The organism is Pseudomonas sp. NY15364 (assembly GCF_048068235.1).
Classification (GTDB): Bacteria; Pseudomonadota; Gammaproteobacteria; order Pseudomonadales; family Pseudomonadaceae; genus Aquipseudomonas; species Aquipseudomonas mendocina_D.
Window position 1 is genome coordinate 168,935 of the sequence record NZ_JBLUPX010000003.1, and the last position, 56,195, is coordinate 225,129.

The 56,195-nt window shown below is 63.1% G+C and carries 50 protein-coding genes and 4 pseudogenes (2 of these 54 running past the window's edge); 22 read left to right on the forward strand and 32 right to left on the reverse strand.

The window, feature by feature from the left end; genetic code table 11:
* Positions 1-124, reverse strand: the 5' end (the start) of a protein-coding gene (locus ACNFCJ_RS04345) for a hydroxypyruvate isomerase family protein (RefSeq protein WP_416769989.1). The gene continues 662 nt to the left of window position 1, outside the view; only the first 124 of its 786 coding nucleotides appear in the window; the start codon lies at positions 122-124; the stop codon falls past the left edge of the window.
* Complete coding sequence (locus ACNFCJ_RS04350) at positions 121-1,011, reverse strand: NAD(P)-dependent oxidoreductase (RefSeq protein ID WP_416769991.1); 891 nt, start codon at positions 1,009-1,011, stop codon at positions 121-123. Before ACNFCJ_RS04350 ends, ACNFCJ_RS04345 begins: the two co-directional genes overlap by 4 nt.
* A 199-nt stretch (positions 1,012-1,210) precedes the next feature.
* Between ACNFCJ_RS04350 and ACNFCJ_RS04355 the strand changes: the two genes are divergently transcribed.
* Positions 1,211-3,382, forward strand: a complete 2,172-nt coding sequence (locus ACNFCJ_RS04355) for a TonB-dependent receptor plug domain-containing protein (RefSeq protein WP_416769993.1) — start codon at positions 1,211-1,213, stop codon at positions 3,380-3,382.
* A gap of 107 nt (positions 3,383-3,489) precedes the next feature.
* On the opposite strand, the gene ACNFCJ_RS04360 is transcribed toward ACNFCJ_RS04355, so the two are convergent.
* Positions 3,490-3,975, reverse strand: coding sequence for a hypothetical protein (locus ACNFCJ_RS04360; protein WP_143505934.1), 486 nt, complete (start codon positions 3,973-3,975; stop codon positions 3,490-3,492).
* Positions 3,976-4,217: 242 nt separating this feature from the next.
* Between ACNFCJ_RS04360 and ACNFCJ_RS04365 the strand changes: the two are divergent.
* A pseudogene (locus ACNFCJ_RS04365) lies at positions 4,218-4,622 on the forward strand (SDR family NAD(P)-dependent oxidoreductase); the annotation flags it as partial.
* Between the two features lie 196 nt (positions 4,623-4,818).
* Here the strand turns inward: ACNFCJ_RS04365 and ACNFCJ_RS04370 are convergent.
* The 7 genes and pseudogenes from ACNFCJ_RS04370 to pap all read right to left on the reverse strand — a co-directional run.
* Positions 4,819-5,094, reverse strand: a pseudogene (locus tag ACNFCJ_RS04370) (FAD-binding oxidoreductase); the annotation flags it as partial.
* A gap of 46 nt (positions 5,095-5,140) precedes the next feature.
* Positions 5,141-5,359, reverse strand: a pseudogene (locus ACNFCJ_RS04375) (LysR family transcriptional regulator); the annotation flags it as partial.
* 3 nt (positions 5,360-5,362) lie between these two features.
* Positions 5,363-5,758: pseudogene (locus ACNFCJ_RS04380) on the reverse strand (LysR family transcriptional regulator); the annotation flags it as partial.
* A gap of 63 nt (positions 5,759-5,821) precedes the next feature.
* Positions 5,822-6,442, reverse strand: coding sequence for a LysE family translocator (locus tag ACNFCJ_RS04385; RefSeq protein ID WP_179574165.1), 621 nt, complete (start codon positions 6,440-6,442; stop codon positions 5,822-5,824).
* Positions 6,391-6,552, reverse strand: a complete 162-nt coding sequence (locus ACNFCJ_RS04390; RefSeq protein WP_372857508.1) for a DUF982 domain-containing protein — start codon at positions 6,550-6,552, stop codon at positions 6,391-6,393. The genes ACNFCJ_RS04385 and ACNFCJ_RS04390 overlap by 52 nt, the downstream gene beginning before the upstream one ends.
* Before the next feature lie 32 nt (positions 6,553-6,584).
* Positions 6,585-7,772 (reverse strand): thiolase family protein, encoded by a 1,188-nt coding sequence (locus tag ACNFCJ_RS04395; protein WP_416769997.1) that lies wholly within the window; start codon positions 7,770-7,772, stop codon positions 6,585-6,587.
* A gap of 201 nt (positions 7,773-7,973) precedes the next feature.
* Positions 7,974-9,455 carry a polyphosphate:AMP phosphotransferase gene (gene pap / locus ACNFCJ_RS04400; protein WP_143505937.1) on the reverse strand — a complete coding sequence of 494 codons (1,482 nt, stop codon included), beginning with the start codon at positions 9,453-9,455 and terminating at the stop codon, positions 7,974-7,976.
* A 122-nt stretch (positions 9,456-9,577) separates the two neighbouring features.
* Here pap and mnmC point away from each other — a divergent pair, with 122 nt between their 5' ends.
* Positions 9,578-11,536 carry a bifunctional tRNA (5-methylaminomethyl-2-thiouridine)(34)-methyltransferase MnmD/FAD-dependent 5-carboxymethylaminomethyl-2-thiouridine(34) oxidoreductase MnmC gene (gene mnmC / locus ACNFCJ_RS04405; RefSeq protein ID WP_416769999.1) on the forward strand — a complete coding sequence of 653 codons (1,959 nt, stop codon included), beginning with the start codon at positions 9,578-9,580 and terminating at the stop codon, positions 11,534-11,536.
* Between the two features lie 40 nt (positions 11,537-11,576).
* On the opposite strand, the gene ACNFCJ_RS04410 is transcribed toward mnmC, so the two are convergent.
* Positions 11,577-12,470: a DMT family transporter gene (locus ACNFCJ_RS04410; RefSeq protein ID WP_416770000.1), complete on the reverse strand. Its 894-nt coding sequence runs from the start codon at positions 12,468-12,470 to the stop codon at positions 11,577-11,579.
* A 150-nt stretch (positions 12,471-12,620) separates the two neighbouring features.
* Here ACNFCJ_RS04410 and ACNFCJ_RS04415 point away from each other — a divergent pair, with 150 nt between their 5' ends.
* Positions 12,621-14,504, forward strand: a complete 1,884-nt coding sequence (locus tag ACNFCJ_RS04415; RefSeq protein WP_416770002.1) for a UvrD-helicase domain-containing protein — start codon at positions 12,621-12,623, stop codon at positions 14,502-14,504.
* Between the two features lie 353 nt (positions 14,505-14,857).
* On the opposite strand, the gene ACNFCJ_RS04420 is transcribed toward ACNFCJ_RS04415, so the two are convergent.
* The 4 genes from ACNFCJ_RS04420 to bglX all read right to left on the reverse strand — a co-directional run bounded on the left by ACNFCJ_RS04420 (position 14,858) and on the right by bglX (position 22,191).
* A complete protein-coding gene (locus ACNFCJ_RS04420) occupies positions 14,858-15,388 on the reverse strand; it encodes a cytochrome b (protein WP_416770003.1) in 531 nt (176 codons plus the stop codon).
* 179 nt (positions 15,389-15,567) lie between these two features.
* Positions 15,568-18,108, reverse strand: coding sequence for a glucans biosynthesis glucosyltransferase MdoH (gene mdoH, locus ACNFCJ_RS04425; protein ID WP_416770004.1), 2,541 nt, complete (start codon positions 18,106-18,108; stop codon positions 15,568-15,570).
* A complete protein-coding gene (locus ACNFCJ_RS04430; protein ID WP_416770006.1) occupies positions 18,101-19,636 on the reverse strand; it encodes a glucan biosynthesis protein G in 1,536 nt (511 codons plus the stop codon). The genes mdoH and ACNFCJ_RS04430 overlap by 8 nt, the downstream gene beginning before the upstream one ends.
* A 260-nt stretch (positions 19,637-19,896) precedes the next feature.
* Positions 19,897-22,191, reverse strand: coding sequence for a beta-glucosidase BglX (bglX, locus tag ACNFCJ_RS04435; protein ID WP_416770008.1), 2,295 nt, complete (start codon positions 22,189-22,191; stop codon positions 19,897-19,899).
* 215 nt (positions 22,192-22,406) lie between these two features.
* Here bglX and ACNFCJ_RS04440 point away from each other — a divergent pair, with 215 nt between their 5' ends.
* The gene (locus ACNFCJ_RS04440; RefSeq protein ID WP_416770010.1) at positions 22,407-23,279 is read left to right on the forward strand and encodes a helix-turn-helix domain-containing protein; all 873 of its coding nucleotides are present in this window, start codon (positions 22,407-22,409) and stop codon (positions 23,277-23,279) included.
* Positions 23,280-23,424: 145 nt separating this feature from the next.
* Positions 23,425-26,055, forward strand: a complete 2,631-nt coding sequence (locus ACNFCJ_RS04445; protein WP_416770012.1) for a DEAD/DEAH box helicase — start codon at positions 23,425-23,427, stop codon at positions 26,053-26,055.
* 67 nt (positions 26,056-26,122) lie between these two features.
* Here the strand turns inward: ACNFCJ_RS04445 and ACNFCJ_RS04450 are convergent, their stop codons facing one another.
* Positions 26,123-26,617 (reverse strand): phosphate-starvation-inducible protein PsiE, encoded by a 495-nt coding sequence (locus ACNFCJ_RS04450; protein WP_125835507.1) that lies wholly within the window; start codon positions 26,615-26,617, stop codon positions 26,123-26,125.
* Positions 26,618-26,843: 226 nt separating this feature from the next.
* On the opposite strand from ACNFCJ_RS04450, the gene ACNFCJ_RS04455 reads away from it, so the two are divergent.
* Both ACNFCJ_RS04455 and ACNFCJ_RS04460 read left to right on the forward strand, forming a co-directional pair.
* A complete protein-coding gene (locus tag ACNFCJ_RS04455; RefSeq protein WP_179574176.1) occupies positions 26,844-27,818 on the forward strand; it encodes an MBL fold metallo-hydrolase in 975 nt (324 codons plus the stop codon).
* A 108-nt stretch (positions 27,819-27,926) separates the two neighbouring features.
* On the forward strand, positions 27,927-28,190 hold the full coding sequence (locus tag ACNFCJ_RS04460) for a YebG family protein (protein WP_003462365.1): 264 nt from the start codon (positions 27,927-27,929) through the stop codon (positions 28,188-28,190).
* A 57-nt stretch (positions 28,191-28,247) separates the two neighbouring features.
* On the opposite strand, the gene ACNFCJ_RS04465 is transcribed toward ACNFCJ_RS04460, so the two are convergent.
* Both ACNFCJ_RS04465 and ACNFCJ_RS04470 read right to left on the reverse strand, forming a co-directional pair.
* Positions 28,248-28,490 (reverse strand): hypothetical protein, encoded by a 243-nt coding sequence (locus ACNFCJ_RS04465; protein ID WP_003462367.1) that lies wholly within the window; start codon positions 28,488-28,490, stop codon positions 28,248-28,250.
* 153 nt (positions 28,491-28,643) lie between these two features.
* On the reverse strand, positions 28,644-29,666 hold the full coding sequence (locus tag ACNFCJ_RS04470) for a Leu/Phe/Val dehydrogenase (protein WP_416770013.1): 1,023 nt from the start codon (positions 29,664-29,666) through the stop codon (positions 28,644-28,646).
* A 100-nt stretch (positions 29,667-29,766) separates the two neighbouring features.
* On the opposite strand from ACNFCJ_RS04470, the gene ACNFCJ_RS04475 reads away from it, so the two are divergent.
* Complete coding sequence (locus tag ACNFCJ_RS04475; RefSeq protein ID WP_169969265.1) at positions 29,767-30,570, forward strand: SirB1 family protein; 804 nt, start codon at positions 29,767-29,769, stop codon at positions 30,568-30,570.
* Between the two features lie 36 nt (positions 30,571-30,606).
* Here the strand turns inward: ACNFCJ_RS04475 and ACNFCJ_RS04480 are convergent, their stop codons facing one another.
* The 3 genes from ACNFCJ_RS04480 to ACNFCJ_RS04490 all read right to left on the reverse strand — a co-directional run bounded on the left by ACNFCJ_RS04480 (position 30,607) and on the right by ACNFCJ_RS04490 (position 31,894).
* Positions 30,607-30,963: a PilZ domain-containing protein gene (locus tag ACNFCJ_RS04480; protein WP_125835502.1), complete on the reverse strand. Its 357-nt coding sequence runs from the start codon at positions 30,961-30,963 to the stop codon at positions 30,607-30,609.
* A gap of 59 nt (positions 30,964-31,022) precedes the next feature.
* Positions 31,023-31,445: a DUF4124 domain-containing protein gene (locus ACNFCJ_RS04485; RefSeq protein ID WP_416770015.1), complete on the reverse strand. Its 423-nt coding sequence runs from the start codon at positions 31,443-31,445 to the stop codon at positions 31,023-31,025.
* A gap of 74 nt (positions 31,446-31,519) precedes the next feature.
* Positions 31,520-31,894, reverse strand: coding sequence for a tetratricopeptide repeat protein (locus ACNFCJ_RS04490; RefSeq protein WP_099525661.1), 375 nt, complete (start codon positions 31,892-31,894; stop codon positions 31,520-31,522).
* A gap of 227 nt (positions 31,895-32,121) precedes the next feature.
* Between ACNFCJ_RS04490 and ACNFCJ_RS04495 the strand changes: the two genes are divergently transcribed.
* The gene (locus tag ACNFCJ_RS04495) at positions 32,122-33,030 is read left to right on the forward strand and encodes a universal stress protein (RefSeq protein WP_416770018.1); all 909 of its coding nucleotides are present in this window, start codon (positions 32,122-32,124) and stop codon (positions 33,028-33,030) included.
* A gap of 71 nt (positions 33,031-33,101) precedes the next feature.
* Positions 33,102-34,553 carry a pyruvate kinase gene (gene pyk / locus ACNFCJ_RS04500; RefSeq protein WP_416770020.1) on the forward strand — a complete coding sequence of 484 codons (1,452 nt, stop codon included), beginning with the start codon at positions 33,102-33,104 and terminating at the stop codon, positions 34,551-34,553.
* Positions 34,554-34,700: 147 nt separating this feature from the next.
* On the opposite strand, the gene ACNFCJ_RS04505 is transcribed toward pyk, so the two are convergent.
* From ACNFCJ_RS04505 to ACNFCJ_RS04515, 3 genes are all read right to left on the reverse strand, one after another.
* Entirely contained in the window at positions 34,701-35,474 is a 774-nt protein-coding gene (locus tag ACNFCJ_RS04505) for an enoyl-CoA hydratase (RefSeq protein ID WP_416770022.1), read from the reverse strand.
* Between the two features lie 61 nt (positions 35,475-35,535).
* A complete protein-coding gene (locus tag ACNFCJ_RS04510; protein WP_416770023.1) occupies positions 35,536-36,474 on the reverse strand; it encodes an iron-sulfur-binding ferredoxin reductase in 939 nt (312 codons plus the stop codon).
* Positions 36,467-37,594 carry a sensor domain-containing diguanylate cyclase gene (locus ACNFCJ_RS04515; protein WP_125880545.1) on the reverse strand — a complete coding sequence of 376 codons (1,128 nt, stop codon included), beginning with the start codon at positions 37,592-37,594 and terminating at the stop codon, positions 36,467-36,469. Before ACNFCJ_RS04515 ends, ACNFCJ_RS04510 begins: the two co-directional genes overlap by 8 nt.
* A 473-nt stretch (positions 37,595-38,067) precedes the next feature.
* On the opposite strand from ACNFCJ_RS04515, the gene ACNFCJ_RS04520 reads away from it, so the two are divergent.
* Positions 38,068-39,591 (forward strand): fumarate hydratase, encoded by a 1,524-nt coding sequence (locus ACNFCJ_RS04520; RefSeq protein WP_416770024.1) that lies wholly within the window; start codon positions 38,068-38,070, stop codon positions 39,589-39,591.
* A gap of 51 nt (positions 39,592-39,642) precedes the next feature.
* On the opposite strand, the gene dsdA is transcribed toward ACNFCJ_RS04520, so the two are convergent.
* From dsdA to ACNFCJ_RS04540, 4 genes are all read right to left on the reverse strand, one after another.
* The gene (dsdA, locus tag ACNFCJ_RS04525; RefSeq protein WP_416770025.1) at positions 39,643-40,998 is read right to left on the reverse strand and encodes a D-serine ammonia-lyase; all 1,356 of its coding nucleotides are present in this window, start codon (positions 40,996-40,998) and stop codon (positions 39,643-39,645) included.
* A 198-nt stretch (positions 40,999-41,196) separates the two neighbouring features.
* Complete coding sequence (locus ACNFCJ_RS04530) at positions 41,197-42,633, reverse strand: alanine/glycine:cation symporter family protein (protein WP_416770027.1); 1,437 nt, start codon at positions 42,631-42,633, stop codon at positions 41,197-41,199.
* A gap of 68 nt (positions 42,634-42,701) precedes the next feature.
* Positions 42,702-43,613 (reverse strand): asparaginase domain-containing protein, encoded by a 912-nt coding sequence (locus tag ACNFCJ_RS04535; protein WP_416770029.1) that lies wholly within the window; start codon positions 43,611-43,613, stop codon positions 42,702-42,704.
* A gap of 69 nt (positions 43,614-43,682) precedes the next feature.
* Entirely contained in the window at positions 43,683-44,450 is a 768-nt protein-coding gene (locus tag ACNFCJ_RS04540) for an aspartate/glutamate racemase family protein (RefSeq protein ID WP_179544291.1), read from the reverse strand.
* Between the two features lie 125 nt (positions 44,451-44,575).
* On the opposite strand from ACNFCJ_RS04540, the gene ACNFCJ_RS04545 reads away from it, so the two are divergent.
* Positions 44,576-45,388: a helix-turn-helix domain-containing protein gene (locus ACNFCJ_RS04545; RefSeq protein ID WP_416770031.1), complete on the forward strand. Its 813-nt coding sequence runs from the start codon at positions 44,576-44,578 to the stop codon at positions 45,386-45,388.
* Positions 45,389-45,840: 452 nt separating this feature from the next.
* Positions 45,841-46,515, forward strand: a complete 675-nt coding sequence (locus ACNFCJ_RS04550; protein WP_416770033.1) for a DUF1028 domain-containing protein — start codon at positions 45,841-45,843, stop codon at positions 46,513-46,515.
* Here the strand turns inward: ACNFCJ_RS04550 and ACNFCJ_RS04555 are convergent.
* A complete protein-coding gene (locus ACNFCJ_RS04555) occupies positions 46,512-47,486 on the reverse strand; it encodes a GlxA family transcriptional regulator (protein ID WP_416770035.1) in 975 nt (324 codons plus the stop codon). The genes ACNFCJ_RS04550 and ACNFCJ_RS04555 overlap by 4 nt on opposite strands.
* 94 nt (positions 47,487-47,580) lie before the next feature.
* Between ACNFCJ_RS04555 and ACNFCJ_RS04560 the strand changes: the two genes are divergently transcribed.
* The gene (locus tag ACNFCJ_RS04560) at positions 47,581-48,129 is read left to right on the forward strand and encodes a cysteine hydrolase family protein (protein ID WP_416770037.1); all 549 of its coding nucleotides are present in this window, start codon (positions 47,581-47,583) and stop codon (positions 48,127-48,129) included.
* Between the two features lies 1 nt (position 48,130).
* Here the strand turns inward: ACNFCJ_RS04560 and zapE are convergent, their stop codons facing one another.
* The 3 genes from zapE to ACNFCJ_RS04575 are packed head-to-tail and all read right to left on the reverse strand — an operon-like array spanning position 48,131 to position 50,717.
* The gene (zapE, locus tag ACNFCJ_RS04565; protein ID WP_416770038.1) at positions 48,131-49,249 is read right to left on the reverse strand and encodes a cell division protein ZapE; all 1,119 of its coding nucleotides are present in this window, start codon (positions 49,247-49,249) and stop codon (positions 48,131-48,133) included.
* A complete protein-coding gene (locus ACNFCJ_RS04570; protein ID WP_416770040.1) occupies positions 49,246-50,130 on the reverse strand; it encodes a carbon-nitrogen hydrolase family protein in 885 nt (294 codons plus the stop codon). The genes zapE and ACNFCJ_RS04570 overlap by 4 nt, the downstream gene beginning before the upstream one ends.
* Positions 50,127-50,717 (reverse strand): GNAT family N-acetyltransferase, encoded by a 591-nt coding sequence (locus tag ACNFCJ_RS04575; RefSeq protein ID WP_416770041.1) that lies wholly within the window; start codon positions 50,715-50,717, stop codon positions 50,127-50,129. The genes ACNFCJ_RS04570 and ACNFCJ_RS04575 overlap by 4 nt, the downstream gene beginning before the upstream one ends.
* Before the next feature lie 111 nt (positions 50,718-50,828).
* On the opposite strand from ACNFCJ_RS04575, the gene ACNFCJ_RS04580 reads away from it, so the two are divergent.
* From ACNFCJ_RS04580 to ACNFCJ_RS04610, 7 genes are all read left to right on the forward strand, one after another.
* Positions 50,829-51,227, forward strand: a complete 399-nt coding sequence (locus ACNFCJ_RS04580; protein ID WP_416770043.1) for a nuclear transport factor 2 family protein — start codon at positions 50,829-50,831, stop codon at positions 51,225-51,227.
* Between the two features lie 122 nt (positions 51,228-51,349).
* Positions 51,350-52,039: a thermostable hemolysin gene (locus tag ACNFCJ_RS04585; RefSeq protein ID WP_416770045.1), complete on the forward strand. Its 690-nt coding sequence runs from the start codon at positions 51,350-51,352 to the stop codon at positions 52,037-52,039.
* Positions 52,023-53,471 (forward strand): AMP-binding protein, encoded by a 1,449-nt coding sequence (locus ACNFCJ_RS04590; RefSeq protein ID WP_416770046.1) that lies wholly within the window; start codon positions 52,023-52,025, stop codon positions 53,469-53,471. Before ACNFCJ_RS04585 ends, ACNFCJ_RS04590 begins: the two co-directional genes overlap by 17 nt.
* Complete coding sequence (locus tag ACNFCJ_RS04595) at positions 53,468-54,127, forward strand: TenA family transcriptional regulator (RefSeq protein WP_106734475.1); 660 nt, start codon at positions 53,468-53,470, stop codon at positions 54,125-54,127. The genes ACNFCJ_RS04590 and ACNFCJ_RS04595 overlap by 4 nt, the downstream gene beginning before the upstream one ends.
* Before the next feature lie 4 nt (positions 54,128-54,131).
* Positions 54,132-54,923, forward strand: coding sequence for an SDR family oxidoreductase (locus ACNFCJ_RS04600; RefSeq protein ID WP_416770048.1), 792 nt, complete (start codon positions 54,132-54,134; stop codon positions 54,921-54,923).
* Positions 54,924-54,934: 11 nt separating this feature from the next.
* Positions 54,935-55,585 carry a tetratricopeptide repeat protein gene (locus ACNFCJ_RS04605; protein ID WP_416770049.1) on the forward strand — a complete coding sequence of 217 codons (651 nt, stop codon included), beginning with the start codon at positions 54,935-54,937 and terminating at the stop codon, positions 55,583-55,585.
* A gap of 27 nt (positions 55,586-55,612) precedes the next feature.
* Positions 55,613-56,195, forward strand: partial view of a response regulator transcription factor gene (locus tag ACNFCJ_RS04610; protein WP_106734472.1) — the 5' portion only. 74 nt of this gene lie beyond the right edge of the window; 583 of the gene's 657 nt are visible here — the first part of the coding sequence; its start codon is at positions 55,613-55,615; its stop codon lies off the right edge, out of view.

The following is a 56,195-nucleotide window of genomic DNA, read 5'->3' on the forward strand; positions in this document are numbered from 1 at the left end:
CCGCTGACAATTCGTAGGGGAACTGAATTTCCACACCCTCGAAACCCGCCGTCATCGCCGCCAGCACACGCTCGCGCAGTGGCAGCTCGGTGAACAGCATGGACAGATTGGCAGCGATCTTCATGGGCATTGCTCCCGCAGCATTTCCACCAGGGTGGCCGGGTCACGCTCCAGATTGCCCTGGCTGCCGTGCAGGCGCATCAACTGTGCGGCCAGGCCGCTTATGGGCGTGGCACTGCCCTGCTCGCGGGACAGTTTGACCGCCGTATCGAGGTCCTTGAGCAGCGTGCGCACGTGCCACTTGATCGGTTCGAACTGGCTGGCCGCCATCTGCGGCGCCAGAATCTGCAGCGGCTTGGAGTCGGCGAAACCACCGGCCAGTGCTGGAGCGATCAGGCTGGCATCGACGCCCGAGCGCTCGGCCAACGCCACCACTTCGGCGATCACCAGGGCGTTGCAAGCGACGATCATCTGATTGCACACCTTGGTCACCTGCCCCGCGCCGACCTCGCCCATGCGCGTCAGGCGCTGGCCCAGGTGCGCGAGAATCGGGCGCACGCGATCCACGTCTTCTTCACGACCACCGGCCATGATCGCCAAGATACCAGCCTCGGCCCCTGGCGTACCGCCGGAAACCGGCGCATCCACCCAGCGCATACCGGTGCGCGCTTCCAGCTCAGCGGCCATCTCACGGGTAGCAGCCGGCTCCAGGCTGGAGAAATCCACCAGCAGCTGCCCCGGCCTTGCCCCTTCGACGATCCCACCCGGACCGAACACCACCTCGCGTACCACCTCGGTATTGGCCAGGCACAGCATCACCACATTGGCATCGCGGCACAGATCGGCAGGGTTTTCCACGCGGTACGCGCCCTGCTCCAGCAGCGACGTGCATTTGTCTGGCGTGCGGTTCCAGAGTGTCAGCGGGTAGCCGGCAGCGAGCAGGCGGCGGGTCATCGGCAGACCCATCAGGCCGATACCGGCGAAGGCGATGGCAGGCAGTGAAGCGGTCATACAAGGCTCCAGAGGCAGTGAAAAATCGATCAGCCAATACTAACCGCGACGGGGGCTTCGTCTGGAGCTTTCATCGATCAGTCCCGCGATCTCGGCCACAGACCTCAGCCCGCCGCCTCGCAAAATACTTATGCGCATGATTGATTTATACATTTAGTAATAATTATCATTAATTAAATCTAAAACGATAAGAGCCATCATGCACAACAGGAATAAGAACGCTCTGCTGGGTCTTCTGCTTGCCAGCTGCAGCGCACCGCTTGCCGCCCAAGTCATCAGCCTGGAAGCCATGGAAATCTCCAGCGCCCCCATCGAGGACGCCGTGCAGCGCGCCCACGCGGAAAGACGCAATGCGAGCCATTCAAAAACGGTGATCGAGGCCGAGCAACTCAACCAGTTTGGCGACCAGCCGCTGGGCGATGCCCTGCGCCGTCTGGTCGGTGTCTCCTTCGCCGGCGCCAACCGTGCCCGTGAAGTGCAACTGCGCGGCATCGGCCCGGAGTATGCGCAGGTGTTGGTCAATGGCCGGCGCATACTCGATGCCAACTCCAAGCGCAGCGTGCAGCTGGATCGCATCCCCAGCTCGCTGGTCGAGCGTGTGGAGATCATCCGCTCGCCACTGGCCAGCCAGGAGGGCCAGGGCGCTGCGGGCACCGTCAATATCATTCTCAAGCAGCGCGTCAAGGGCGGTAATGGCGAGATCGGTATCGGCGCCGGGCATATGGAAAGCAACGGTGGCCTGGGGGATGCCACCGTCTTCTACAGCCTGGGCAACGACAACGTCACGCTGAACCTGGCCGGCGGCGTGCAATTGCAGCGCCGCAACGAAAGCAAGGACTCGCTGGTGTTCAGCAACAGCGGCGCCAATGGCGGTGAACTGGGCAGCAACGAGCGTCGCTTCGAGCAAGGCAACTTCCTGCCGTCGCTGGAGCTGCGCCTGAACGACGACAACCGCCTGAACTTCCAGCTCGATTACCTGAAGACCACCGAATACCGCGACGACATCGCCGCCGAGCTGGAAACTGCGCAGAACGCGGTGCGTCGAACCGAGTTCGAGGATCGCGAGCGCAAGCGCACCAACCTCGGCCTGCTCAGCGACTGGACGCACCAGTGGAGCGACGACACCGAGCTGCTGCTGAGCCTCGACTTGCAGAAGGCCGACGAGGACACCACCCGCGACGCCAAACGCTACCGGGCCAACGGCACCCTGGATCGCACGCGCCTGCGTGACGAGAACATCCACATGACCTCGGTCTCGCCGACCCTCAAGGTGAAGACGCTGCTCGACGCCCACAGCCTCGAATGGGGCGCCGGAGCGCGCCGCGAGACTCGCGAGGAAGACAACAGCAACATTGAGAACGGCACCGTCCGCCCCATCAATGCCGCGCGCACCTACCAGATCCGTGAAGACATCACTCACCTGTTCGCCCAGGACACCTGGCTGCTGCCCTGGGGCGACAGCCTGACCTACGGCCTGCGCCTGGAAGACGCCCACACCCGCACCCGCGACTTCAACGGTGCCAAGCAGCAGACCAGCAAGCTCAGCCCCCTGCCGTCGATCAGCTACCTCGGCCATCTCAGTGCCAACACCGACTGGCGCCTGGGTATCGCCCGCACATTGCGCCGACCCGATCTGCGCGAGCTGAGCCCGACCGTCACCACTGACTCCGGCACCCTGGCCCGGCCCGATACCGGTGGTAACCCGGGGATGACACCGGAATCCATCTGGGGCGTCGACCTGGGGCTGGATCATTTCTTCAACGACCAGCGCGGCCTGCTCTCGGCCAACCTGTTCCACCGCCAGTTCAGTGACAAGATCGAAAACGTGCTCAGCGAGCAGGACAACGGCCGCTGGCTGAGCCGCCCGGAGAACGCCGGCGACGGCCAGGCCAGCGGCCTGGAACTGGAAGCACGCGCGCCACTGGATGTGCTCGGCTTGCCGCAACTGACGCTATGGTCCAACGCCACCGCCGTGCACACCCGCCTGAAAAGCGAAGCCACCGGCGAAACCCGACGCTTCCTCGATCAGCCGGACTACCTGTTCAATGCTGGCGCCGATTACTACCTGGCCAGCCTGCGCACCACCTTCGGCGTCAACTACAACTGGAACAGCGGCTACAACCAGAAATACCGACTGAGCTCGGGCAAGACGGCAGAGAATGACCAGGACGCAGTTGGCCGTGTCGATATCTCCGCGCGCACCCAACTCAGCCAGAACACCAGCCTCAACCTGTCGGTGCTCAACCTGTTCGCCCAGAACGAGGACAGCCGCGCCACGACCTACGGCGCCAATGGCCTGCTGGAAAGCAACAGCCTGACCGAGGAAGGCACCTACCGCACCTTCTACGTGCGCGTGCAAACCGCGTTCTGATTGTTCGCGCGCCACTCAGAGGCCCCCGATGCGCCAGCGTCGGGGGCCTTTTTTCGTTCTGGTAGCGTCGGCATCAAGCTCCTACAGATTCAGACTGCAGAAATGAATCAGACGCGGGCGTTCTTCTTCTGCAGGATCAACGACGCTTCGTTATAGGCGCTCTGGAAGGCTTCGCTGCCGATCCAGGTGATCGCAGCGTCCTCGTCTTCATCGTGGAAGATGCCGCGGTAGACGATCAGCAGGCCCATCATGAAATCGGTCGCAGCCTCTTCCGACTCCTCGGCAACCACCAGTTCCAGCACCGGGTATTGCAGGAATATCAGGCACAGGGCGAGCAGGCTGATGCCCTCGCCGGCTTTCATCGCCTGGAACAGGTCATCGAAGTGCGCGGGGTCGAAGCCGTTTTCCTCGATGTCCTTGAAATCGAAGGTACTCAGGTCGAGCTCGACATCATCGAACGGCTCGTTGATCAGCGGGTTGGCGAGAATCGGGTGGACGACATTGGCCTGCGCCTTGGGCTTGCCCATGCGGTTCTGCTTGGCCTTGGTCTTGGCCCGTTGGGCGCGCTTCTTCTGTTTGTCTGGGGAGGCCATGGGGCGTTCCTCGTTCGATACAGCCATGTGCATGGCGCGGAAAGTTCAGGCGCCATTGTATTCAGTCTTGGTCATGGCCTGCGCCTGAATTTGCAGACGGAGAGTCATGCATTGAAGAACGGGATTTCTTCTTCGACTTCCACCTGTTTTGTTCGGGATGCATGGATGACGGGAGCCTGACCATGACGGACCGCGCACAACTCCACCACGACGGCTATGCATTGCTGCGCCAGGCGCTACGCGACACCAGGCAGCGCGACAGCTTCGATCACCTGGTCAACAACGCCAGGTACGGGGACATGGCGTCGATTGCCGAGACCACCGTGGCGCAGTTCGACGCACTGGTGAACGTACACTTCAAAGGGGTGTTCTTCCTCACCCAGGTACTGCTGCCGCTGATGGCCGACGGCGCTCGTATCGTCAATATCTTTTCTGGGCTGACACGCATCGCCTACCCGGGCTTTGCCGCCTACTCGGCCGTCAAGGGAGCGCTAGAGGTGCTGAGCGTCTACCTGGCCAAGGAGCTGGGCAGCCGGGGTATAGCAGTCAATACCGTGGCACCCGGCGCGATCGAGACGGATTTTCTCGGCGGCGCCGTGCGCGACATGCCGGACCTGAACAAGGTGTTCGCGGACATGACGGCGCTCAGCTCAGCGCTCCCTGCGCCCTCACCCGAGCCACCGAAGCCGCCCCCTCAGCAACCCGCAAGCCTCGCCAATCCCTCAACGGCCAATCACGTAAACACTGCACCATGTGTTGCAAGAACCTCGAGCCTTCAGGTACGTACCTCGGCAATTCGTGCGGCAGTAACAACTGCGATGCCAGATAGCCGATCTCCACTTCGTGCTGACCGGCGGCGAAGCGCGGTGCAGCGCCCTGCTCCGGTGCCAGCACGAACGAGCGGATATCGGCGCTCTCCTGCTGCAGGCTGAGCACGCGCCAGCGCTGCCACTGATTGCGCTGCTCACGCTCGCGCAGACGCGCAGCGGTTTCTGCCCAGGTGCCGGTCATCAGGCTGGTCGGTGCATATTCCTCGAAGGCCCAACGCAATGAGGTCGCGGCCGGACGCAGCACCACCTGCTCGACGTCGAGGGTCCATAGCCGTTCGGTACCCTCGAAGAGGTTCGAGTTGTCCGACGGGGCTGGCATGCAGGCCGGTCACCTAGCGCTCGGCCTCCTCAACCCGCTGCAGAATGCGCTGGCAACTGTCGGCGAAAGCGGTACCCGCCGCGCTCAGGCTCACACCTCGCGGCCCGCGCAGCAGCAAGGTGCTGTCCAGACGACTTTCCAGCGCAGCTAGGGTACGCATCACCGTGGCCTGCGACAGCTGCAACTGGCGAGCAGCAGCGGCCAGGCTGCCCGCCTGGGCCACGTCGATACCCACCTACATCATGTTCACCACGCGGTCGACCAGCAGCGCATTGACCTCCACATCCGGGTGGGTGTCGAGGTACTGGGCAATGCGTGGAATCAGGCACAGCTCGCCGAACATCACCGGTGCGGTCACGGTGAGGCGTCCACGCCGCCGCACACTGCCACCAGCGGCCAGTTCCTCGGCTTCTTCCAGCTCCAGCAGGATGCGTCGACAGTCCTCGACATAACGCTGGCCGGCCTCGGTCAAACGCAGGCTGCGCGCCAGCAACAGCGTGCCGAGGCGCGCCTCCAGCGCCGCGATGGCGCGGGTCACGCTAGGCGGCGAAATGCCCAGCAGCTTGGCGCCACCGGCGAAGCTTTCGGCCTCGGTCACTGCCAGCAACACCCTCATTTCCTGAAACCGATCCATCGTCACCGCCTGGTTTTCTGTTACACCGACGCAGCGGACCTCATGACGAGGCCACCTCCGGACTCAGCGCCGGCTCAAGGCCAGACGCGCGGCGAAGAGGACGAAGATAAGCCCCGTGCTGCGATCCATCCACTTGATCACCACCTCGCGCCGCAACCAGTGGCCGAGCGGCTGGGTAGCGCCGATCAGCAATAGCGCCCAGGCCAGGCTGAGCGCCACATGGATGCCCACCAGACCGAATGTCCAGGCAATCAGCGGCTGCCCCTGCGGAATGAACTGCGGCAGGAAGGACACGTAGAAAATCCCCACCTTGGGGTTGAGCACATTACCCAGCAGGCCGCGCAGGAACCAGTTGGCACCGGACTGGCCGCCGGCCTGCGCCGGAGCCAATGAGGTGCGCGGGCGCAGCAGCATGTTCAGCCCGAGCCAGGCCAGATACGCCGCACCGCAATACTTGAGTAGGTTGTAGCCGAATTCGGATACCGCCAGCAGCGCGCCGAGGCCGAAGGCCACCGCCGCGCCCCAGAGCAGGCAACCGGCATTGATGCCCAGCGCCGCACGAAACGCCTGCTGCCGGCCCTCGACAGCTGCGGTACGCAGCACCAGCGCCGTGTCGATCCCCGGCGTCAGGGTCAGCAGCGTGGCCGCCAGGGTGAAGGCGATGAGGTTTTCGGCAAAGGGCATCGGCAGGCGCTCCGTACACTGGGCAGAGCGCGAGTATAAACAGCGCATCGCTGGCCGTCGTGGGGCCAGCGATGTCGTAGGGTACGCCGCGCGGACCGCGGTTCGTTCATGCGATGCGTGTTGCCGGTGGTGCCAGCGGTGTTTATCCGCGATACGCCTCGAAAAGCCCCGTAGCACCCATGCCGCCGCCAACGCACATGGTGACGATGCCGTAGCGCAGTTCGCGGCGCTGCAGCTCACGCACCAGGTGGCCGACCTGGCGCGAGCCGGTCATGCCAAACGGGTGGCCGATGGAGATGGAGCCGCCGTTGACGTTGTACTTCTCGTTGTCGATCCCGAGCGTGTCGCGGCAGTACAGGCACTGCGAAGCAAACGCCTCGTTGAATTCCCACAGGTCGATGTCGGCCACACTCAGGCCCTTGGCCTTGAGCAGCTTGGGCACCGAGAACACTGGGCCGATGCCCATCTCGTCCGGCTCGCAACCGGCCACGGTGAAGCCGCGGAAATAGGCCTTGGGTGTCAGGCCGAGTTCCAGAGCTTTTTCCAGGCTCATCACCAGGGTCATGGAAGTGCCGTCGGACAGTTGCGAGGCGTTGCCGGCCGTCACGCTGCCAGCCGGGTCGAACGCCGGTTGCAGCTTGGCCAGTGAATCCAGGGTAGTGTCAGGGCGGTTGCAGTCATCGGCCTCGACCACGCCGTCGAGGATCTTCTTCTCGCCGGTCGCCTTATCTTCGAGCTGATACTTCACCGTCATCGGCACGATTTCATCGGCGAACAGGCCTTCGGTCTGAGCGCGCGCGGTACGCTGCTGACTCTGCAAGGCATAGGCATCTTGGGCTTCACGGGTGATGCCGTAGCGGTTGGCGACGATCTCGGCAGTCTTGCCCATGGGGTAGTAGATGCCGGGGTTGTCCTTTTGCAGCAACGGGTTGAACAGGTTGTCCATGTTCATGCTTTTCAGGGTCATGGTGATGGACTCGACGCCACCGGCGACGATGATGTCGCTGCAACCGGACGCCACCTGGTTGGCGGCGATGGCGATGGCCTGCAGGCCCGAGGAGCAGAAGCGGTTGAGGGTCATGCCCGCCACCGGGTTGCCCAGGCGTGAGAGCACGGCGACGTTGCGGCCGATGTTCATGCCCTGCGCGCCCTCATTGGAGCCGGCACCGACGATGCAGTCATCGACCAGCTTCGGATCGATGCCGTTGCGCCCCAGCAGCGCATCGACGCAGTGAGCGGCCATGTCATCCGGCCGAGTCATATTGAACTTGCCGCGGAAGGACTTGGCCAGGCCAGTCCGCACGCTATCGACGATCACCACTTCACGCATGACGCACCTCGTTGTTATTGGATGACGAATGACGTGAAGATAAATCCAGCCCATCCCCGGGTACGACCATCATTGATCTGGCGTATACGGGGCGATGTCGGGGCCACCGGGAGCAACACGAAAGCATCGCGGCTGAAGCCGCTCCCACGTTCCTGCCGATGGCGACGACTCGTAGGAGCGGCTTCAGCCGCGATTAACGCTTCAATCCCTGGCGAACGCCGCCTCGATGGCCTCGTTGATGGTACGCAGCACCTTGACCCGGGCGAAACGCTTGTCGTTGGCTTCGATCAGCGTCCAGGGCGCGATCTCGGTGCTGGTACGGTCGACCATGTCGCCCACCGCATCGGCGTAGTCGTCCCACTTTTCACGGTTGCGCCAATCCTCTTCGGTGATCTTGAAGCGCTTGAACGGGATCTGCTCACGCTCCTTGAAACGCTTCAGCTGGGTCTGCTGATCGATGGCCAGCCAGAACTTCACCAGGATCACCCCGGCATTGGTCAACTGCTCTTCGAAGTCGTTGATCTCGCCATAGGCGCGCAGCCAGTCGGCCTGGCTGCAGAAGCCCTCGACTCGCTCCACCAGCACACGGCCATACCAGCTGCGGTCGAAGATGGTGAAATGCCCGCGCGCCGGGATATGCCGCCAGAAGCGCCAGAGATAGGGCTGGGCGCGCTCTTCCTCGGTCGGCGCCGCCACCGGCACGATGCGGTATTGGCGTGGGTCGAGGGCACCGGTCACGCGGCGGATGGCACCACCCTTGCCGGCGGCATCGTTGCCCTCGAATGCAGCGATCAGGGCGTGCTTGCGCATGCGCTTGTCACGCATCAGCCCGGACAGGCGCGCCTGCTCGGTGGCCAGTTGCTCCTTGTAGTCGTCCTTGCTCAGCGCCTGGGTCATGTCCAGGCTGGCCAACAGGCCGCTGCTCTGTCCGGAAACCGGTGCAGCATGTGGTCGCCCCACTGCGCCTTGCTGCCGCGCCAGCGCCGCCTGCAAGCCTTCGAGCAGAATGCGCCCGACCGTCAGGCTGCGGTAATAGTGATCGACGCCCTCGACTACGTACCAGGGCGCGTAGTCGCGGCTGGTGCGGCGCAGGATGCGCTCGCCGTAATGCACGAATTTGTCGTAGGTCTTCGACTGCTGCCAGTCCAGCGGGCTGATGCGCCAACTGTGCAGCGGGTCATCCTTGAGCGCTTCGAGGCGCGTCTTCATCTGTTGCTTGGACAGGTGGAACCAGAACTTGAAGATCAGCGCCCCCTCATCGCAGAGCATACGCTCCAGATGCTCGGCAGCATCGATGGCCTGATCCAGCACGGCATCCTTGAACTGGCCATGCACCCGCCCCTGCAGCATCTGGCTGTACCAGTTGCCGAAGAAGATTCCCATGCGCCCCTTCGGCGGCAGTTGTCGCCAGTAGCGCCAGGCCGGCGGCCGCGCCAGCTCTTCATCGGTCTGCACATCGAAGGTGCTGACCTGGATCAGCCGCGGATCCATCCATTCGTTGAGCAGTTTCACCGTCTCGCCCTTGCCGGCGCCCTCGACGCCGTTGATAAGTACGATCACCGGAAAACGCGCCTGCTGCTTGAGCTCGTACTGCGCCTCCAGCAGCGCCTCGCGCAGCGCCGGCTCTTCGGCCTCGAACTTGGCCTTGTCTATACTGCGGCCGATTTCGGCGGACTCGAACATAAAGCAACCTCCCTGGAATGATCCTCACAGCCTAACGGAACATCCGATGCTTTGCCCGCTGATACCAGCGCCATGGCATCTGTGCACGGTAGAATCACCGCACGATCCAGCGGAACCCAGCCATGTCAGACACCCATCACGCCCAGCTCGACTGGGACGAGCGCGGCCAGCCTCTGTCGCGCAGCTACGGCGACATCTATTTCTCCCAGGAAAATGGCCTGGCAGAGACGCGTTACGTCTTCCTCGCCAACAACGATCTGGCAGCGCGTTTCGCCGCTCTCGCCTACGGCGAATGCCTGAACATCGGCGAAACTGGTTTCGGCACCGGGCTGAATTTCCTCTGCGCCTGGCAGTTGTTCGAGCAACAGGCTCCCGCTGGCGCGCGCCTGCACTTCGTCAGTGTCGAAAAATATCCGCTGCATCACGACGACCTGCAGCGCGCCCTGGCCCTGTGGCCAGAGCTGGCACCGTTCAGCGCAGAACTGCTGACTCAATACCGCGCCATTCACCCCGGGTTCCAGCGCCTGCTGTTGGCCGGTGGTCGGGTGGTGCTGACGCTGTTGATCGGCGACGTGATGGAGCAATTGCCGCAACTGGATGCGCGTATCGACGCCTGGTTTCTCGACGGCTTCAACCCGGCGAAGAACCCTGAGATGTGGACGCCCGAGCTGTTCGCCGAACTGGCGCGACTGTCGGCCCCCGGCACAACCATCGGTACATTTTCCAGCGCCGGCCGGGTACGGCGCGCACTGAATGAAGCCGGCTTCAAGATGATACGCGTGCCAGGCCTGGGCAAAAAATGGGAAGTGGCTAAAGGGCTGTTCATCGGTGAGCCGCAAACCGTCGGCAAGCCCTGGTTCGCGCGCCCCGCTCGCCCTCAGGAAAAAAACGCGGTGGTGATCGGCGCCGGCCTGGCCGGCTGCGCCACGGCCGCCAGCCTGGCCGCACGCGGCTGGCGCGTGACTGTGCTGGAGCGGCATGACGATGTTGCCCGCGAGGCATCCGGCAATCCCCAGGGCGTGCTCTACCTCAAGCTCTCGGCCCATGGCACCGCGCTGTCACAGTTGATCGTCGCCGGCTTCGGTCATACCCGCCGCCTGCTCGAACGCCTGCAGCGTGGCGTCGATTGGGATGCCTGCGGTGTGCTGCAACTGGCCTTCGATGCCAAGGAAGCCGAGCGCCAGGCCAAACTGGCCGCAGCCTTCCCCAACGACCTGCTGCACGCGCTGAGCCAGGATGAGGCCGAGCAACGTGCCGGCATCGGCCTACCGGCCGGCGGCCTGTTCTACCCGGATGCCGGCTGGGTACACCCACCAGCGCTATGCCGGCAACTGCTGCAACACCCGCTGATCGAACTGCGTCCCTATCACGAGGCGCTGCGCCTGAGCCGGCAGGGCGAACGCTGGCGCGTCGACGGGCAGAGCGGCGTGCTGGCCGAGGCGCCGGTGCTGGTGCTGGCTTGTGCCGCCGAGATATCTCGCCTGCTGCCGGATACCAACCTGCCGCTCAAGCGCATTCGCGGGCAGATCAGCCGCCTGCCGGCCAACTCGCTCAGCAGTCAATTGCACACCGTGGTCTGCGCCGAAGGCTACGTCGCCCCACCGCGCGAAGGCGAGCACACCCTTGGCGCGAGCTTCGACTTCCACAGCGACGACCTCACGCCCAGCATCGCCGAGCACGCCGGCAACCTGGAGCTACTTCGGGAGATATCCACTGACCTGGCCGAGCTCCTGCAGGCCGATCATGTCGACCCCGCAACGCTGCAAGGCCGCGCCGCGTTCCGCTGCACCAGCCCGGACTACCTGCCGATAGTCGGGCCGCTGGCGAATACCGAAGCCTTCACCGAGACCTATGCGGTGCTGGCCAGGGACGCCCGCCAGGTGCCGGATGCACCCTGCCCCTGGCTGCACGGCCTGTACATCAACAGCGGCCACGGCTCACGCGGTTTGATCACCGCGCCACTGTCAGGCGAACTGATCGCTGCTTGGCTGGAAAACGAGCCGCTGCCAGTGCCACGCGAGGTAGCGGAGGCCAGCCACCCCAATCGCTTTATGCTGCGCAAGCTGATTCGCGGGAGCTGATCGACGGTGCGCACGGCGCACCCTACCGGGTTGGCCGCGCTTACGCTCTGGCCTCAGCAAGCACCGGTTTGGGCTTGCGAAACACCAGCACGTTGCCCAGCATCACCAGACCCAGGCCGAGCAGCGCCGGGGTCGTCCATTGGTAGCCCTCGAGGAACACCGAGATGTTCAGCGCCACTACCGGGAACAGCACCGTGCAATAGGCCGCGCGCTCCGGGCCCATGCGTCCGACTAGGGTCAGGTAGGCGGTAAAGCCGATTACCGATCCGGGAATCGCCAGGTACAGCAGCGAACCCACGTAGCGCGCGTTCCATTCGAAGGCGAACGGCGTACCGCTGACCAGGCAGATACCCACCAGCATCAGCGCGCCATAGAGCATGCCCCAGGCATTGGTGGTCAGCGGCTTGAGTCCGGCCTTCTGCTGCAGGCTGGAAAGCATATTACCGGCCGAGAAAAACAGCGTGCCGCACAGCGCCAGGCCGATGCCGAGCAGGCTTTCGCGGCTGGTTTCGTGCCCGGCCAACTCCGGCCAGAACAGTAGGCCAAGGCCGACCAGCCCCAGCGCGCCACCGAGCAGCACGTTGGCGGCGATACGCTGTTTGAAGAACAACCGCGCATTGATCGCGTTCCACAGGGTGGCGGTGGAGAAGATCACCGCGATCAGGCCACTGGGGATCCACTGGCTGGCGGTGTAGAAGCACAGAAAGTTGAGGCAGAACAGGCACAGCCCCTGCACCAGGCAAATGCCCTGGCCACGGCGATCCAGCGGCTGCAGGCGGCCGCTGAAACAGAGCATGGCGAACAGCACTGCCGAGGCCAATGCGAAGCGATAGGCGATGGAAGCAGCGACGGCCACCTCGCCCATCTGAAATTTGATGGCGATCCAGGTGGTGCCCCAGATCAATACGGTCAGCAGGTAAAGCGACAGGTTCATCGAGAATCTCCCAAAACTGGAGCACAGTCTGTAAGCGATATGCGCCAGGCGCTTGCACAAAGTTGCGCATTTATCGCCGCGCCATCACTGCCTGCCATCGCGCTGAAGGCTTTATCATGCGGGTTTTATCAGTCAGGTCATTCTCACCGCATGTTTTCCGCCGTCGCGCGCTACAAACAACTGTTGTCCAGCGCCCTCGCCCGCTACTTCCCCCACACTACCGCCTACCTGCGCGCCGAGCGCGAAGCTGCGCAGCCGCGCAAGCCCGTGCGCAAGCAGAGCAAGAAGAAGTCCGCAGGCAACAAGAAAGCCGGCAGTCGCAAGGCCGCCAGCGGCAAGCCTGGCCCCGCTGGCATCTACCCCGCTACTCGGCTGAAGATCGAAGACGCCCAGGTGCAGGCCATGCGCGAGCGCGTGGCCCAGGCGGTGAGGACCGGGCTGATCGGCGCACCGTCGGACGAACAATGGGCGATGATTCTATGCCGTGCGCCGCTGGCGCGCATTTTCGCCGGCGCCGGCTCGGGCAAGTCGAGCACGCTGGTACTGCGTGTGGTGTTCCTGCTCTGTCACCTGGAGGTCGACCCCAAGCGCCTGACGGTGATCTCCTTCACCAACGCCTCCTGCCACGAACTGCGCGAGCGCCTGCAACGTCTGCTCGACTTCTGGCACTACCCGCACGATGCACGCCAGTGCGTGCGCACCTTCCATGCGGCCATGGCCACGCTGGCCAAGGAACAGCTGGGCAACCCGCGCTGGTTCGAGCAACTGGACGAACCCGGCGAGGAGCCGGACAACCCGCTCACTGGCGGGCGCCTGCGCCCCGCGCAGCAGCGCCTGCTCAAGCAGGCCTACCAGAACGCCTACGCCGAGGACGCACGCTTTCGCGTCCTGACTCACCGCCTGCTCAAATTGCCAGCCCCGGAGGAGCCGCCACAGGCCAAGGCGCCGCTGGATGCCTGCAAACTGCCCGGTGAATTCACTGCACTGCCTCTGTTCGAGCTCCTGCACGGGCAGATCGACTTCGCCGAGAGCCTGGGGATTCGTCTCGACCGCCTGGACGTGAAAGCCCTGGGCTGTTCCACGCGCGAGCGCGACTTCATCGAGGCCATGCAGCGCTTCCACCAGCACTTCAACGCCCTGTTGCAAGGCCAGGGGTTGATCAGTTTCAACGGCGCCTTCGCGCAACTGAGCGAGCACCTGCAAAACGCCGACAATAGAAAACCCGGCCCCGCCCTGCTCGCCCTGAGCCACCTGCTGATCGACGAATTCCAGGACATCTCGCCGCAGATCGTGCTGTGGCTGCAGGCCGTGCACCGTCGCCTGCACGCTGCGGGCGAGCGCATCAGCCTGATGGCCATCGGCGACGACTGGCAATCGATCTACGGCTGGCGCGGCAGCTCGCCGGAGCTGTTCATCGATTTCGACCGCCACTTCCCCAGCCGCGGACGCGGCAAGAGCACCACCCTGCTGCTGGGCACCAACTATCGCAGCATCGAACCGGTGATACGCGACGGCGAGAAGGTGCTGGCGGAGGTAACGAACAAGCAGCCCAAGACCTGCATCGCGGCCAGGGCCATGCAACCGGGCGACCATGGCGTGAAGCTGATCCAGCGCTTCGACCTGGCCAACGGCCTGCCGCGCTTGCTCGAAGAGATACGCGCGCAATGCGCCCATGTCGCCAGCCGCCCCGGCGCCGACCGCACCGCCGTGCTGCTGCTCAGCCGACGCAACGAGCCGCTGCAGCAGGTGCGCGCGCAACTGGACAAGGCGCTGCCAGTGAAAACCATGACCATCCACCGCGCCAAGGGTCTGCAGGCCGAGGTGGCGATCATCCTCGACGACTGCCTGCCGGTGGAGAAGCACCCGCTGCGCAACGCGCTCTACGCCCACTGCGGCTTCTTCGCCGGCAGCTACGACCAGGCCATGCAGGACGAAGCCCGGCGCCTGGCCTACGTCGCCATCACCCGTGGCGTAAGCCGGGTGCTGTGGTACACGCGCAAGGCGCAGGGTGCGACGCAGTGCCTGGCCAGCTAGAACGCCCGGCGAATACTCCGCTTCCTTAAAAGCTAACAAAGCAGCCTGGCGTAGGAGCCCCGCCTCGGGGCGAAGCTTTTCAGGTCAGCGCCACGCTTAAAACGCTGGGGCTAGGCGATTGATCGGGCTCTCGTTATGACCCGGTACTTTCTACAGGCAACAAAAAACCCGCCGAAGCGGGTTTCCTCCCAACCATCCGACATCCTGTCGGTAGCCATCTTGGCCTGGTCATCTTCCTTGATCCTCAGCGCTCCATCGCTGCAGGGGATGGATGTAGATTAGTGATCGGCCCGCGCGGGCAACAGTGGCGGTTGCCGTTATCGCCTGTAAGACATTCGCCATAGACGACTGCTTCAGCGACCGATCATTCGCGCCAATACATCCTCACCGCCCTGGCGGCGATGGACAAAGGCCATGGCGGCATGGCCAATCACCATGAACAGCAACAGCCAGCCCAGGTTGCCATGCAGCAGGCCAGCTGGAGCGATCATCCACTCGATCTTGCCGTCAAAACCGGGCATGACGGTCATGCCGAATGCCACGAACTCCCGGCCCGAGCCGTACTGACGCAGCAGCGCGACAAAAGGAATCACGAACAGCAGTGCATACAGGGCCAGATGCCCAAGGCGCGCCGGGATGCTGACTGCGGCAGGACGGCGGTTGCGGTTGTAAAACGCCCAAAACAGACGAATCACCACCAGCACCATCAGCAGCAGTCCTGTTGCCTTGTGCGTGCCCCAGGCGAACTTGTCCAGCACGCTGTCTTCCAGCAGGACATGGGCCAGTACGGTGACGAACTGCCACCCCAGCAAAATGGCCATACCCCAGTGCAGCAGGCGTGTAACCAAGCCATAGCGCTGCGCGCAATCATGCAGATTCGACATCGTGCATCCTCTTCAATGTCATCAACGAACACGGTGTTCGGGCCACCAATCGTTGGCAAAAACCCGTTCCAGACGCAATGGTGCCGTGCAGCAGCACGAGACTGCGCCTGCAGATGTTAGCGGATATGTCAGAAAGGCATCACGCCACGCCCCCGACGACTGCGGGCGTGGCGTGCTGATCAGGCATCGCGCAGCGCTTCGCGCCAGGCGTGATATTGCGGCTCCTGCCAGATGCGCGCGTGCAGGCGCGCCATGCCGTCAGGATCGTTGAGCAGACGCCAGCGGGTCGCCTCTACCTTACCCTCAGGTCCGGCGCTGAGGATTTCCTCGATACGCTCGTTGCGCAGCGCTTCGGCAGCCGGCACCACCTTGGCGTGGCGGGCGCGGGCCATGGCGCAGACCAGGGCGTTGTACAGCGGGTCGACCACTGCACGCAGGAAGCCCTTGCGCAGAGCCCGTGAGCTGTTCAATTGCTCGTACTCGGCGGTGTTGCTCAGCTCCACTGGCACCTTGTGCTCCTCCGGTATCAGGAACAGCTTGATACGCCGCGCTGCCAGTCCTGGCCCAGTACGACTGGTCAGCACCGAGACCACAGGCGACAGCACCAGCGACACCACGATAGGCGCCAGCCACCAGAGGAAGTCCGGGTTGAGCCAAGCCACCAGTGCCGTCCAGCTGATACCGATCAGCACCTGGGTGCCGTGACGGCGGAATGCCTCGCTCCAAGGCGTGGAATCATCCACACGCTGCGGCGAGTTCCACTGCACCGACCAACCGAGGAAAGCAGCGGTGACGAACAGGCTGTGGAACAGCATGCGCACAGGTGCGAGCAGAACCGAGCAGGAGGCCTCCAGGAGCATCGACAGCAGCACCCGCGTACGACCACCGTAGGCTTCCGCGCCCTTGATCCAGATCAGCAGCACACTGAGCAGCTTGGGCAGGAACAGCAGCGTCATGGTCGCCGAGAACAGCGCCACGGCCTCTTCGGGTTGCCAGCGCGGCCACAACGGGTAGAGCTGGTTGGGCTGCAGGAAGTACTCAGGCACCATCAGCGTATGGATCGCCAGCAGACAGGTCGACAGCACCAGGAACAACAGCCACAGCGGCGCCGACAGGTAGGACATGACGCCGGTGAGGAACACCACGCGATGCACGGCGTGCATGCCACGCACCAGGAACAGCCGGAAGTTCATCAGGTTGCCGTGGCACCAGCGACGATCACGCTTGAGCTCGTCGAGCAGGTTCGGTGGCAGCTCTTCATAACTACCCGGCAGGTCGTAGGCGATCCACACACCCCAACCGGCACGGCGCATCAGCGCGGCTTCGACGAAGTCGTGAGAGAGAATCGCGCCAGCGAAAGAACCAGTGCCCGGCAAGGGCGCCAAAGCGCAGTGCTCGATGAAGGGTTTGACCCGAATGATCGCGTTGTGGCCCCAGTAGTGCGATTCACCCAGCTGCCAGAAGTTGAGCCCTGCGGTGAACAGCGGTCCGTAGACGCTGGTGGCGAACTGTTGCAGGCGCGCGTACAGGGTGTCCATGCCCGATGCCTTGGGTGCGGTCTGGATGATGCCAGCCCCGGGGTTGGCCTCCATCAGGCGCACCAGGCGGGTCAGGCAATCGCCGCTCATCACACTGTCAGCATCGAGCACTACCATATAGCGGTAATTGCTGCCCCAGCGCCGGCAGAAGTCGTCGATGTTGCCGCTCTTGCGTTTCACCCGACGCCGACGGCGGCGATAGAAGATATGGCCGAAGCCTTCCACTTCGCGGCACAACTCCATCCAGGCCTGTTGTTCGGCCACGCAGATATCCGGGTCGTTGCTGTCGCTGAGAACGAAGAAGTCGAAATGATCGAGTTGCCCGGTAGCCTTGAGCGATTCGAACGTCGCGCGCAGGCCGGCGAACACGCGCGGCACGTGTTCGTTGGCGATCGGCATAACCAGTGCGGTACGCGCCCGTGGCGAGATCGGCTCATCACCGCAGCTGCTCGCGGAGATGCTATAGCGATCACGCCCCTTGAGCAGTTGGAAGAAGCCCATCAGCGCGGTCCAGAAACCCATCGACACCCAGCAGAACAGCAGGGCGAACAATGCCAGGATACTGGTCTGCACCACGTACGGCAGGATCTGCCGCGCTGACTCGCGCAGCGGCTGGTCGAACACTAGGCCAAGATCGACCAGCGACCAGCCCTGATAAGGCAGCACCGACTTCATGTACCAGGTGGCGACCACCGTCTGCGTGATCATCAGCACCAGCAGCGCGGTTCGGCGCACCGCCGCAACATGCCGCCAACGTTCTTCGGCGAAGTCTTCGCTCTCACGCGTGCGCGGCCGCGGTGCAGGTTTCTCGCCTTTCAGGCGGCGCCAGCCACGATCCAGGATGTTGGTCTGCCACGGCTCCGGCACCATACGCGTGCGCGTGATCGGTGGCGTCGAGTCGACAGTCGGACGACCCTGGTGATCCTGCACGATGCGGCAGCCACGCTCGAGCGCATCCGGCCAGCCCAATGCCAGGCGGGCTGGCACCGAGTCGAGCATCTCGCGGGTTTCCTCCTGGGGCTCGGTCGCTAGCTGATCGTCCTCGTGCAGGGCGCGATGCAGTGTCGCAAGATCGCCGCCCTCCTCTTCGACGCGATCAGCCAAGGCCTGCTGCCGCTCATGATCGAGCGGCAGTTCTCCCAGATACTCCTGGATTTGCGTAGGGTCTAGAGTGTTATTCATGGGAAGGCAGCTGATAGCTCCAGGTTTCCGACAAGGGCTTGCCGTCCTCGACCAGGGCAGCGCGCATCTCCACCGGCTGCGCCGGGTTCTTGACCTTGATGCGCAACATCAGGCGCCAGCCTTTGCTGACCGGGTTGTAACGCAGGCTGTCTTCCAGCAACTCGGCGTTGCCATCGACGCTGACCTGAACAGTCGGCGCCGCGTCGGGCGAACGCTTGGCCAGCTCCTCACCGACGAAATCGACCACCAGCGCGGTACTGCCATCGGCCTGACGAATCAGGTTGGCCTGCTTGATATCACCCTCCGACAGCCGGGTCTGGCTGACCATGGCCAGTTGCGGATCGTGCAGTTTGGCGTCGTCACGGCTGAAGTGTAGGCGATAGGCCACATCCAGCGACTCGCCCGGTGCCGGCAGCTTCTCGGGACGCCACAGGGCGACGATGTTGTCGTTGGTTTCGTCCGGTGTGGGAATCTCCACCAGCTCGACATAACCGGCACCCCAGTCACCAACGGTTTCCACCCAACCGCTCGGGCGCAGCTCGTAGCGGTCGTCGAGGTCCTGGTACTGGTTGAAATCGCGACCGCGCTGCATCAAACCGAAGCCACGCGGGTTGTCGATACGATAGCTGCTGACGTTCAGACGCTGCGGGTTGTTCAGCGGACGCCAGATCCACTCGCCGTTGCCGGCATGGATGGCCAGGCCATCGGAGTCATGCAGCTGCGGGCGGTAATTCGGACGCGGCCAGGGCTGGTTGGCCCCGAACAGGTACATGCTAGTCAGCGGCGCGATGCCGAGCTTTTCGACGTTCTCACGCAGGTAGACCTTCGATTGCACCTCGAGCACGCTGTCGCGCCCCGGTTTGATTTCCATGCGGTAAGCGCCGGTGGCGCGTGGCGAGTCGAGCAGTGCGTAGATCACCAGGCTGCGGCGATCGGGCTGCGGCTTCTCGATCCAGAACTCGCTGAAACGCGGGAACTCTTCGCCCGATGGCAGCGCGGTGTCGATAGCCAGACCGCGCGCGGAAAGACCGAACACCTGCCCTTTGCCGACGATGCGGAAGTAGCTGGCGCCCAGCACGCTCATCACCTCATCGTGCCGACCGTTGGTGTTGATCTCGTTGATCACCTTGAAGCCGGCAAAACCGAGATCCTTGAGGTCATCCGGGTTCAGATTGAGATCGCCGAAGTCGAACATCGACGGGTCGTACTTGATTTCCTGGGTGCCTTCGGCGGTCACTTCGTTGATCTTCACCGGCACATCGAAGTGCATGCCCTGGTGGAAGAAGTACAGCCGGAACGGCGTCTTGCCATCAGCCCAGTGTGCTTTTTCCTCAAGGAAGCGCACCTTCTGATAGCCAGCGAACGGCAATTCGCGCAGCGCAGCCGGCAGATTGCTTTGCGGGGCGCTGTAGCTTTCGGCGGCAAGCGCCTTGGCCTTGACCGCCACATCATCCAGATCGAAGGCCCAACTCTGGGCAGCGAACAACAGCGGGAGCACACAGAGGGCCAGCTTGCCGGCCTTACCCATACGAGCTCCAGAACAACGACTCATCGACACACAGCCTCCAGGGCAACACGTACTGACAAGCGGCGGCAAGCCCAGGGGCGGCCGCTGCAGGGAGTTGAAAACGGGCGAATGGTACAAATACAACGCGAGCACGATGCAGACAGCCAACCGGACGGTGACGTCTCCGCATGCGCGGATTCTTTCTGCGCATTATTACCAGATCGTGAAGTCCGGCACAGGTGCTCGCGCGAGTATATTTTTCGCCTCCTTGGGCCACGCCCTCATTGGCGTGGCAACAGTTCGAAACGCGCCTCCTGCACGCTCTCCGAATCCAGCCCCAACTGGACACGGAAGGCACCTGGCTCGCTGACATGCTGCAGGCTGGCGTTGTAGAAACGCAGCATGGTTTCGTCGATGTCGAAACTCAGCTCGCGCGCCTCACCTGCTTCAAGCTTGACCCTGCGAAAATCCTTGAGTTCCTTCACCGGACGGATCACCGAAGCGGCCTCGTCGTGCAGATACAGCTGCACGACAGTGGAGCCAGCCCTTGGCCCGGCGTTCTTAAGCGTGACGCTGACGCGAATCTTCTCATCCGGCGTCATGCGCTCGGCGGACAGCTTCGGCGCCGACAGCTCGAAGTCGCTGTAGCTCAGACCGTAGCCAAACGGATACAGCGGGCCGTTGGGCTCCTCGAAATACTGCGAGGTGTAGTTACCCGGCGTGCCGGGTGTGTATGGACGGCCCAGGCGCAGATGGTTGTAGTAGGTGGGAATCTGCCCGACCGAACGCGGGAAGGTGATCGGCAGCTTGCCGGAAGGGTTGTGCTCGCCGAACAGCACGTCGGCGATGGCATGGCCGCCCTCGATGCCGCTGTACCAGGTTTCCAGCATCGCGTCGGCGTTTTCCTTCTCCCAGCCGAGCGCCAGCGGGCGGCCATTCATCAGCACCAGCACCAGCGGCTTGCCGGTGGCCTTGAGCGCGCGCAGCAAGGCCTGCTGGCTGTCCGGCAGATCCAGGCGGGTGCGGCTGGACGACTCGTGGGACATCCCCCGCGCCTCACCCACCGCCGCGACGATGACGTCGGCCTGGGAAGCCACACGCACAGCCTCTTCCAGCATCGCCTGTGGTGTGCGCTTGTCCAGCACCACTTCCGGGCGATCCCAGTTGAGCTGGTTGAGGTAATTGATCACATGGGCATCATCGGTGACGTTGGCGCCCACGGCGTAGATCAGCTTGCCCTGGCCTTGCAGCGCCGCCTCCATGCCCTTGCGCAGGGTCACTGCCTGCTCGGCCACGCCGACCGCCGACCAACTGCCGAGCATGTCCACCGGCGAGTCGGCCAGCGGGCCGATCAGGGCGACGGTGGTCTTCTTGCTCAGCGGCAGCGTGTCGCCATGGTTTTCCAGCAGCACCAGCGAGTCGCGCGCCATGGCCCGCGCATCGGCGCGGTGCAGGCGGCTTTCGGCATTCACATCGGCCGGGTCGTCTTCGGCGCGACCGATGCGGCGGAACGGATCGTGGAACAGGCCGAGGTCGTACTTGGTGTTCAGCACATGGGTGACAGCCTCATCCAGCACGCCCTGTGGTAGCGCTCCGCTGCGCACCAGCGCCGGCAGCTCCTGATCGTAGAGCGTGTCGGCCATGCTCATCCCAACACCTGCGGTGACGGCCAGTTTTGCCGCCTCTCGGCCATCGGCTGCCACACCATGGCGCAGCAGTTCGGTGATCGCGCCGTGGTCGCTGAGCGCCACGCCCTTGAAGCCCCAGTCGCGGCGCAGCAGATCACGCAGCAGCCAGGTATTGGCCGAAGCTGGCACGCCATTGATCGCGTTCAGCGCCACCATCACCCCACCGGCGCCAGCATCGATGGCGGCGCGATAAGGCGGCAGGTAGTCCTGGTACATACGCATCGGGCTCATGTCGACCACGTTGTAGTCGCGCCCGCCCTCCACCGCGCCGTACAGGGCGAAGTGCTTGACGCTGGCCATGATGCGCTGCGGGTCGCTGGGGTCTTTCCCCTGGTAACCCCGCACCATGGCTGCGGCGATGCGCGACACCAGGTAGGGATCTTCACCGAAGCCTTCGGACGTGCGCCCCCAGCGCGGATCGCGGGAAATGTCCACCGTCGGCGCGAAGGTCATATCCAGACCATCGGCACTGGCCTCGAAAGCCGCGACCCGGGCACTGTTTTCGATGGCGGCAATGTCCCAGCTCGAGGCCAACCCCAGCCCGATGGGAAAGGTGGTGCGATGACCATGGATGATGTCGTAAGCGAAGAACACCGGGATGCCCAGGCGGCTGCGCAAGGCAGCCTCCTGCATCGGACGGTTCTCCGGGCGCACCACCGAATTGAAGGTGGCGCCGATGCGCCCCGCGGCCATCTCTTCGCGAATGCGTTCGCGCAGCATGTCGCCGCCGATACTGATCAGGCGCAGTTGGCCGACCTTTTCCTCAAGAGTCATACGCCCTACCAGGTCGGCGATGAAAGCCGACTTGTCATCCATCGATGGCGCAGCGACCAGCAAGTTGGGGGCGAACAGGGCAGAAACGAGAGCGAACTGGCGCAGGTATTTCATCGGGTGCGGCATCCTGGATACAGGTCATTGTCTGAATGGTCGCCACGATACTCCGAGTCCTTGCACCGCGCCTTGGCTCCATGCAAAAAAACCGCTGCCATTCAACGGCGTGCCAGGTATTACGACGCCCGCCTTGCGCAAAATTGCGCTTTTTATGGGGCATCACTGGTTTTGCCTGCCAGCAGGCGTAGCATGGCCACATCAGGGAGAAGGTGATGGCGCAATTCGAACGTCTGCAGGTGTTCCAGAGCATGAGTCGCTCGCCCAACGCGTGCCTGCACGCCATGGCCGAGCTAGGTAATGGCATGGCCGTGGCGCGCTGGAGCAATGCCCATGATGCGCGCGACTACCTGGCGCCCAGTCATCACACGCTGTCCTGCTACTTGGCCGGCGGCACCGGCACCTTTCGCCGCGAGCAGCCGGGCAACAAGGGCGCACCGGACAAACTGTGCATCCTGCCGGCCGAACACCAGTCGGCCTGGGTCATCAACGGCGAGATTCAACTCGCCCACCTTTACATCGAGCAGGAACAGTTCGCCCTCGGTGCGGTGGCCCTGCTCGACCGCGAACCACGCAGCCTGCAACTGGCAGAAGCGACCTTTCTCGAGGATACCGAGCAGTCCGCGCGTTTCCGCCAGCTCTGTACCCTCGACTGGCAGGAGCCGGGCGAACGCCTGCTGGCCAGCAGCCTGGCTCAGCAGTTGCTCGACCATGCCCTGCTCAACCAGGTCGGCCTGCGCCAGGGGCTGAACCTGAAAGGAGGCCTGGCTCCGCTGCAACGCAAACGGGTGCGCGAGTTCATCGAACAGCATCTGGAGACGCCACTGCCGCTGAGCCAACTGGCCGCGCTCTGCGCCCTGTCGCAATACCATTTCGCGCGCATGTTCCAGAGCAGTTTCGGCCTGCCGCCGCATCGCTACGTGCTGGCCCGGCGCCTGGCTCGCGCCTGTCAATTGTTGCGCCAACCCCAGCCTTCGCTGAGCGACGTGGCGCTGGCTTGCGGCTTCGCCAGCGCCAGCCATTTCAGTAACCGCTTTCGCCAGGCGCTGGGTGCCACACCCGGGCAGTACCGCGCGGCATTCCGCTAGCCGTGCTGGCGGGTTGTACCCGCCCTGCTGTCGGCAATCTGCTGGCAACGCCTGCTAATCGCCACGCGGCTATGCGAAAATCTGCGGCTTTGCATTGCTACGGCCCAGTCATGCGCCCATTCATTTCTGCCTCGGGGCTTCGTTGATGCCCCTGGATATCCACCAACTCCGCCAGGAAGACTGGCGCTCGGAATTCGGCGCCGGTGACCTGCGTCGCGGTATCGGCTACGCCGAAGAGAAACGCAGCAAGCTGCTCAGCATCAAGGACAACAGCCTGCTCGCCAACTGCCGTGGCTCCGGTGGGCAGACCTACCAGCAGCGCATTACCCTGCACCCCTATGGGCGCAAATGGAGCGTGACCGGGCACTGCACCTGCCCGGTGGGTTTCAACTGCAAGCATGTGGCCGCCGCCCTGCTCACCCTGGAAGCGCAACAGCGCGCAGGCAGCGACCTGTCGGACATCATCGTGGTCAACAAGGAACTGGCGGAAACGCGCCTGGAAGGTATCGCGCCTACCGCCATCCTCAGCCTGGGCAGCCAGGTGCGCGTGCATTTCGACGCACGCAAGGGACGCATGCAGGAACAAACCCAGCACCGCGCCGCGCTGGCCTTCGACTATGCCGGGCACAAGGTCTTCGGCAAGCCGGCCAAGGACCTGGTCAAGCGCCTGGATGAGCAAACCAACCTGCGCCTGATCCGTGACGGCGCAGCCGAAGCCACGCTGCGCAAACGCCTGGAAAGGCTCGGCCTGCAGGTAGCCCTGCGCCAGAGCGAAGCGCTACCGGCCGAAGCTGGCGAGCCGTTCGAGCTGGAACGCGAGCGCGACTGGCTGGATTTCGTCCAGCAGCAACTGCCGCAATTGCGCGCCGAAGGCTGGCATATCCACATGCGCCCCGACTTCCAGTACAACCTCACCGAGGTCGATGACTGGTATGCCGAGGTCGAGGAAGACCCGCAGCAGAACTGGTTCGATCTGGAGCTGGGCATCGAAGTCGAAGGCCAGCGCCTGAGCCTGCTGCCGATCCTGCTCCAGGCCATTCGCCGAACGCCCTGGCTGCTGGCGCCCGAAGCGCTGGCCCAGCGCGCCGACGAAGATCGCCTGCTGGTCAGCCTGCCGCAGGGCGGCAAACGCATCGCCCTACCCTTCGCCCGATTGAAGCCGCTGCTGGCCACTCTCGGCGAGCTGTATTTCCGCGACCCTGGCGACGATCATCTGCCGCTGCGCCTGGGTCGCGCCGACGCCGCGCGCCTGGCCGAACTGGCGCAGGGTCCTGAACTCAGCTGGCAAGGCGGGGATGAACTGCGCGGTTTCGCCCAACGCCTGCAGAGCCTGGCAGTGCGTGAAGTCTCACCACCCGCGGGCTTGCAGGCCGAACTGCGCAGCTATCAGCTGCAGGGCCTGAACTGGATGCAGACCCTGGCCGAGCTGCGCGTCGGTGGCGTACTGGCCGACGACATGGGCCTGGGCAAGACCCTGCAGACCCTGGCGCATATCCTCTGCGAGAAACAGGCGGGTCGTCTCGACAAGCCCGCGCTGATCGTCATGCCCACCAGCCTGATTCCCAACTGGCAGGACGAAGCGGCGCGCTTCACCCCGCAGTTGCGCGTATTGGCACTGCATGGCAGCAAGCGCAAGGCGCTGTTCGAAGAGATCACCGAGCACGACCTGATCCTCACCACCTACGCCCTGCTGCCACGCGACCTCAAGGCGCTGAATCAACACCGCTACCGCCTGCTGATCCTCGACGAAGCGCAGAACATCAAGAACCCGCGCAGCAAGGCGGCCACCGCAGCGGCTCAGATACAGGCCGAGCTGCGCCTGTGCCTGACCGGCACGCCACTGGAAAACCACCTGGGCGAGCTGTGGTCACTGTTCCACTTCCTGATGCCCGGTTGGCTCGGCGACGCCAAGGCCTTCACCCGCGACTACCGCACGCCCATCGAGAAACGCGGCGACGGCCATCGCCTCGCACATCTGAACGGGCGCATCCGCCCCTTCCTGCTGCGCCGCAACAAGGAACAGGTAGCCAGCGAACTGCCGCCGAAGACTGAGATCACCCAATGGGTCGAGCTGACCCAGCTGCAGCGCGACCGCTACGAGACCCTGCGCCTGGCGATGGACCAGAAGGTGCGCGAGGAAATCACCCGCCAGGGCCTGGCACGCAGTCATATCGTCATCCTCGAGGCGCTGCTGCGCCTGCGCCAAAGCTGCTGCGATCTGCGCCTGCTCGGAGAGGATAACGGCGAGTTGGGCGCAAACGATTCCGGCAAGCTCAGCGCCCTTCTGGATATGCTTCAGGAACTGGTCGACGAAGGCCGCCGCGTGCTGCTGTTCTCTCAGTTCACCTCGATGCTGGCGCTGATCGAGGCTGAGCTGCAGGCCCGCAAGATCGCCTACGCCAAGCTGACCGGCAGCACCCAGGATCGACGCACACCGGTACAACGCTTCCAGGCGGGAGAGTTTCCGGTGTTCCTGATCAGCCTCAAGGCCGGTGGCAGCGGCCTCAACCTGACCGCCGCCGATACCGTGATCCACTTCGACCCCTGGTGGAACCCGGCCGCAGAAGCCCAAGCCAGCGATCGCGCCTACCGTATCGGCCAGGACAAACCAGTGTTCGTCTACAAGCTGATCGCCCGCGGCAGCGTCGAAGAAAAGATCCAGCAACTGCAGCAGGCCAAGGCCAGCCTGGCCAAAGGCGTGCTGGACGGCGGCAGTCAGGGCCAGTGGAAGCTGGATGAGGAAGACTTGGCAGCGCTGTTTGCACCGCTCGATTGACACCTCGCCTCAACGATCCGCCATCACGCCAGTAATGGCGGATGAAACGAGTGTCATCCACCTCAAATCAATCAGACGTATCGTCGCGCTCGGACTCGGCATCCTCACGGTTGCGCGCCTTGTTGCGGGGATGCGGGCCGGCCACGGCCGGAAAGCGTGACGAAGCGTAACGCACCACCAGAATCGCCAGCGCCAGCAGCAGGATCGCCCCCGACACCATCACCACACCCCAGCTCGGCTTGTGGGTGTGGGAAATGTCGGAAATCAGCAAACGAGTCAATGCGGTGATCGCCACATAGATCATGAAGCGAATCGGCATGTGGTTGGTCTTGAAATAGATCCCCACCATCGCTGCCAATTCCAGGTAGATGAACAGCAGCAGGATGTCATCGACCGTGATGTGTCCCTTCTCCAGCATGCCGATGAAGGTCATCACCCCCGCCCAGGCCGTGATCGCACCAATGGCGAACAGCGCCAGGTAATGGAAGGCCTCCATCAACAGATTGCCCAGCGACTCCGCCAGACCGTGCATGTTTTCGCGCAAGCGCTCAGCCCAATTCATCCTTCAACTCCCCACGAGACCTGGCAAACCACCCCGAATCCCCACCTCGGGTATTCGCAAGAAACAATCATGCAGGAAAAAGACCAGCCCGAGGATGCCGCTGCGATGTGACGATTTGGCACGCTCCAGCCAACCGCGACGAGGCTGAAACTGACATCACAGGCTCGCCAAGATACCCCGACGCGTCGCACACTACGGCATCGCCACTCTCAATGAAGGATCCCCCATGCGTCTTTTCTCGCTGAGCACCGCATTGTCGTCCGCCATGATCGCCCTGGTCAGCCTGCCGCTGCAGGCGGCCGCACCGGCACAACAGAAGACCCAGGTACCGGGCTACTACCGTATGGCACTCGGTGACTTCGAAGTCACCGCTCTGTATGACGGCTACGTCGACCTGCCTGCCAGCCTGCTCAAGGGCATCGATGACAAGGACCTGCAATCGCTGCTGGCACGCATGTTCGTGGCGTCGGAGAAAGGCGTGCAGACTGCGGTCAACGCCTACCTGATCAACACCGGCGACAACCTGGTGCTGATCGATACCGGCGCCGCCAAGTGCTTCGGCCCGACTCTCGGCGTGGTGCAGACCAACCTCAAGGCATCCGGCTACCAGCCGGAGCAGGTTGATACCGTGCTGCTCACCCACCTGCACCCGGACCATGCCTGCGGCCTGGTCAACGCCGACGGCAGCCCGGCCTACCCCAACGCGACCGTGGAGGTGCCGCAGGCGGAGGCTGAATTCTGGCTCGACGAGGCGACCATGGCCAAGGCCCCCGAAGGCATGCAAGGCATGTTCAAGATGGCGCAACAGGCAGTCGCACCCTATGCCAAGATGAACAAGCTCAAGCCCTACAAGACAGAAGGCGAATTGTTGCCTGGCGTCAGCCTGGTAGCGAGCCCGGGACACACGCCCGGACATACCTCTTACTTGTTCAAATCGGGTGGACAGAGCCTGCTGGTATGGGGCGACATTCTGCATAACCACGCCGTGCAGTTCGCCAAGCCTGAAGTGGTCATCGAGTTCGATGTCGACAGCGCCAAGGCCAGGCAATCCCGCCAACGCATCCTGGCCGAAGCGGCCACAGACAAGCTGTGGGTCGCTGGTGCGCACCTGCCCTTCCCCGGCCTGGGCCACGTACGCAAGGAAGCCCAAGGCTACGCCTGGGTACCCGTCGAGTTCAGCCCGATCCGTAGCGACCGCTGAATTCTCGATACTCGCTGCTGGCAAAACGGTAGCGAGTTCTTTATGCTTGGATCACTGTATAAATAAACAGCTACCAACAGACACGCATGAAGGCAGATGAGGTGATGAATGGCCGTCGAAGTGGTGTATCGCAGCAGTCGCGATCCGGAGCGCTTGTTCATGGATAAGGCCGAAGCCGACCGTTACGACAAGATGCTGGAACTGGCCGAGCGCCTGAGCGAGGTGCTGCACAAGGCGGTTCCATCCCTGAGCGAGGAACAGGGCGAGGAGCTGGGTATCTTCATGGCCAAGAATCGCGACGTCTTTGCCAAGGCGTTCAAGAGCCAGCCGGACGCACTCGAGGAACTCGAGATCGAGACCGCCAGCGAGTGACCGTGTAGCGCGGCCCCTCTTTCGCACGAGGGGTCTGCTCGGTAAAACCGTCCAGCATCATGCTCTGCTGCCTGGGTATTGCCCCGCGACCTGCTCCAGCCATGCCGGCAGATCACGTCGCTTGACGCCCTCACCTCGCGCACGGGCCAGCTGTTCGAGCATGTACTGACGTTTGCGCTCATCGCCCTCGGCAAAGGAAAGCGCCAGGTCGCGATCACTCCACTGGCGAATGCGACGGAACAACCACCAGTGAAAGTAAAGGCCGGCAGCGGTGGTGACGACGATAATGAAGTAGTCCATGGTGAATCCTCCTTGCACCACGCTAATTTAGCCTGTGAGCATCGCCAAGTGTGGCGTTGCCGCAGGTCGCTGCACCGTGCACCCATCAGTTCGACCGGGCGCCGCCTACCGATTATCTTCGCGCCCCCACAGTTTGAACGGGCTCGGCAACCGCTAGGTGCGATAGAGCAGCCCCTCTGCCAGGTAGTCAGCGACTCGCGCCGGGGATCGCTTTTCAGCCTGCGCATGGGCGTAGATTTCAGTCAGGCGCCGGCTGATCTGCGCCAGGTGCGCGGTGATCGCCGCTAGTTCCTCGCCGCGATGACGCAACGCCACGTAGATCAGGCCTCCGGCATTGAGCACGTAATCCGGGGCGTAGAGAATCCCGCGAGCTTCCAGCTGATCGGCCACCTCAGGGCTGGCCAGCTGATTATTGGCCGCTCCAGCCACCGCAGCGCAACGCAGATGAGCGACCGTCTGCGCATTCAGCACACCACCCAGGCCGCAGGGCGCGAGAATGTCGCAAGGCGTGGCAAGCAGCGCATCGCTGGTTATCGGGTGCGCCCCCAGTTGCTCGACAGCCAGTTGCACACGCCCGGCATCGAGGTCGCTCACCAACAGCTCCGCGCCCGCGGCATGCAGCGCTTCGGCCAGGGCGAAGCCGACATTGCCCAGGCCCTGAATGGCGACTCGCAGCCCTTCCAGATCATCGCTGCCAAGGCGCGCCTGGGCGGTGGCGCGAATGCCCGCGAACACACCCAAGGCGGTGTGCGGTGACGGATCACCTTCACTGGTCGTACTGGTAGCGTGCTGGGTGTACTGGGCGATGCAATCCATGTCGGCGCTGGAGGTGCCACTGTCGATGGCGGTGATGTAACGGCCATTGAGGGTTTCGATAAAACGGCCGAAGGCTTCGAACAGCGCGGCGCGGCTCTGCAGATGAGCCGGGCGGATGATCACCGCCTTGCCGCCACCGTGATCGATCCCAGCCAACGCCGCCTTGTAGCTCATACCCTGGGCAAGGCGGATGGCATCGTCAATGGCGCTTTGTTCATCGGCATAGGGTAGGTAGCGACAACCGCCAAGCGCTGGCCCGAAACGGGTGTTGTGAATGGCTATAACGGCCTTGAGACCGCTGGCCGGATCCTCGGCCAGATGCAGGGCCTCGAGGCGGGCGGCTTCCATCATGCTGAACATGGGCGAGCTCCCGGTTGGACTTCAGGCCTCAGTATAGGAGAGCCAAGCTGGACGACGACCTTGTCAGGAGCTAAAAGAGCAGAAGTCAGCGGAGAATGCGATGAGCCCACGCCAAGCCTGCCTGCAGTGCCTGCAACGCGACCCTCCCGCCCTGTTCGAGGCGGCACTGTGGATCGCTGCCGAACACGATGACCAGCTTCAGCCCGCGCAGATACTGAGCGACCTGCACAGTTTGTTACTGCAGGTCAGCGCTGGGTTACCCGCCCTGCCCCCTCGCGAATTGGCACAGCCGCTGCTGCGCCGACTGGCCGAACTCGACTATCAGGAAGACGACGAAGGCGTGACACGACCGCGCCATGCCCTGCTGCATGAAGTGCTACGCCGCCGACGCGGCCAACCATTGCCCCTGGCGTTGATTGCACTGGAGTTGGCGCGCCGCCTGGAAATTCCACTCCAGGGCGTGAATTTCCCTGGTCACTTCATGCTCCGTGTACCTGGCGCCGATCACCTGCTCGACCCTTGCGGCGGACGCCGCCTGTACACCCGCGACTGCCGTGATCAGCTCTATCGCCAGCTGGGCCCGGATGTCGAACTCAGCGCGGTGCACCTGCAGACAGCCGATGCCGCTGACATGCTGCGACGCCTGTCGCGCAACCTGCGCCTGCTGCACATGCAGCACGATGCCCCGGAAGCAGCGCTCAAGGATGCCGAGCGCGTCCTGCAGCTCGGCCCGCCCAACCTGGCCGATCATCTGGCTCGTGCGGACGTCTATCGGCAACTGGATTGCCCACAGGGTGAGCGCTATGACCTTGAACACGCCCTGCTGTTCTGCGAGGAGGAAGGTTTGCGCCTGCAATTGAGCCAGCGCTTGCGCAGCCTGGCACGTGCGCCAGCAGTGCATTGACGCCGCAGCGCACGACAACCTCGAACCAGCGAAATATCAGGCAGACGCCGCCAGGCTGTGAAAGCTGAAGTAGTAACGCAGCGCGTCGATCATCTCGACGTAGTCGGCAGGTGGCGCCACCAGAGCGAAGCCGGAATCGTAGACACCGGGATTGACGTCTTCACGGCACCACTTACAGTTGGCGGAGAAGTCGATGAAATGCATGCCATGCTGGCCTGGAATCTTCAGGCGCATGTCGAAGCGTGCGCCCACCAGCATCGGCAACTGACTGATCAGCATCAGACCGTCGAGGGAGACATTGCCGATGGAGCCCATCGGTTTGTCGGTAATGCGATTGAACACCTTCAGGTAGTAGGGCAACTGATGGCGTTCGATTCGGCGCTGGCTACGCATAGTGGCAAATCGCTACAAAGGGACTTGAGTATGGCTCTACTACGGCCACTTAACCATCCTCAAGAACAGCGTTGGGCTATCCGCTCGCGCAACTGGCGACGAGCGGCGTCTGTTTCATCATCACTGTAGTAGATGCGCTCGCCGCCGGCGCCTTCGCGATAGTAGCGAAAGCCCTCAGGCATCTGCGCCAGGTGTCGGCGCAGATCACGGCATTCACTGGCCCGCTCTTCGCGCTGCGCAGTTGCTGTCGCCGCAGCCTGTTGTTGCTCTTCACGCCGCGCCTCGTAGAAACGCTGACGGCGCTCCTCACGCTCACGCGTATGTTGGTCGCGCTCAATCACCTGCGGTTTCACCTGCACGGTTTCAGCCCCGGCCACGGGCCTCTGGCCGAAATGCACCCGCCCCTGCTCGTCCGTCCAGCGATAGATTTCCGCCGTCGCCAGCGAGGGCAGTAGTACAGCGATCAACAACCAGTGACGCATGTTCATCCTCCATGAGAGACATACGCCAGCTTATACCGCCACGCGCCCCTGAAGAACGCCGAACGACCGAAGGCTCAGAGTGTGGCCGGACTGACCTTGGCTGCCGGCGCCGGGCTGTGATGCCCCAACTGCTCCAGCGTCTGCAGACGCGCGCGGGCGCGGTAGGCGTACTCGCTGGCCGGATAACGCGTGATGATGAACTGGTAAGTCTGCGCGGCATCGACGAACAGGCTCTCGCGCTCCAGGCATTGACCGCGCAACAGCGAAATCTCAGGTTGCAGGTAATTGCGCGAGCGACTCTTGCGCTCGGCCTGCGACAGCTCCAGCGCGACCTGCGCACAATCACCTTCGTTGTAGGCGCGGTAGGCGTTGTTCAGATGATGGTCGAGCGAGACACGGGTACAGCCCGTGGCAACCAGGGCCACGGCCAGAATGATCAGGGTACGCATGGGCAATTCCTCCAATGAGCAGTGTATCGACCGCCGAGGGGAAAACTGAACAGCAATAGTTGTTCTGGCAACGCCCCGCATGACGCCATTGCCTCACCTTTTTTGTCCGCGCCAGCGCCACGACTACTCGCCCTCTCGAACCAGCGCCAAATCGCTGATCCATATCAATGCCGCTCGCCTGAACATGGCCTGTAATGCAGGCACAGACTCCAGGTGAGGACGCTGCCATGAAACTGCAACGGCTGATGGTCGTCATCGACGCCGAACACCAGCAACAACCGGCCCTGCAGCGGGCCGTCGAAGTGGCGCGCGAGACCGGCGCCGCCCTGCACTTGCTGCAGGTCGAGTATCACCCGAGCCTGGAGAGCGGCCTGCTGGACAGTCAGTTGCTCAACCGCGCCCGTGAAGCCATCCTGTGGCAGAGTCATGAGGCGCTACGCGCCAGCGTCGCCCACCTGAGCGATGAAAGGTTCAGAATCGAAGTGGACGTACGCTGGGGCAAACGCAGCCACGAGGAGATACTCGCCCGCGTTGCCGTGCTACAGCCGGACATCCTGTTCAAGTCGACCCATCCCAGCAGTGCACTACGACGCCTCTTGTTCAGCGATACCAGCTGGCAACTGATCCGACGCTGCCCGGCGCCACTGTGGCTGGTGCACGATGCCAAGCCCCGCGGCCAGAGCCTGTGCGTCGCGCTCGACCCGCTGCACAGCGCGGACAAACCTGCCGCCCTCGATCATCAGTTGATTCGCACCAGCCAGGCTCTGCAGGCTGCGCTTGGCCTGCAAGCCGAGTACCTGCACGCGCAGGCACCGTTGCCACGCTCGCTGCTGTTCGACGCCGAGGTAGCGCAGGAATACGAAGACTACGTGACCCAGTGCAGCCGCGAGCACCGCGAGGCCTTCGACAAACTGATTGGCCATTACGCCATCGATCGGGCGCAGGCACACCTGCTGGACGGATTTACCGAAGAAGTCATTCCAAAATTCGTGCATGAGCACAATATCGGCCTGCTGGTAATGGGTGCCATCGCCCGCGGCCATCTGGACAGCCTGCTGATCGGCCACACCGCGGAGCGGGTACTGGAACGCGTCGAGTGCGATCTGCTGGTGATCAAACCGGACGGCAAAGGGTAGTGCACAGGAACAATGACTACAGCTGAATGGCGTAGTAGCCTCCCGAACATAGTTCACTAGGGAGTTCGTGCATGACCTTTCGCCGCACCAAAATCGTCGCCACCCTGGGCCCGGCCAGCAGCTCGCCGGAAGTGCTGGAGCAACTGATCCTCGCCGGTCTCGACGTGGCCCGTCTGAACTTCTCCCACGGCACGCCGGACGACCACAAGGCGCGCGCCGCCCTGGTTCGTGAGCTGGCCGCCAAGCACGGCCGCCATGTCGCTCTGCTCGGCGACCTGCAAGGCCCGAAAATCCGCATCGCCAAGTTCGAGAACAAGCGTATCGAGCTCAAGGACGGCGACATGTTCCGCCTCTCCTCCAGCCACTCGCGCACGGCCGGCACCCAGGAAGTGGTCGGCATCGACTACCCGGCGCTGATCCAGGACTGCGATGTCGGTGACGAACTGCTGCTCGACGACGGCCGCGTGGTCATGCGCGTCGAACTCAAGGGCGCCGACGAGCTGCACTGCCGCGTACTGATCGGCGGTCCGCTGTCGGACAACAAGGGCATCAACCGCCGTGGCGGCGGCCTGACTGCGCCAGCGCTGACCGAGAAAGACAAGGCCGACATCAAGGTCGCCGCCGAAATGGACCTGGATTACTTGGCTGTGTCCTTCCCGCGTGATGCCGCCGACATGGACTACGCCCGTCGCCTGCTCACCGAAGCCGGCGGCACCGCCTGGCTAGTGGCTAAGATCGAGCGCGCCGAAGCCGTGGCCGATGACGAAGCGCTGGACGGCCTGATCCGCGCCAGTGACGCAGTAATGGTCGCCCGTGGTGATCTGGCCGTGGAAATCGGCGATGCCGAACTGGTCGGCATCCAGAAGAAGATCATCGCTCACGCCCGTCGCCTGAACAAAGCGGTGATCACCGCGACCCAGATGATGGAGTCGATGATCCACAGCCCGATGCCAACCCGCGCGGAAGTGTCCGACGTGGCCAACGCCGCGCTGGACTACACCGATGCGGTGATGCTGTCGGCCGAGAGCGCCGCCGGCGAATACCCGGTCGAAGCCGTACAGGCCATGGCCCGCGTGTGCCTGGGTGCCGAGAAGCACCCGACCAGCAAGCAGTCCAGCCACCGTCTGGGCCGCACCTTCGAGCGCTGCGACGAAAGCATCGCCCTGGCGACCATGTACACCGCCAACCACTTCCCCGGCGTGAAGGCAATCATTAGCCTTACCGAGAGTGGCTACAGCCCGCTGATCATGTCGCGCATCCGCTCGTCGATCCCGATCTTCGCCTTCACCCCGCACCGTGAAGCCCAGGCCCGCGTGGCACTGTTCCGTGGCGTCTACACCGTGCCGTTCGACCCGGCCTCGCTGCCAGCGAACAAGGTCAGCCAGGCGGCGGTGGACGAACTGCTCAAGCGCGGCGTGGTCGAGCCGGGCGACTGGGTGATCCTGACCAAGGGTGACAGCTACCACGGTACCGGCGGCACCAACACCATGAAGATCCTGCACGTCGGCGATCAGATGGTGTGATCCACCCTTGAACGCAAAAGGCCGCTCATCGAGCGGCCTTTTGTTTTTTGGTAGTGAGCCGCTTGCCGGTAGGGTGCGCGGTGCGCACCGATTTTTCGTGGTGCACTGTCTTCCAGCCACAACCAGCCCTGGTGCGCGAGACGCACCCTACGCGAATTTGGAAAAATCCGGCTTCCTGCGCTGCATGAAGGCCGTCAACGCCTCGATGGCCTCGGGCGAACGCAGACGTTGGCCGAACAGGACGCCCTCCTCTTCGATGACCTTGCGCAACTCCTCGCGTCCCGGCGCACGCATCAGGCGCTTGCTGTCGACAACCGCCGATGGCGCCAGGTCGAGAAAACGCTGCGCCATCTCACGCGCCTTGCTCAACGTCGCCGCACCGTCGTCCAGTGCCTGGTTGGCGATGCCCCAGGCTGCGGCCTGCTCCCCGCTGAAGCCATGCCCGAGCAGCAACAACTCGGCGGCCCGTGCGTGTCCCAGTAGACGCGGCAGAATCAGGCTGGAACCGTACTCCGGACACAGACCAAGATTGACGAAGGGCATTTTCAACTGCGCATCACGGCTGACGTAGACCAGATCGCAATGCAGCAGCAAGGTGGTACCAATGCCCACCGCCGGACCAGCCACTGCGGCGACCACCGGTTTGCTGAATTCGAACAGCGCGCGCATGAACTGGAACACTTCGCTGTTCAGGCCGGTGGGCGGCGCCTTGATGAAGTCGGCGACATCGTTACCGCTGGTGAAACACGCCTCACCACCAGTGAGTAGCACCACGCGCACGCCCGGGTCGCGCTCGGCCTCGTCCAGCACCTCGGCCATGCCGGCGTACATGGCGCGGGTCAGCGCATTCTTCTTGTCCGGACGGTGCATGCGCAGGGTCAACAGACCGCCGTCGCGCTCGATATGCAGGTGCTCGCTCATGCCAGGGCTCCAATGGGTGCGTCATACGCACCGGCGCAAGGCCTGACCGGCCCGGCATAGCCTATGCGCGAGTGAGAAAGACGTCGGCGAGCATCTGACTGCGTGGCAAACCGGCCATATAGAGGCGCCGCGCGAAGCTGTCGACCGTCAAGGGATGGCCGCAGAGTAAGGCGAGGGTTTGCCGCGAAACAAGGCGCAGTTCGGCCAAAGCAGCCGGCAACTGCGCCGCTGTCACCAGTTCCACCTGCAGGTTGGCGTGCTGCTCCGCCAGTGCCTGAAGTTCGTGCGCCAGATAATGCTCGGCCGGTTCATGCGCCACGTGCAGCAGGCGGATGGCACCCTGGTGCTCCTGACGCAGCGCGTCACGCAAGACCCCGTACAACGGCGCCAGCCCCGTACCGGCGGCAAGCAACCACAGTGGTCGCGCCTGCCAATCGGCGTCGTAATGCAGAGCGCCACCGCGCAACTCGCCGAGCCGCAGCGTGTCGCCAACCTGCAAGCGCCGCGCAGCATCGCAGAACGCACCGGGCAGGCGACAGTCGATGTGAAACTCCAGCCAGTCGTCCTCACCCGGCACGCTGGCCAACGAATAGGGACGCGCTACACCCTGCTCATTCCAAAGCAGCAGGTGCTGGCCGGGGCGATAGCGCAGTGGTTTGGCCGGCTGCAAGCGCAGGCGCAAAACCTGCGGGCTGGGCCAGTCCAGTGCGAGTACCGTGGCTGACAAGCCATCGCGCTGCGGGTCGAAGGGCTCGACCTGCAGATCCTCGATCACCTGGCACTGGCAGGCCAGGCGCCAGCCCTCGGCGCGCTTGTCGACCGCCAGTGCCTCGGGCTGACGGTCCAGCGGCTCGCCGGCAACGCAACGCACAAGGCAAGCATGGCAGCTGCCGGCACGACAGCTGTAGGGCACAGCCACACCGCCGCAGAGCAACGCATCGAGCAGGTTGGTTTGCTGGGCGACTTGCAGCAGCTGGTCCCCGACGCGCAGCTCAGGCACCCGCATTCTCCCAGCTGGCGTCGCAACGATTGCGGCCGCCGCGCTTGGCCTGATAGAGCGCCTGATCGGCACGCTGCAGCGCTTCATCGAGATCGTCACCGGCGACCAACAGTGTCATACCGGCGGATAGGCTCAGATTATCGACCTTCACACCCACTGGCTCGGCCTTGGCGAAGGCTTCGCGCAAGCGCTCGCAGCAGGCGGTGAACTGATCAGCATCGGTATTGGGCAATAGCAGCACGAATTCCTCACCGCCATAGCGGGCAATGATGTCGCCGTCACGCAGACAGGCACGGGCCACCGCGGCGAAGGTTTGCAGCACCCGATCGCCCGCAGCATGGCCATGAGCATCGTTGATTCGCTTGAAATGGTCCAGGTCGATCAGCGCCAGACCGTGATGCCGCCCGTGGTCCAGATGCCCCAGTTCGCGAGTGGCCAGACGCAGGAAATGACGACGATTGAACAGGCCGGTGAGCTCATCGGTGGCGACCAGGTCCTCGAGCTGGCGCATCATCCCACGCAGGGTGTCCTGGTGCGCTTGAAGGGCGAAGCGGCGTTGGCGCATGCGTTTGCGCATGGCCTGCACGTAGCTGGAGAACAGACATAGCCAGACCAGCAGGATGAACAGCACCCACACCTGTAGCCAGGCCATGCTCGGGTCCACCAGCTGCATGCGGTAGGCCTCGACCAGTATCATCGCAGTGAAACCGAAGAAAGCGAACGCGGCGCAACGCACGAACACCCGCGGCGGCAGCTGGAACACGCCGAACAGCAGAATCAGTACGTAGAAGACCATCATCACGCCGCGCGCGCTGTCGAACAACGCCAGCACCGGTGGCTGCCAGGCCAGCGCCACCAGTACCTGGGCTTCGGTCAGGCTGGGATCTTCACATCGCAGGTTGCGGCCGGACAGAAACAGCCAGAGAAATACCAATTGGCTGCCGAAAACACCCAGGGTCAGCCAGGCAGCGGTGCTGATGGAACCGAAGAAAAGGCCATTGAATACAGCGAACCAGCAGACGAGCGCCATCATCGCGTAAGTAGCGAAGGCCATGGCGAAGCGTTTGAGCAGGAGGCTCTGCAGGCTGCGTTGCGTTCCCCGGCGAGTCGTTGAGCTCATGGGCTCCATCCCATACTGGCATCTGGCCGTACTCTACCCCTGTGATCACAAAAAACCTAGGCCGCAGTAGGGGGCCGCCTAAAATCGCGGCGAGCCAGTCGGCGCAAGAGAGAACAGTCGACAACGCTTGCAGTCGCGCTCGACGTTACAAGCGATGAATGAGCATGTGACCCGGCTGGCGTCCCGCCAATTATCAAATAGCGCTGACAAGGCACGACCGTGTGGATGTAGTTGGCGCAGCGACGCAGAAAGCCAAAACCGAGGTCGTTCTGCAAACGCCCGATAACCGCCCACTGCGCTTGCCATCGACCTTTGGCTGCTGTGCCCGTCACGGCTGGCTGCGGTATACTGCCGCGCCTTTTTGGGCAGCTCTGAAAAATATCAAAGATAATTTTCAGAGCTGCTCTTCCGCCGTTGCGCCGGGTCTTGTCCGGCGCTTCCTTGTTGATGTTCCCTGATAGAGGAGCGCCCCAATGACCGTGATCAAGCAGGACGACCTGATTCAGAGCGTTGCCGACGCACTGCAGTTCATCTCCTATTACCACCCCGTAGACTTCATCCAGGCGATGCACGAGGCCTACCTGAAGGAAGAGTCGCCGGCCGCCAAGGACTCCATGGCGCAGATCCTGATCAACTCGCGCATGTGTGCCACCGGCCACCGCCCGATTTGCCAGGACACCGGCATCGTCACCGTATTCATCAAAGTCGGTATGGATGTGCGCTGGGACGGCGCCACCATGAGCGTCGACGACATGATCAACGAGGGCGTGCGTCGCGCCTACAACCTGCCCGAGAACGTCCTGCGCGCCTCGATCCTGGCCGACCCGGCCGGTGCCCGCAAGAACACCAAGGACAACACCCCGGCAGTCATCCACTATTCCATCGTCCCTGGCGACAAGGTGGAAGTGGACGTCGCAGCCAAGGGCGGCGGCTCCGAGAACAAGTCGAAGATGGCCATGCTCAACCCGTCCGACTCGATCGTCGACTGGGTGCTGAAGACCGTGCCGACCATGGGCGCCGGCTGGTGCCCGCCGGGCATGCTCGGCATCGGCATCGGCGGTACTGCCGAAAAAGCGGCAGTGATGGCAAAGGAAGTGCTCATGGAGCACATCGACATCCACGAGCTGCAGGCTCGCGGCCCGCAAAACCGTATCGAAGAGCTGCGCCTGGAGCTGTTCGAGAAGGTCAACCAACTGGGCATCGGCGCCCAGGGCCTGGGCGGCCTGACCACCGTGCTCGACGTGAAGATCATGGATTACCCGACCCACGCAGCTTCGCTGCCGGTGTGCATGATCCCCAACTGCGCCGCCACCCGTCACGCCCACTTCGTGCTCGACGGCTCCGGGCCGGCCAAGCTGGAAGCACCGGATCTGGACGCCTACCCGGAAATCGTCTGGGAAGCCGGCCCGAGCGCACGTCGCGTCGACCTCGACACCCTCACCCCGGAAGACGTGCAGAGCTGGAAGCCGGGCGAGACCATCCTGCTCAACGGCAAGATGCTCACTGGCCGCGACGCCGCGCACAAGCGCATGGTCGAGATGCTCAACAAGGGTGAACAACTGCCGGTCGACCTCAAAGGCCGCTTCATCTATTACGTAGGCCCGGTCGATCCGATCGGTGACGAAGTGGTAGGCCCGGCTGGCCCGACCACCGCCACGCGGATGGACAAGTTCACCCGGCAGATTCTCGAGCAGACTGGTCTGCTGGGCATGATCGGCAAATCCGAGCGCGGCCCGACCGCCATCGAAGCGATCAAGGACAACAAGGCCGTGTACCTGATGGCCGTCGGCGGCGCTGCCTATCTGGTGGCCCAGGCGATCAAGAAGTCCAAGGTGCTGGCCTTCGCCGAACTGGGCATGGAAGCGATCTACGAGTTCGAAGTGAAGGACATGCCGGTTACCGTTGCTGTCGACAGCAACGGCGAATCGGTACACATCACCGGCCCGGCGATCTGGAACAAGAAGATCGCCGAAAGCCTGGCAGTGGAAGTGAAGTAAGCGTCAACGCTGCAAAGCAGAAGCCCGGCCAAGTGCCGGGCTTCTGCGTTTTCAGGCGTCCTGCAGCAACTGCCGGCCACGCGCCAGGTAATGGTCCATCTCCGCTTCCGGCACCATGCTGCCGCCGGTCGCCCACACCAGGTGGGTGGACCGCGCCAGGCGCTGCGGCGTCAGGCCGATGCGCGAGCGATAGCCCTGCTGCTCACCCAGCACACGCAGCACACCCGGCATGCCGGCCAGGGCCGAAGGTTCGAGGCGCTGACCTTCAGCACGCTCAAGCAGTGCCAGGTAACGGAACAGCTGCTCATCGCTGACCGTGTAATAGCCATCGATCAGGCGCTGCATGGCGCGGCCGACGAAGCCGGATGGTCGCCCCACGGCCAGTCCGTCGGCAGCCGTGCGGTTGTCGATACAGAAATCCTGCACCGCCAATTCTTCATGCCGTCCGGTATGAATGCCGAGCAGCATGCACGGTGAATGGGTCGGTTCGGCGAACAGGCAGTGCACCGCATCGCCGAACGCCAGCTTCAGGCCGAAGGCCACGCCACCCGGTCCACCGCCGACGCCACAGGGCAGGTAGACAAACAGCGGATGCTCGGCATCGACCACGACACCGGCCGTCGCCAGTTGCTGCTTGAGGCGTTCGCCGGCCACCGCGTAGCCGAGGAACAGGTGCCTGGAATTTTCGTCATCGACGAAGTGGCAACGCGGATCGCCTTCAGCCTGCCGCCGCCCCTGCTCCACAGCAACGCTGTAGTCGCTGGCGTACTCGACCACGGTCACGCCATGGGCGCGCAGCTTGTCCTTCTTCCACTGACGCGCATCGGCGGACATATGCACCGTGGCCTGGAAACCCAGGCGCGCGCTGATGATGCCGATGGACAGGCCCAGATTGCCGGTGGAGCCAACGGCAACCTGATAGCCGCCGAAGAAAGCGCGCATCGCGTCGCTGTCGAGGCAAGCGTAGTCGTCGTCGAGGCTGAGCAGCCCGGCCGCCAACGCCAGGTCCTCGGCATGCTTGAGCACCTCGTAGATACCGCCGCGGGCCTTGATCGAACCGGAAATGGGCAGATGGCTGTCACGCTTGAGCCACAGGGCGCCGATCTCGCCGTCTGCCTGGGCCTCTTCGCTGAGCAACGCGCGCATCTGCGGCACGGGCAGGATGTCCGACTCGATAACCCCGCCGCTGGCGGCCGTTTGCGGGAACACGCGAGCCAGATAAGGCGCGAAACGCGCAAGACGGGCGCTGGCATCAGCCACGTCTGCGGCGTTCAAGCCCACATCGCCCAGCGCCTCGCTGACAGGTGCCACGGCAGGGTTGAACCAGCTGGTTTCACGCAAGGCGATCAGCTCGTCGAGCAGCGGATATTGCGCACGCCACTGGGCGAGCGGCTGACCAAGGATCATTGAATACTCCTTATAGAGGCTTTTTTGTCAGGCCCGGAGGAGCGCTCGAAACGCCCCGCAAACCTGCCGTTCCATTTAATGCATACAGGGCTGCCAGCTTGCCCTGGACATACCGATAGTACGCAGCCCGATCAGGGAATACTGAAACCCCATCACTCCCGCATTCGCGGGAGTGATGATAAATGGCTTTCAGATCCCTCAGTTGTTCTTCCAGCGCTCGGGATTCCAGGCCTCATGGTCGAGATCAAGATCGGAGAATTTGGCAGGGTCGAAAATCGGCTTCTCGATGCCTGATTTCAACTGTTTGCGGTAGTCATTAACTACACGCATCGCGGTGGGAAACAGCATCAGGATTGCGACCAGGTTGACCAGTGCCAGAATGCCCATCACCGGGTCGGAGAAGAAGAACACCGAAGTCGCTTCGGGTGCAGTGGCCCCAAGGAAGATGATCCCGAGGATTATCACGCGTAGCACCAACAACGCCGGCTTGGACTTGGTGATGGCGGCCAGCGCACTCTCGCCAAGATAGACGTTGTAGATGATCGACGAGAATGCGAACAGCAGGATCGCGAATGTCAGAGCATAGCTTGACCACTGGCCCAGATGACTTACCAGCGATTGCTGGGTAAGCACTACACCGTCCACAGCAGCTGCGCCCGGTACATACACATCGCCCAGCAAAATGATGAAGGCCGTGCACGAACAGATCAATATCGTATCGATGAACACGGAGAGCGACTGGGTAATACCCTGACTGACCGGGTGCTCTACGAGTGCTGTCGCCGCAACGTTGGGCGCAGAACCGAGACCGGCCTCGTTGGAAAACAGTCCACGCCGCAAACCTTGCGCAATGGCCGCGCCCATGCCACCGGCGACAGCCTCTTCGAAGCCGAAGGCGTTGGAGACAATGCTCACGATAAGCGATGGAATCTCTTGCACGTTCATCAGGATAACGACTAGCGCCAGAGCCAGATAACCAAGTGCCATGACTGGCACGACTACGTCGGACGCTTTGGCAATACGCTTGATTCCGCCGAAGATCACGAAGCCCGTGATGAGCGTCAGCAATGCACCCGTGATAGGGCGGCTAATGCCTAACGAGTCCTGCACGGCACCTGAGACGGTATTACCCTGAAAGGCGTTGAAGCCCAGGCCAAAGGCTGCCAGAAGGCAAACGGCATAGACGATGGCCAGCCAGTTGTAGTTTTGCCCAAGACCATGGCGAATGTAGGCCGCTGGCCCACCACGAAAGGAATTATCGCCATCTGTGCGTTTATAGAGCTGCGCGAGCGTGCACTCGACAAGGCTGGTAGCCATACCGACCAATGCGATGCACCACATCCAGAAAACGGCGCCAGGCCCGCCCAGGGTGATCGCCACGGCTACGCCGGCAATATTGCCACTGCCAACGCGCCCCCCTACAGACAACAGAAGCGCTTCGCGAGCACTCAGACTGCTAGGTGATTTGTTTTGGTATTTCGGCAACAGCACTCGGAACATTCGACCAAAGAATTCGAACTGCACGAATCCCGACATGATCGTGATGAACACGCCAAAAACCACAAGAATGGGAACCAGCGACCAGCCCCAAGTGAGACTGTCGACATAGTCAAACAGCGTTTTCAGTAATTCCATCGATCTCTCCAATAATTATTTTTTGCGGGAGCGTTGATTGATAGCCCGCGCTTGGTTGGCAAGAGTTGTTACATCGAAAGTTCCATCCACAAACGTGCCAGAGCTAGCTCTGGCGTCTCGCTGCCTCCGTTCTCGACCCCGGAACGCCACAGGGCGCCCCCGGCCGCATAGGCTCCTGGCATGAGCCCACCCTCTTGGCATTGGCTGACGGCTCGAATCCGGCAGCCACGTGCAACAGCATCACGAAGAGCGCGCTCCAGATGCGGATTCGACATGACCGTTCCGGCACCAAAGACCCGCAGCACAACGCCGTCCAAATGCGTCAGAGCGGCCTCTAGCGCTGGAGCCGGCATACCAGGAGAAAGAGTCAGAATCGCCAGTCGCTTTGCCTTGAAATGGAATCGCCGCGTCAACTCTGGCGTAGTGGACTGCGGCACGGAGCAGAACGAGTCCGAATCATGGGAGTGGTGTTTTACCAGCCCAGCGGCAGGCAAAAGTTTATTGGCAAAAGCGAGCCAGACCCCGGCTGAACTCTCACTCGCGGCCTTGAGCGCCAATAGAAGATTGTCTTCGGCGTCGCCACCGGTATTCAGCGGATGCATTGAGCCGCACAGCACGACTGGAACGGTAATTCCAGCCAACGCCAACGACAGGGCCGCGCCGGTGAAAGCCATGGTGTCGGTGCCGTGAGTGATGACAACGCCATCGACCTGCGAGGCATTGACGAGATCAATCAATCGGTTCCAGTGCGTGAAATCGACTTCAGCACTATCCACCAATGGATCGAATGCGTTCACCACCACCTGGACGCCATCGAGAGCCAGCCTTTCAATGGCCTGTTCGAGCACACCCTCTCCTGGTACCAAACCATCCGGCCCGGAAACCATACCGATGGTGCCGCCTGTGTGCAGAACCAACAGCCGCTTTAAACGTGCGCAGGCAGCCTTATCCGAAGCGGGCGAACTAGAAGACAAAGACATGAGCTGCCTCCTTCTTCAGGACAAAGCCTGCCCGCGACAGCATTGAAATATCCGGGAGCCGTACCTTGCTCATAGCGGTAGCTCCTCATTACCGGTTTCAAACGCATTCGCCTGTAGACCCGAGCAGGAATAGGAAACCAGTGCGTCTGCAACCAGATCAGTTACGTCGATCAGGGCCTTATCGGTTTGCAGATCAGCGATAAGCGGCAATTCGGTACAGGCGAGGATGACGATGTCCGAGTCGAGGTCATCAATGATCTGCTTGAACCGAGGACGAAGGGAGGCATGCTCACTCCCGAGACGTTTCACGTCTTCGATAAGGGTATGAAGCGCTTTGGTATTGGCTGGAAGTTCAACCGCGGTGAGCCTGGTCAGATCGCGATAAGCGGACCATTCGCCCATTTCGGTAACCGGGCCCGCCCCTAGAAGCGCCAGGTTATTCACCCCAGTCTCCTTGACCCAGTGCTCGAGCACCGACTGGAAGGAAATGAGCTTGTCGCTCAAACCCAACGCCTCGATGTGCGGGGCGAACCAGTTCAAGGTATTGCAAGCGATGGCGAACGCATCGACCTTCGGAGCAAGTACCTCCAGCGACTTGCGCATGGCTTCCCACACAGCCTTTTCGTTGGCGGCAAGATCCATGGACAGGCCCAGTAACGGTTCCGAGACGACCAACACTCGGGGAGCATCAAGATCACCGCGAAAACATTCACCGATGAGTTCCTTGTTGCGTTTGAGTACCTTGCCCCACAGATCAATACCTGCTTCGGGGCCAGACCCGGTGATGATTCCGATGGTCGCCCGAGCCTTGGTACTGGATACGATTTCCGACTGCATCAGGTTCGTTCCTCCGAGATGAGATGTGCGTCCCGGACAGATTAACCAGAGCCTGAGCTGGCCAATATTTGGCAAATTAGCTAATTTTGATGCACTGTGGCGCTCTTAAAGAGACAAAAAGCATCATGCAAAATCTCAGTTCTAACCTTCGCCTGCTGTGCAGCTATCGCCCTTCTATCTCCCGGGTCGCTCAGGATCTGAAGATCAATCGCAGCCAGTTCAACAGGTATCTTGCCGGCACATCCTTCCCGCGAGGCGCAATGCTGAGGCGCATCTGCGACTACTTCGGAGTAGAGCCCCACGAGATTCTGATGCCCGAAGACGAGTTCGCACAGATCGTCAAAAGACGCGGCCTCGCCTCCAGCTCGTTCATGCAAACGCTGCGGCAGCATGTCGATCTGATTTTCAACAGGAATGACCCCCGTATCGCCAATCTCACGGGCCTGTTCTTCGAGTACTACTACTCGATGTCCTCACGAGGGCAGATTGTGCGGGCCTTGGTGGCTGTGACCTCGAATGGCAACCACTTCTACTACCGACGTTTTGAACGCATGGGGCCCTTTGATCGCGTATGCAAACGGCACTACCGCTATCAAGGCACGGCATTGATGACGGGTGACCGAATCTTTCTCAATGACTACGAATACAGCGCAGGCATAGAGGTTACGCAGACAGTGCTCTATCCCGACTACTCACACCGCTGGACCCGGCTGTACGGCGTGAAGATTGGCGTATCCGCCAATCGCGACCATGTGCCCTGCTGCGTGCGAACCTATCTGGAGCGATTACCACCACAAATGTCCTTGTTTACGGCTCTGCGCAAATGTGGCTTGTTCGACAAAGAAGCACCTGAGATTCCAAGGCACATACTAAGAATGATCGACAATGCATCTTCTGGCCCTGATGTATTTGAAGCATTTTCGGATGGGAATATTTAGATAAAAACTCGCAAAACAACTCCGAACAATTACTTATTAACGCGGTAATCAAATAGCACATCTCAAGCACTCACAAAAAACCATTAAATTCAATGACTTATGGATATAGAGATTGATCGCTACTTGCCCTGTTAAATTGCCGGGCTAATATTACCCTGCAATCAAATATCGCACCCAGGATGCTAGATCGACACAAGTTCAGGCTTATGCTGTGGATGCTTGATGCGGTGCGAGAGCTGACACCTTTCTGGCCTGGGTTAAAACCCGGCCTGCCGCCATCCCGCAGGCAGGTATATGAACGGGGGCTCAGCATCGACGAAGGGGCAATTCTGACCGGCCTCTCACTGAGCAACGCGCGAGGCGCACTGGCATCGATCACGTCGGCATAGGCTGGCAAGCGGAACGATACCTGCCCAGGAGTGGCCTAACCGGGAAACCGCCAAGGAGTTGCCATGACCTTTTCCATCGTTGCCCGCTGCCCGCGCAGCGGACAGTTCGGCGTTGCAGCGGCCACTGCCATGCCCGCCGTCGGCAAACTGCTCAGCCATGCTGCTGCCGGTGCAGGGGCGGTAGCCACACAGGCGCAGGTCAACCCCTATCTGGGTCTGGATGGACTGGCGCTACTGCGTCAAGGGTTATCGGCTAAGGAAGTGCTGGAGCGGCTCAAAGACACCGATCCGTGCATGGAACTGCGCCAATGCGCGCTGATCGACGCTCAGGGTGACAGCCTGTGCTGGACCGGCGACAAGTGCCTGCCCTGGGCCGGCTCGCTGAGCGGCAAACAGTTCTCCGTGCAGGGCAATCGCCTGGTCGGCCCGCAGGTTCTGGACGCCGTGGCCGAAGCCTTCCGCCACGCGGAGAAACGCCCACTGATCGAGCGACTGATCGAAGCCCTGGCCGCTGGCGACCGCTGCGGCGGCGACCGCCACGGTGAGTCCTCGGCGGTGATCTATGTGGTCGATCAGGAGGAGTATCCGCTGTGGGACATCCGCGTTGACCATCACCTCCACCCGGTGGCCGAGCTGCGCCGACTGCACAAGGTTTTCGCCCGCGAAGTACTGCCAGAAGTTCTTGCCATGCCGACTCGCGATAATCCAGCGGGCCTGGCGGCGGAAGACTCGGTCTAACGCGCAGTGGTGCCGAAACGCCGCCGGTAATCGCCAGGCGACAGGCCCACCAGACGAGTGAAGACCTTGCGAAACGCGCCACTGTCGCGATACCCCACCTGCCAGGCCACCTGGTCGATGCTCTGGCGAGTGAACTCGAGCATTTCACGCGCCTTGCTCACACGCAGCTGCTGGCAGTACTCGGTGGGCTTCAGCCCGGTGGCGGCGCGAAAGCGACGCAGAAAGGTGCGCTCCCCCAGCCCGGCACGCGCGGCCATATCGGCCAGGCTCGCCTCGGCGCCCTCCTCCCCCTGCAACCAGCGCTGCACGGCAAGCACTGCGGCATCGCCGTGATCGAGGCTGGGCGCGAAGCTGCTGAAATGGCGCTGCGATTCGCGGTTCAGGTCCACCACCAGAAAGCGCGCCGTCTCGGCGGCGATGGTCGGCCCCAGCAGGCGAGTAACAATGGCCAGACCGAGATCGGTCCAGGCCATCAGACCACCGGCGGTGATCAGGTCACCGTCATCGATCACCATGCGTTCGGGCAGTACCTGCACCTGCGGAAAACGCGCCGCCATCTGCGCTGCCAGCGCCCAGTGGGTAGTCACCGTGCGCCCATCGAGCAAACCGGACTCGGCCAGTGCAAAGGCACCGGCACAGACCGAAGCCAGCAGCACGCCGGCGCCGTGCTGTGCACGCAACCAATCACGGTAGACGGCCGCGAGCGGCTGCTCGGCAGTATCGTCCAGACAGGGCGGCAAGATCACCACCTGCGGCGTACACTCGGCCTGCGGCAGACTGTCGAACATACGCTGAAGCTGTCCTGTTTCATCGGCCTGCCAGTGACTGACCCGCAGCCGAGGCAACCCCTCACGCCCCTGCCCGGCGGCCATGCGATTGGCCACCGCGAACAAATCGCCCAGACCATACACCGCTGCCAGCTGGGCACCGGGGTAGCGCAACAGGCCAATCTCCAGACAGCGCTCGCTCATTGTCAATTTTTCCCCGCAGATTGTCGGCCGCGCCCATCCTCGCAGGCGCGCCAGGGCGATAAGGTTTGCCGCACATCATCCCACGGAGACAACCATGAGCAAGCGCGCCCTGATCCTGATCGACATCCAGAACGACTATTTTGCCGGCGGCAAGTGGTCGCTCGAAGGCATGGACGGAGCAACCGCCAACGCCGCCCGCGTGCTGGCGGCAGCACGCCAGGCGGGCGATAAGGTGATCCATGTACGCCATGAATTCGAAAGCGCCGACGCGCCCTTCTTCGTTCCCGGCAGCGCTGGTGCGAACATCCATCCGCAGGTGCAGCCGCTGGCGAGCGAAGTGGTGGTGCTCAAGCATCAGGTCAACGCCTTTCTCGGCACCGACCTCAAGGCTCAACTCGACGCCGCCGGTATCGAGCAGGTGACGCTGGTCGGCGCCATGAGCCACATGTGTATCGATGCCGCAGCCCGCGCCAGCAGCGACTTCGGCTACGCCACCACGGTGATCCACGATGCCTGCGCAACGCGTGACCAGGAATTCGAAGGGCAATCGATTGCGGCTGCTCAGGTTCACGCCGCCTATATGGCCGCACTGGCCTTCGCCTACGCGAACGTGGTTTCGATCGAGCAGTATCTGGCCGGCTGAATCAGCTGGCGCCGAAGCGCTGCAGTTGCATCTCGCGCAGGCGACTGAGCGTACGGCGGAAGGCAAAATCGAGGTAGCCCTGAGTGTAGAGTTCATCCAGGGCCACCGCGGCCTCGATGTAGAGTGGCACGCGACGGTCGTAGCACTCGTCGACCAGGGCGATGAAGCGGCGCACCGCATCGTCGTTACGAGACAAAGCCGGCAATTGCCGATCCCCGGCATCGACCCGCTCGGCACCGTCCTCGGTGCCACGGGCGATGCGCCCCTCGCGTTGCTCGCCACCCAGGCGCGGCACTTCGCCAAGCAGGATGGCCGGAAAGCGCTCGCACAATTCGATGAAATCCACCGCTGCCAATGGCAGCTCGCACAGATCACGGAAACGACACCACAGTGCTGCCGGACTATGGCCAAGGGTCGAAACGCTGCGATGGGCCAGCTCCACTGGCTCACGGCTGATGACCTGCCCCTCGTTCAAACGAGCGAACAGCTCACCCAACGCCTGCGGCTGCCGTACCCAATAGCGCTGCACTTCTGCACCGGGATGCAGGCGGTGATCCTGCTCGCCGTCGACCGCCACCACCTGCATATGCGCCGTGAGCGCGGCGACAGCCGGAAGGAAGCGCTCGCGGTTGTAGCCCTCGGCGTAGAGCTGATCCGGCGGCTGGTTGGAGGTCGCCACCAGCACCATACCCTGCTCCACGACCAGACTGAGCAGGCGGCCGAGCAGCATGGCATCGCCGATATCGCTGACGAACAGCTCGTCGAAGCACAGCACGCGCACCTCACGTCCCAGCTCCTCGGCCAGCAGGCGCAGCGGGTCGGCATTGCCAGTGAGCTGAAACTGCCGGCGATGCACCCATTGCATGAAGTGATGAAAATGCTGCCGCCGCGCCGGCACGCGCAAAGCGTTGAAAAAGCTGTCCATCAGCCAGGTCTTGCCACGCCCGACCGGCCCCCAGAGGTAGACGCCAAGGGGCCGCTCACCTCGCTCGACAGCCTCATGACAGTGCTGCAGCGCCTCGACCGCACGGCGCTGCGCGGCATCGACCACGAAACCGGCAGCAAGCGCACGCTGATAGGCGGCCTGGGGCGAATCCGGCAGGGCCTGCGGGGCGTTCAACGTAGCACCAGCCGGCCGTCATCGAACTGCCGTGGCCAGTCACGACGGGTAAACACCTGGCCTTGCTCACGCACGCGGCGCACCTCATCCAGATCCAGTTCGCAGATCAGCCAGTGGCTGCGCTTGGGGCATAGCTCCTCGCTCTCGGCGACGATGCCGCTGGCCGGCATGCCGTAGTCCGATGGTACGTACAGCGAGGCGCGGCCATAGCCTTCGTCCAGCGACGGCGACCAGGGTGCCAGGCCGACGGTGGGCGAATGCAGCACGGCGATCTGGTTCTCCAGCGCACGGGCCTGGGCGCCGATACGCACGCGGTGAAAACCGGCCACGGTGTCGGTGCAACTGGGCGCGAGAATCAGGTCGACCCCGGCTTCGGCCAGGGTATGCGCCAGCAGCGGAAACTCATTGTCGTAGCAGATCAGGATGCCCAGCTTGCCCAAATCTGTATCGAACACCTTGAGGCCGTTACCCGCTGCGATGTGCCACTGTTCAAGCTCGAAGCGGGTCATGATCAGCTTGTCCTGAGTGCCCAGGCAGCCGTCCGGACCGAACAGCCAAGCGCGATTGCGATAGATGCCGTCATCATCCAGCACCGCCACCGAACCGGGCTGCAGGTAGATATTCAACCGCCGCGCCAAGCTCTCGCACAGTTCCAACCAGCGTGGCAGCAGCGGCTGGATGCCGGCGATGGAGCCCTGCAGATCGCCGCGCTCGGCTTCTTGCAACTGGCCGGTCAGCACCAGGCCGGCGTATTCCGGCAGCAGCAGCAGCTCGGCGCCCTGCCCGGCTGCGTCCTCACACAGCGTGGTGAGGTGCTCGGCATATTCGTCCCAGGTGACGAACAGGTCGATGTGATATTGGCAGGCGGCAACCTTGATCATGAAGCGAGCTCCTTCAACCAGAACGACATGGGTTTGGCCGACTCCTCGGCTTCATCCAGATCGCGCCAGTGGTAATAGGTGTGCAATTCGGGGTGATGGCGATAGCCGCGGCGCGCCCAGAAGGCGTCCAGCGGTTGATAGTCGGCTGGCCGCCTCGGATGATCGACGGGGCGCTGCACGGCGCAGAAGGCGCACCAGTCGAAGCCGCCCAGCTTGCGCGCATGGGCCTCGCGCTCGACGAAGAAGCGCACGCCCAGGCCACGCCCGCGCCAGGCCGGCAACACCACCGACTCGGCGCAGTAGAAAATCCGCGCTGGGTTCCAGCCCGCCGTAAGGAACGGCTGCTGAAATTCCTCGGTTTCGTCCTGCAGCGGCAGCGCCGTGGAAGCACCAACCACACGCCCTTCGTCATGCACCAACACGCACAGGCTATCGGCACTGCGCACGTACGTGGCCAGGTACTCGGCCTCATAGTCGAGACTGCCGTCGTAGAGGTAGGGAAACTCGCGGAACACCGCGATGCGCAGGCGCGCGAGGTCATCGATATGAGGCTCGATTTCCACGCCCCGCAGCAGTTGGATATTCATTGCAGTCGCTCGCCAGCAACAGGGTGACGCCGGCAGCTATACCAGCGGTAAACGGCGAACTTATCATGCGAGCCAGGCAACCACTAACCACGCTACGCAAGGAACTTAACCATGACCGCCACCGAACTGGTGCATGCCTACTACGCCGCCTTCAACGCCGGCGACATGCCCGCCTTCCTCGACCTGCTGGCAGACGACGTGGTGCACGACATCAACCAGGGCGAACGTCAGGTCGGCAAGGCCACCTTCGCCGCCTTCATGGACAAGATGAACCGCTGCTACCGCGAGCGCCTGACCGACATCGTGGTGATGCAGAACGCTGACGGCGACCGCGCTGCCGCCGAGTTCGTGGTGCACGGTGAGTATCTGGCCGACGACGAAGGCCTGCCACCGGCAGACGGCCAGACCTACGTGCTGCCGGCCGGCGCCTTCTTCGAGATCAAGGACGGCAAGGTGGCGCGCATCAGCAACTACTACAACCTCAATGACTGGATCGCCCAGGTCGGCTGAGAGGCACGCACCGCACAGGGCGCCCAGCCAGAAGGCGCCCGAAACATTCTGCAAAGGCTTAATACAGCGTTAAGCCAACCCCTCACACAATCGCCCCCAGGTTCATCACCGAGGTTCCGAGCATGGAACTACCCTGGGCGCATCATGATCGTCCCGTTGCCCGTATCGGGCGCGGCGATACTTACGAACTCCACCTGGCTTCCCCTGGCAGCGCCCGTCGCGCTGCCCTGGAGCAGTTCATCCGCCAGCGCTTCGAGCTGCAGCACGGCGCACGTATCCGTCACTTCATGCCTTGCCTGTTCGGCCTGGAAAACCAGATCGGGCAGTTGCTCGGCGCAGTCGGCGTGCGCAGCGGCAACAGCGGCCCCCTGTTCCTCGAACGCTACCTGAACGAACCGATCCAGACCGCCATCGGGTCGCGCCTGGGCAATACCGAACCCGGTCGTGGCGAACTGGTGGAAGTCGGCAACCTGGCCGCCGACAGCCCCGGCGCCGCGCGCCTGCTTATCGTCGCCCTGACCGATCTGCTGGTGGCGCTGGGTTTTCGCTGGGTCACCTTCACCGGCACGCCGACCCTGCTCAACAGCTTCGAGCGCCTGGGTCTGACGCCCATTGCCCTCGGCGAGGCCGACCCGGCACGTATGGGCGAGGAGCTGGCCGACTGGGGCAGCTACTACGACAACCGTCCACTGGTCATGGCCGGCGACATTCACGGTGGTCATCAGCGTCTGCTGCAACTGGGCGCCTATCCACGCCTGGGCCACCAACCGCTCTATGCCGTGGAGGACATGCCCAATGTGGTCTGCAGCTGAGTCCTTCTTCGCCCGCCTCGGCGAGTTCGGTACGCACATCGCCCTGGCCGAAGGCGAACGCACCCTCACCTACGCCGAGCTGCTCGGTGCGGTCACCGCACGAGGCAGGCACCTGCGGGCCCTCGGCGCCCACCGCGTGGCACTGGCCCTGGACAACGGCATCGACTGGGTGTTGTGGGACCTGGCTGTGCTGCACGCAGGCCTGGTCTGCGTACCGGTGCCGGCGTTCTTCTCTGCCGAGCAGCAGCGTCATGTGCTCGACAGTGCCGGCATCGACTGCCTGATCGGCAACGGCGCTCCTGGTTTCGCCCCCGTCGAGAACGACATTCATCGACGCATGGTGGCGCAACCGGCCGAGCTGCACGCCGGCACCTGCAAGATCACCTACACCTCCGGCACCACCGGTCAACCCAAGGGCGTGTGCCTGGATCTGGAGACGCAGCTGGCGGTGGCCGACAGCCTGGTCAAGGCCAGCGCCAGCCGCGCGGTGCAGCGGCACCTGTGCATCCTGCCGCTGGCCACCCTGCTGGAGAACATCGCCGGGGTTTACGCGCCGCTGCTGGCCGGCGCCCGGATCGAACTGATGCCCATGGCCCAGATCGGCCTGACCGGTGCCAGCGGCTTCGACCTGGCGCGCTTTCTCCAGGCGCTGCACGCTGCTCAACCGCACAGCCTGATCCTGTTGCCACAACTGCTGTTGGCGCTGGTCAGCGCCAGCGAGCGCAAGTTGCCGGTACCGCATTCGCTGCGTTTCGTCGCCGTCGGTGGTGGCCGGGTTTCCGCGCAGTTGCTGGAGCGCGCCGACGCGTTGGGTCTGCCGATCTTCGAAGGTTACGGGCTATCCGAATGCGCCTCGGTGGTGTGCCTGAACACGCCCGAACAGCGCCGCATCGGCAGCACCGGCCAGCCGCTTGGCCACCTGCAGGTGAGCCTGGCAGCCGACGGCGAAGTGCTGGTCAAGGGCGCCCGCATGCTTGGCTACCTCGGTGAGCCGGCGCCGCAAGGCGAATGGTTGGGCACCGGCGATCTCGCTCATTTCGAGCACGGTTTCCTGTTGCTGCACGGGCGCAAGAAACATCAGTTCATCACCGCCTTCGGGCGCAACGTCAACCCGGAATGGGTCGAGTCCGAGCTGGTGCAACAGCTGCCCATCGCCCAGGCCTGGCTGCACGGCGAGGCGTTGCCGGCCAACGTCGCGGTACTGGTGCCGCGCTTCGCCAATACCCCTGATGCGCAGTTGCAGGAAGCCGTGGACGCCGTCAATCACGGCCTGCCGGACTACGCCCGCGTGCACCACTGGTTGCGCGCCGATGCCCCTTTCAGCGCGAGCAATGACCTGGCTACAGCCAATGGCCGCCTGCGCCGCGCTGCCCTGTTCAACCATTACCAAAGCGCCATCCATGACCTGGTGGCAGAAGGAGTACACGCATGAGCTTCTACGAATCCCTGCTGGCCCAGACCCAAGCCGAGCGCGACTACCTGCTAGGCGCACCGATCATCCAGCAGGCCATGACCGGCCAGGTCGCCCTGCGCAGCTACATCGCCTTCCTTACCGAGGCCTACCACCACGTCAAGCACACCGTGCCGCTGTTGATGGCCTGCGGTGCGCGCCTGCCGGAACGTCTGGAATGGCTGCGCGAGGCCATCGCCGAGTACATCGAGGAGGAAACCGGCCACCAGGAGTGGATCCTCAACGACATCGCCGCCTGTGGTGCCGATAAGGAAGCGGTGCGCCATGGCACTCCGCAGTTGCCGACCGAGTTGATGGTGGCCTACGTCTACGATCGCATCGCCCGGCACAATCCGGTGAGTTTCTTCGGCATGGTCAACGTGCTCGAAGGCACCAGCATCGCCCTGGCCACCCAGGCAGCGGGCATCATTCAGGACAAGCTGCAGTTGCCGAACAAGGCCTTCAGCTACCTCAACTCCCACGGCAGCCTGGACCTGGAGCACATCGAGTTCTTCAAGAAGCTGATGAACCAACTGGACAACGACGATGACAAGGCCGCCGTGGTGCACACCGCGAAGGTCGTCTACCGCCTGTACGGCGACATGTTCCGCAGCCTGCCGCTGTCGAGCGAGGAGTAAGGTCATGCAACCGACGGATTGCCGTGCCCTGCTTACCGGTGCCAGTGGCGGCATCGGCCTGGCCCTGGCGCATCGTCTGGCCAGCGAGGGTGCCCATCTGCTGCTGGTGGGCCGTCGTCTGGAGCCCCTGCAACCACTACTGCAACGCTTCCCGCAGAACGTGCAGCTGGTGCAGGCCGACATCGCCACCCGCAGCGGCCGTGATGCACTGGTCGCCGCGGCGCAGAACTTTGGCGGGCTGAACTGCCTGATCAACGCGGCCGGAGTCAACCGCTTCGGCCTGCTCGACCAGCAGGACGAGCAGCAGATCGCCGAGCTGATCGGCCTCAACGTCACCGCCACGCTGCAACTGACCCAACGCCTGCTGCCATTGCTGCGCGCGCAACGGCGTGCGCTGGTGATCAACGTCGGATCCACCTTTGGCGCCATCGGCTACCCCGGCTTCGCTGCCTACTGCGCCAGCAAATTCGCCGTGCGCGGCTTCTCCGAGGCGCTGCGCCGCGAACTGGCCGACACGCACGTACGCGTACTCTACTTCGCACCGCGCGCCACCCTCACGTCGATGAACGCCCCTAGCGTGGTGGCGATGAACGATGAGCTTGGCGTGGCCATGGACGCCCCCGCGCAGGTGGCCGAGGAACTGCTCGATACCATCCGCCGCGAGCAGGAGGAACGTCACCTGGGCTGGCCGGAACGCCTGTTCGTGCGCCTCAACGGTCTGCTGCCACGCGTGGTCGACCAGGCACTGCGCAAGCAGTTGCCGATCATTCAACGCTTTGCCCGCTACAAGCACTGAGGAGATTTCCCGTGAACGCATTTCGCACCCTGATCATCGCCGCCCTCGGTTTCACCGCCCTGCCCGCCTTCGCCCTCAGTGACAACGGTCAGGCTCAGTTGCAGCAGTTGCAGACACGCTGGGCAGAGATCAACTACCAGACGCCGGAGAAGCAGCGTGAAGAGGCCTTCGCCAAGCTCGTCACGCAAGCCGACGCGGCCCTGGTCAGCGAGCCCAAGGCACCGGAGCTGCTGATCTGGCGCGGCATCATCCTCAGCACCGAGGCCGGCGCCAAGGGTGGTCTTGGCGCCCTGGGCCTGGTCAAGGAAGCCAAGGCCAGCCTGGAACAGGCCCTGGCCATCGATCCGCAAGCCCTGGCCGGCTCGGCCTACACCAGCCTCGGTAGCCTGTACTACCAGGTTCCGGGTTGGCCGATCGGTTTCGGCGATGACGAGAAGGCCGAGAAGATGCTTACCCAGGCCCTGGCCATCAACCCGGACGGCCTCGACCCGAATTACTTCTATGGCGACTTCCTGCAGCGGCAGAAACGCTACGAGGAATCCCGCGTAGCCCTGGAGAAAGCCCTGGCCGCCAAGGATCGCCCCGGCCGTGAACTGGCCGACAAGGGCCGCCGCGCAGAAGCCACGGCGCTTTTGCGGCAAGTCGAGAGTAAACTCCAGTAACTCAGACGCATCCCTACAGGAGTTGCCATGCGCATTCTTCTCGTCGAAGACGATCAGGCCCTGGGCGAAGGCATTCGCACCGCGCTGAAACCCGAAGGCTACACCGTAGACTGGCTGCAGGATGGCGCCAGCGCGCTGCATGCGCTGAGCCATGAGAGTTTCGAGCTGGCCATTCTCGACCTCGGCCTGCCGCGCATGGACGGCCTGCAGGTGCTCAAGCACCTGCGCGCCGCGGCCAATCCGGTGCCGGTGCTGATACTGACCGCGCGTGATGCCACCAGCGACCGCATCGCCGGGCTCGATGCCGGTGCCGACGACTACCTGATCAAACCTTTCGACGTCGCCGAGCTCAAGGCACGTCTGCGTGCGCTGCTGCGGCGTAGCTTCCAACGACCGCAACCGGCGCTGGAGTACCGCGGTATCAGCCTCGACCCGGCCAGCCAGGTGGTCGAATACCAGGGCCAGACCATCAACCTGCCACGCAAGGAATTTCTCCTGCTGCACGAGTTGCTGATCCAGCCCGGCCGCGTGCTGACCCGCGACAAGCTGCAACAGGCGCTGTACGGCTGGGATGAGGAAGTGGAAAGCAACGCCCTGGAAGTGCACGTGC

Bases quoted from the DNA above. Each gene is read 5' to 3' on its own strand.
- ACNFCJ_RS04595 (WP_106734475.1), top strand. From the start codon at position 53,468: ATGAGCTTCTACGAATCCCTGCTGGCCCAGACCCAAGCCGAGCGCGAC.
- ACNFCJ_RS04530 (WP_416770027.1), bottom strand. From the start codon at position 42,633: ATGGAATTACTGAAAACGCTGTTTGACTATGTCGACAGTCTCACTTGG.
- ACNFCJ_RS04450 (WP_125835507.1), bottom strand. From the start codon at position 26,617: ATGAATTGGGCTGAGCGCTTGCGCGAAAACATGCACGGTCTGGCGGAG.
- ACNFCJ_RS04505 (WP_416770022.1), bottom strand. From the start codon at position 35,474: ATGAGCGAGCACCTGCATATCGAGCGCGACGGCGGTCTGTTGACCCTG.
- ACNFCJ_RS04360 (WP_143505934.1), bottom strand. From the start codon at position 3,975: ATGGCCTCCCCAGACAAACAGAAGAAGCGCGCCCAACGGGCCAAGACC.
- ACNFCJ_RS04540 (WP_179544291.1), bottom strand. From the start codon at position 44,450: ATGCAGTCGGAAATCGTATCCAGTACCAAGGCTCGGGCGACCATCGGA.
- ACNFCJ_RS04395 (WP_416769997.1), bottom strand. From the start codon at position 7,772: ATGCGTGAAGTGGTGATCGTCGATAGCGTGCGGACTGGCCTGGCCAAG.
- ACNFCJ_RS04420 (WP_416770003.1), bottom strand. From the start codon at position 15,388: ATGTCGAATCTGCATGATTGCGCGCAGCGCTATGGCTTGGTTACACGC.
- ACNFCJ_RS04465 (WP_003462367.1), bottom strand. From the start codon at position 28,490: ATGGACTACTTCATTATCGTCGTCACCACCGCTGCCGGCCTTTACTTT.
- pyk (WP_416770020.1), top strand. From the start codon at position 33,102: ATGACCTTTCGCCGCACCAAAATCGTCGCCACCCTGGGCCCGGCCAGC.
- ACNFCJ_RS04545 (WP_416770031.1), top strand. From the start codon at position 44,576: ATGCAAAATCTCAGTTCTAACCTTCGCCTGCTGTGCAGCTATCGCCCT.
- ACNFCJ_RS04350 (WP_416769991.1), bottom strand. From the start codon at position 1,011: ATGACCGCTTCACTGCCTGCCATCGCCTTCGCCGGTATCGGCCTGATG.
- ACNFCJ_RS04495 (WP_416770018.1), top strand. From the start codon at position 32,122: ATGAAACTGCAACGGCTGATGGTCGTCATCGACGCCGAACACCAGCAA.
- ACNFCJ_RS04460 (WP_003462365.1), top strand. From the start codon at position 27,927: ATGGCCGTCGAAGTGGTGTATCGCAGCAGTCGCGATCCGGAGCGCTTG.
- mdoH (WP_416770004.1), bottom strand. From the start codon at position 18,108: ATGAATAACACTCTAGACCCTACGCAAATCCAGGAGTATCTGGGAGAA.
- ACNFCJ_RS04470 (WP_416770013.1), bottom strand. From the start codon at position 29,666: ATGTTCAGCATGATGGAAGCCGCCCGCCTCGAGGCCCTGCATCTGGCC.
- ACNFCJ_RS04585 (WP_416770045.1), top strand. From the start codon at position 51,350: ATGGAACTACCCTGGGCGCATCATGATCGTCCCGTTGCCCGTATCGGG.
- ACNFCJ_RS04440 (WP_416770010.1), top strand. From the start codon at position 22,407: ATGGCGCAATTCGAACGTCTGCAGGTGTTCCAGAGCATGAGTCGCTCG.
- ACNFCJ_RS04575 (WP_416770041.1), bottom strand. From the start codon at position 50,717: ATGAATATCCAACTGCTGCGGGGCGTGGAAATCGAGCCTCATATCGAT.
- ACNFCJ_RS04535 (WP_416770029.1), bottom strand. From the start codon at position 43,613: ATGTCTTTGTCTTCTAGTTCGCCCGCTTCGGATAAGGCTGCCTGCGCA.
- ACNFCJ_RS04475 (WP_169969265.1), top strand. From the start codon at position 29,767: ATGAGCCCACGCCAAGCCTGCCTGCAGTGCCTGCAACGCGACCCTCCC.
- pap (WP_143505937.1), bottom strand. From the start codon at position 9,455: ATGTTCGAGTCCGCCGAAATCGGCCGCAGTATAGACAAGGCCAAGTTC.
- ACNFCJ_RS04385 (WP_179574165.1), bottom strand. From the start codon at position 6,442: ATGCCCTTTGCCGAAAACCTCATCGCCTTCACCCTGGCGGCCACGCTG.
- ACNFCJ_RS04415 (WP_416770002.1), top strand. From the start codon at position 12,621: ATGTTTTCCGCCGTCGCGCGCTACAAACAACTGTTGTCCAGCGCCCTC.
- ACNFCJ_RS04490 (WP_099525661.1), bottom strand. From the start codon at position 31,894: ATGCGTACCCTGATCATTCTGGCCGTGGCCCTGGTTGCCACGGGCTGT.
- ACNFCJ_RS04580 (WP_416770043.1), top strand. From the start codon at position 50,829: ATGACCGCCACCGAACTGGTGCATGCCTACTACGCCGCCTTCAACGCC.
- dsdA (WP_416770025.1), bottom strand. From the start codon at position 40,998: ATGATCCTTGGTCAGCCGCTCGCCCAGTGGCGTGCGCAATATCCGCTG.
- ACNFCJ_RS04515 (WP_125880545.1), bottom strand. From the start codon at position 37,594: ATGAGCTCAACGACTCGCCGGGGAACGCAACGCAGCCTGCAGAGCCTC.
- ACNFCJ_RS04520 (WP_416770024.1), top strand. From the start codon at position 38,068: ATGACCGTGATCAAGCAGGACGACCTGATTCAGAGCGTTGCCGACGCA.
- ACNFCJ_RS04445 (WP_416770012.1), top strand. From the start codon at position 23,425: ATGCCCCTGGATATCCACCAACTCCGCCAGGAAGACTGGCGCTCGGAA.
- ACNFCJ_RS04430 (WP_416770006.1), bottom strand. From the start codon at position 19,636: ATGGGTAAGGCCGGCAAGCTGGCCCTCTGTGTGCTCCCGCTGTTGTTC.
- bglX (WP_416770008.1), bottom strand. From the start codon at position 22,191: ATGAAATACCTGCGCCAGTTCGCTCTCGTTTCTGCCCTGTTCGCCCCC.
- ACNFCJ_RS04410 (WP_416770000.1), bottom strand. From the start codon at position 12,470: ATGAACCTGTCGCTTTACCTGCTGACCGTATTGATCTGGGGCACCACC.
- ACNFCJ_RS04485 (WP_416770015.1), bottom strand. From the start codon at position 31,445: ATGCGTCACTGGTTGTTGATCGCTGTACTACTGCCCTCGCTGGCGACG.
- ACNFCJ_RS04390 (WP_372857508.1), bottom strand. From the start codon at position 6,552: ATGAACGAACCGCGGTCCGCGCGGCGTACCCTACGACATCGCTGGCCC.
- ACNFCJ_RS04555 (WP_416770035.1), bottom strand. From the start codon at position 47,486: ATGAGCGAGCGCTGTCTGGAGATTGGCCTGTTGCGCTACCCCGGTGCC.
- ACNFCJ_RS04600 (WP_416770048.1), top strand. From the start codon at position 54,132: ATGCAACCGACGGATTGCCGTGCCCTGCTTACCGGTGCCAGTGGCGGC.
- ACNFCJ_RS04455 (WP_179574176.1), top strand. From the start codon at position 26,844: ATGCGTCTTTTCTCGCTGAGCACCGCATTGTCGTCCGCCATGATCGCC.
- mnmC (WP_416769999.1), top strand. From the start codon at position 9,578: ATGTCAGACACCCATCACGCCCAGCTCGACTGGGACGAGCGCGGCCAG.
- ACNFCJ_RS04480 (WP_125835502.1), bottom strand. From the start codon at position 30,963: ATGCGTAGCCAGCGCCGAATCGAACGCCATCAGTTGCCCTACTACCTG.
- ACNFCJ_RS04560 (WP_416770037.1), top strand. From the start codon at position 47,581: ATGAGCAAGCGCGCCCTGATCCTGATCGACATCCAGAACGACTATTTT.
- ACNFCJ_RS04550 (WP_416770033.1), top strand. From the start codon at position 45,841: ATGACCTTTTCCATCGTTGCCCGCTGCCCGCGCAGCGGACAGTTCGGC.
- ACNFCJ_RS04590 (WP_416770046.1), top strand. From the start codon at position 52,023: ATGTGGTCTGCAGCTGAGTCCTTCTTCGCCCGCCTCGGCGAGTTCGGT.
- ACNFCJ_RS04570 (WP_416770040.1), bottom strand. From the start codon at position 50,130: ATGATCAAGGTTGCCGCCTGCCAATATCACATCGACCTGTTCGTCACC.
- ACNFCJ_RS04355 (WP_416769993.1), top strand. From the start codon at position 1,211: ATGCACAACAGGAATAAGAACGCTCTGCTGGGTCTTCTGCTTGCCAGC.